The 56,680-nt window shown below is 61.5% G+C and carries 56 protein-coding genes, 1 other RNA gene and 1 pseudogene (2 of these 58 cut by a window edge); 20 read left to right on the plus strand and 38 right to left on the minus strand.

Going from position 1 to position 56,680, the window contains the following annotated elements; translation table 11 throughout:
- The 15 genes from ABI582_RS09315 to rsmI all read right to left on the minus strand — a co-directional run.
- Window positions 1-765, minus strand: partial view of a cell division protein FtsQ/DivIB gene (locus ABI582_RS09315; protein WP_442119027.1) — the 5' portion only. The gene continues 105 nt to the left of window position 1, outside the view; only the first 765 of its 870 coding nucleotides appear in the window; the start codon lies at window positions 763-765; its stop codon lies beyond the left edge, outside the window.
- Window positions 766-770: 5 nt separating this feature from the next.
- The gene (locus tag ABI582_RS09320; protein WP_442119028.1) at window positions 771-1,727 is read right to left on the minus strand and encodes a D-alanine--D-alanine ligase; all 957 of its coding nucleotides are present in this window, start codon (window positions 1,725-1,727) and stop codon (window positions 771-773) included.
- Complete coding sequence (murC, locus tag ABI582_RS09325; protein ID WP_338745132.1) at window positions 1,724-3,172, minus strand: UDP-N-acetylmuramate--L-alanine ligase; 1,449 nt, start codon at window positions 3,170-3,172, stop codon at window positions 1,724-1,726. The genes ABI582_RS09320 and murC overlap by 4 nt, the downstream gene beginning before the upstream one ends.
- Complete coding sequence (gene murG / locus ABI582_RS09330; protein ID WP_442119029.1) at window positions 3,165-4,244, minus strand: undecaprenyldiphospho-muramoylpentapeptide beta-N-acetylglucosaminyltransferase; 1,080 nt, start codon at window positions 4,242-4,244, stop codon at window positions 3,165-3,167. Before murG ends, murC begins: the two co-directional genes overlap by 8 nt.
- Window positions 4,234-5,448, minus strand: coding sequence for a putative lipid II flippase FtsW (gene ftsW, locus ABI582_RS09335; RefSeq protein ID WP_016488963.1), 1,215 nt, complete (start codon window positions 5,446-5,448; stop codon window positions 4,234-4,236). The genes murG and ftsW overlap by 11 nt, the downstream gene beginning before the upstream one ends.
- The gene (murD, locus tag ABI582_RS09340) at window positions 5,445-6,791 is read right to left on the minus strand and encodes a UDP-N-acetylmuramoyl-L-alanine--D-glutamate ligase (protein ID WP_258657765.1); all 1,347 of its coding nucleotides are present in this window, start codon (window positions 6,789-6,791) and stop codon (window positions 5,445-5,447) included. Before murD ends, ftsW begins: the two co-directional genes overlap by 4 nt.
- A gap of 6 nt (window positions 6,792-6,797) precedes the next feature.
- Complete coding sequence (gene mraY, locus ABI582_RS09345; protein WP_016498046.1) at window positions 6,798-7,880, minus strand: phospho-N-acetylmuramoyl-pentapeptide-transferase; 1,083 nt, start codon at window positions 7,878-7,880, stop codon at window positions 6,798-6,800.
- A complete protein-coding gene (locus ABI582_RS09350) occupies window positions 7,880-9,247 on the minus strand; it encodes a UDP-N-acetylmuramoyl-tripeptide--D-alanyl-D-alanine ligase (protein ID WP_442119030.1) in 1,368 nt (455 codons plus the stop codon). The genes mraY and ABI582_RS09350 overlap by 1 nt, the downstream gene beginning before the upstream one ends.
- Window positions 9,240-10,730 carry a UDP-N-acetylmuramoyl-L-alanyl-D-glutamate--2,6-diaminopimelate ligase gene (locus tag ABI582_RS09355; RefSeq protein WP_442119031.1) on the minus strand — a complete coding sequence of 497 codons (1,491 nt, stop codon included), beginning with the start codon at window positions 10,728-10,730 and terminating at the stop codon, window positions 9,240-9,242. Before ABI582_RS09355 ends, ABI582_RS09350 begins: the two co-directional genes overlap by 8 nt.
- Window positions 10,727-12,466, minus strand: coding sequence for a peptidoglycan D,D-transpeptidase FtsI family protein (locus tag ABI582_RS09360; RefSeq protein WP_165931618.1), 1,740 nt, complete (start codon window positions 12,464-12,466; stop codon window positions 10,727-10,729). The genes ABI582_RS09355 and ABI582_RS09360 overlap by 4 nt, the downstream gene beginning before the upstream one ends.
- Window positions 12,466-12,759, minus strand: a complete 294-nt coding sequence (gene ftsL, locus ABI582_RS09365) for a cell division protein FtsL (RefSeq protein WP_063422309.1) — start codon at window positions 12,757-12,759, stop codon at window positions 12,466-12,468. The genes ABI582_RS09360 and ftsL overlap by 1 nt, the downstream gene beginning before the upstream one ends.
- Window positions 12,756-13,703 carry a 16S rRNA (cytosine(1402)-N(4))-methyltransferase RsmH gene (gene rsmH / locus ABI582_RS09370; protein ID WP_016488970.1) on the minus strand — a complete coding sequence of 316 codons (948 nt, stop codon included), beginning with the start codon at window positions 13,701-13,703 and terminating at the stop codon, window positions 12,756-12,758. The genes ftsL and rsmH overlap by 4 nt, the downstream gene beginning before the upstream one ends.
- Window positions 13,700-14,155: a division/cell wall cluster transcriptional repressor MraZ gene (mraZ, locus tag ABI582_RS09375; RefSeq protein ID WP_019439042.1), complete on the minus strand. Its 456-nt coding sequence runs from the start codon at window positions 14,153-14,155 to the stop codon at window positions 13,700-13,702. The genes rsmH and mraZ overlap by 4 nt, the downstream gene beginning before the upstream one ends.
- Before the next feature lie 309 nt (window positions 14,156-14,464).
- Window positions 14,465-14,840, minus strand: an RNA gene (rnpB, locus tag ABI582_RS09380) — RNase P RNA component class A.
- Window positions 14,841-14,907: 67 nt separating this feature from the next.
- Complete coding sequence (gene rsmI / locus ABI582_RS09385) at window positions 14,908-15,783, minus strand: 16S rRNA (cytidine(1402)-2'-O)-methyltransferase (protein WP_442119032.1); 876 nt, start codon at window positions 15,781-15,783, stop codon at window positions 14,908-14,910.
- Window positions 15,784-15,969: 186 nt separating this feature from the next.
- Here rsmI and ABI582_RS09390 point away from each other — a divergent pair, with 186 nt between their 5' ends.
- The 5 genes from ABI582_RS09390 (at window position 15,970) to ABI582_RS09410 (ending at window position 19,808) form a co-directional block, all read left to right on the plus strand.
- Entirely contained in the window at window positions 15,970-17,787 is a 1,818-nt protein-coding gene (locus ABI582_RS09390; RefSeq protein ID WP_197899229.1) for a penicillin-binding protein activator, read from the plus strand.
- Entirely contained in the window at window positions 17,787-18,158 is a 372-nt protein-coding gene (locus tag ABI582_RS09395) for a YraN family protein (protein ID WP_016498038.1), read from the plus strand. Before ABI582_RS09390 ends, ABI582_RS09395 begins: the two co-directional genes overlap by 1 nt.
- Before the next feature lie 86 nt (window positions 18,159-18,244).
- On the plus strand, window positions 18,245-18,838 hold the full coding sequence (locus ABI582_RS09400; RefSeq protein WP_012274070.1) for a phosphoheptose isomerase: 594 nt from the start codon (window positions 18,245-18,247) through the stop codon (window positions 18,836-18,838).
- Window positions 18,835-19,413, plus strand: coding sequence for a BON domain-containing protein (locus ABI582_RS09405; protein ID WP_197888787.1), 579 nt, complete (start codon window positions 18,835-18,837; stop codon window positions 19,411-19,413). The genes ABI582_RS09400 and ABI582_RS09405 overlap by 4 nt, the downstream gene beginning before the upstream one ends.
- A gap of 176 nt (window positions 19,414-19,589) precedes the next feature.
- Entirely contained in the window at window positions 19,590-19,808 is a 219-nt protein-coding gene (locus tag ABI582_RS09410) for a YgdI/YgdR family lipoprotein (protein WP_442119033.1), read from the plus strand.
- A 51-nt stretch (window positions 19,809-19,859) separates the two neighbouring features.
- Here the strand turns inward: ABI582_RS09410 and ABI582_RS09415 are convergent, their stop codons facing one another.
- From ABI582_RS09415 to rplM, 7 genes are all read right to left on the minus strand, one after another.
- A complete protein-coding gene (locus tag ABI582_RS09415; protein ID WP_016488977.1) occupies window positions 19,860-20,288 on the minus strand; it encodes a ClpXP protease specificity-enhancing factor in 429 nt (142 codons plus the stop codon).
- Between the two features lie 10 nt (window positions 20,289-20,298).
- A complete protein-coding gene (locus tag ABI582_RS09420; protein ID WP_016498035.1) occupies window positions 20,299-20,922 on the minus strand; it encodes a glutathione S-transferase N-terminal domain-containing protein in 624 nt (207 codons plus the stop codon).
- A 117-nt stretch (window positions 20,923-21,039) separates the two neighbouring features.
- Complete coding sequence (locus ABI582_RS09425; RefSeq protein WP_258653923.1) at window positions 21,040-21,819, minus strand: cytochrome c1; 780 nt, start codon at window positions 21,817-21,819, stop codon at window positions 21,040-21,042.
- A complete protein-coding gene (locus tag ABI582_RS09430) occupies window positions 21,819-23,030 on the minus strand; it encodes a cytochrome b (RefSeq protein ID WP_003251825.1) in 1,212 nt (403 codons plus the stop codon). The genes ABI582_RS09425 and ABI582_RS09430 overlap by 1 nt, the downstream gene beginning before the upstream one ends.
- Window positions 23,030-23,623, minus strand: a complete 594-nt coding sequence (petA, locus tag ABI582_RS09435; protein ID WP_016498033.1) for a ubiquinol-cytochrome c reductase iron-sulfur subunit — start codon at window positions 23,621-23,623, stop codon at window positions 23,030-23,032. The genes ABI582_RS09430 and petA overlap by 1 nt, the downstream gene beginning before the upstream one ends.
- A gap of 262 nt (window positions 23,624-23,885) precedes the next feature.
- Window positions 23,886-24,278 carry a 30S ribosomal protein S9 gene (rpsI, locus tag ABI582_RS09440; RefSeq protein ID WP_003260797.1) on the minus strand — a complete coding sequence of 131 codons (393 nt, stop codon included), beginning with the start codon at window positions 24,276-24,278 and terminating at the stop codon, window positions 23,886-23,888.
- 14 nt (window positions 24,279-24,292) lie between these two features.
- Window positions 24,293-24,721 carry a 50S ribosomal protein L13 gene (rplM, locus tag ABI582_RS09445; RefSeq protein ID WP_003260798.1) on the minus strand — a complete coding sequence of 143 codons (429 nt, stop codon included), beginning with the start codon at window positions 24,719-24,721 and terminating at the stop codon, window positions 24,293-24,295.
- 258 nt (window positions 24,722-24,979) lie between these two features.
- On the opposite strand from rplM, the gene ABI582_RS09450 reads away from it, so the two are divergent.
- Both ABI582_RS09450 and ABI582_RS09455 read left to right on the plus strand, forming a co-directional pair.
- The gene (locus ABI582_RS09450; protein WP_442119034.1) at window positions 24,980-26,020 is read left to right on the plus strand and encodes an NADP(H)-dependent aldo-keto reductase; all 1,041 of its coding nucleotides are present in this window, start codon (window positions 24,980-24,982) and stop codon (window positions 26,018-26,020) included.
- 190 nt (window positions 26,021-26,210) lie between these two features.
- Window positions 26,211-27,131, plus strand: a complete 921-nt coding sequence (locus ABI582_RS09455) for a GlxA family transcriptional regulator (protein ID WP_169725191.1) — start codon at window positions 26,211-26,213, stop codon at window positions 27,129-27,131.
- Window positions 27,132-27,267: 136 nt separating this feature from the next.
- Here the strand turns inward: ABI582_RS09455 and zapE are convergent, their stop codons facing one another.
- The 3 genes from zapE to ABI582_RS09470 all read right to left on the minus strand — a co-directional run bounded on the left by zapE (window position 27,268) and on the right by ABI582_RS09470 (window position 30,457).
- A complete protein-coding gene (zapE, locus tag ABI582_RS09460; protein WP_258653927.1) occupies window positions 27,268-28,362 on the minus strand; it encodes a cell division protein ZapE in 1,095 nt (364 codons plus the stop codon).
- 84 nt (window positions 28,363-28,446) lie between these two features.
- Window positions 28,447-29,796: a tryptophan--tRNA ligase gene (locus ABI582_RS09465; RefSeq protein WP_442119035.1), complete on the minus strand. Its 1,350-nt coding sequence runs from the start codon at window positions 29,794-29,796 to the stop codon at window positions 28,447-28,449.
- A 25-nt stretch (window positions 29,797-29,821) separates the two neighbouring features.
- The gene (locus ABI582_RS09470; RefSeq protein ID WP_442119036.1) at window positions 29,822-30,457 is read right to left on the minus strand and encodes an alpha/beta hydrolase; all 636 of its coding nucleotides are present in this window, start codon (window positions 30,455-30,457) and stop codon (window positions 29,822-29,824) included.
- 135 nt (window positions 30,458-30,592) lie between these two features.
- Here ABI582_RS09470 and ABI582_RS09475 point away from each other — a divergent pair, with 135 nt between their 5' ends.
- Window positions 30,593-31,030: a YhcB family protein gene (locus ABI582_RS09475; protein WP_012274081.1), complete on the plus strand. Its 438-nt coding sequence runs from the start codon at window positions 30,593-30,595 to the stop codon at window positions 31,028-31,030.
- Window positions 31,031-31,318: 288 nt separating this feature from the next.
- On the opposite strand, the gene ABI582_RS09480 is transcribed toward ABI582_RS09475, so the two are convergent.
- Window positions 31,319-32,515, minus strand: a complete 1,197-nt coding sequence (locus tag ABI582_RS09480; protein ID WP_338745140.1) for a methionine gamma-lyase — start codon at window positions 32,513-32,515, stop codon at window positions 31,319-31,321.
- A 127-nt stretch (window positions 32,516-32,642) separates the two neighbouring features.
- Between ABI582_RS09480 and ABI582_RS09485 the strand changes: the two genes are divergently transcribed.
- The 5 genes and pseudogenes from ABI582_RS09485 (at window position 32,643) to ABI582_RS09505 (ending at window position 36,606) form a co-directional block, all read left to right on the plus strand.
- Window positions 32,643-33,122: an Lrp/AsnC family transcriptional regulator gene (locus tag ABI582_RS09485; protein WP_338745141.1), complete on the plus strand. Its 480-nt coding sequence runs from the start codon at window positions 32,643-32,645 to the stop codon at window positions 33,120-33,122.
- Between the two features lie 112 nt (window positions 33,123-33,234).
- Window positions 33,235-35,513 (plus strand): annotated as a pseudogene (locus ABI582_RS09490) (S-type pyocin domain-containing protein).
- Window positions 35,497-35,754 carry a bacteriocin immunity protein gene (locus tag ABI582_RS09495; protein WP_080956842.1) on the plus strand — a complete coding sequence of 86 codons (258 nt, stop codon included), beginning with the start codon at window positions 35,497-35,499 and terminating at the stop codon, window positions 35,752-35,754. The pseudogene ABI582_RS09490 and the gene ABI582_RS09495 overlap by 17 nt, the downstream one beginning before the upstream one ends.
- 268 nt (window positions 35,755-36,022) lie before the next feature.
- Window positions 36,023-36,343: an S-type pyocin gene (locus tag ABI582_RS09500; RefSeq protein ID WP_442119037.1), complete on the plus strand. Its 321-nt coding sequence runs from the start codon at window positions 36,023-36,025 to the stop codon at window positions 36,341-36,343.
- The gene (locus ABI582_RS09505; RefSeq protein ID WP_442119038.1) at window positions 36,337-36,606 is read left to right on the plus strand and encodes a bacteriocin immunity protein; all 270 of its coding nucleotides are present in this window, start codon (window positions 36,337-36,339) and stop codon (window positions 36,604-36,606) included. The genes ABI582_RS09500 and ABI582_RS09505 overlap by 7 nt, the downstream gene beginning before the upstream one ends.
- A gap of 223 nt (window positions 36,607-36,829) precedes the next feature.
- On the opposite strand, the gene cysN is transcribed toward ABI582_RS09505, so the two are convergent.
- The 3 genes from cysN to ABI582_RS09520 form a co-directional block, all read right to left on the minus strand.
- Complete coding sequence (cysN, locus tag ABI582_RS09510; RefSeq protein WP_442119039.1) at window positions 36,830-38,731, minus strand: sulfate adenylyltransferase subunit CysN; 1,902 nt, start codon at window positions 38,729-38,731, stop codon at window positions 36,830-36,832.
- 16 nt (window positions 38,732-38,747) lie between these two features.
- Window positions 38,748-39,665, minus strand: a complete 918-nt coding sequence (gene cysD, locus ABI582_RS09515; protein WP_003251799.1) for a sulfate adenylyltransferase subunit CysD — start codon at window positions 39,663-39,665, stop codon at window positions 38,748-38,750.
- Window positions 39,666-39,942: 277 nt separating this feature from the next.
- Complete coding sequence (locus tag ABI582_RS09520; RefSeq protein ID WP_016488994.1) at window positions 39,943-40,701, minus strand: Nif3-like dinuclear metal center hexameric protein; 759 nt, start codon at window positions 40,699-40,701, stop codon at window positions 39,943-39,945.
- A 168-nt stretch (window positions 40,702-40,869) separates the two neighbouring features.
- Between ABI582_RS09520 and algW the strand changes: the two genes are divergently transcribed.
- A complete protein-coding gene (algW, locus tag ABI582_RS09525) occupies window positions 40,870-42,030 on the plus strand; it encodes a Do family serine endopeptidase AlgW (protein WP_063422316.1) in 1,161 nt (386 codons plus the stop codon).
- A gap of 166 nt (window positions 42,031-42,196) precedes the next feature.
- Here algW and ABI582_RS09530 read toward each other — a convergent pair whose 3' ends face one another.
- From ABI582_RS09530 to ABI582_RS09545, 4 genes are all read right to left on the minus strand, one after another.
- A complete protein-coding gene (locus ABI582_RS09530; RefSeq protein WP_016498022.1) occupies window positions 42,197-42,961 on the minus strand; it encodes an amino acid ABC transporter ATP-binding protein in 765 nt (254 codons plus the stop codon).
- A gap of 10 nt (window positions 42,962-42,971) precedes the next feature.
- A complete protein-coding gene (locus tag ABI582_RS09535; RefSeq protein ID WP_019470615.1) occupies window positions 42,972-44,069 on the minus strand; it encodes an amino acid ABC transporter permease in 1,098 nt (365 codons plus the stop codon).
- Window positions 44,070-44,079: 10 nt separating this feature from the next.
- Window positions 44,080-45,258 (minus strand): amino acid ABC transporter permease, encoded by a 1,179-nt coding sequence (locus ABI582_RS09540; protein ID WP_338745145.1) that lies wholly within the window; start codon window positions 45,256-45,258, stop codon window positions 44,080-44,082.
- Between the two features lie 67 nt (window positions 45,259-45,325).
- Window positions 45,326-46,354 carry an amino acid ABC transporter substrate-binding protein gene (locus ABI582_RS09545; protein WP_442119040.1) on the minus strand — a complete coding sequence of 343 codons (1,029 nt, stop codon included), beginning with the start codon at window positions 46,352-46,354 and terminating at the stop codon, window positions 45,326-45,328.
- A 332-nt stretch (window positions 46,355-46,686) separates the two neighbouring features.
- Here ABI582_RS09545 and ABI582_RS09550 point away from each other — a divergent pair, with 332 nt between their 5' ends.
- Together ABI582_RS09550 and rhlB are read left to right on the plus strand one after the other, a co-directional pair.
- Window positions 46,687-47,343, plus strand: a complete 657-nt coding sequence (locus ABI582_RS09550) for an alpha/beta hydrolase (protein ID WP_258653934.1) — start codon at window positions 46,687-46,689, stop codon at window positions 47,341-47,343.
- Between the two features lie 100 nt (window positions 47,344-47,443).
- On the plus strand, window positions 47,444-48,913 hold the full coding sequence (gene rhlB / locus ABI582_RS09555) for an ATP-dependent RNA helicase RhlB (RefSeq protein ID WP_442119041.1): 1,470 nt from the start codon (window positions 47,444-47,446) through the stop codon (window positions 48,911-48,913).
- 137 nt (window positions 48,914-49,050) lie between these two features.
- Here rhlB and moaE read toward each other — a convergent pair whose 3' ends face one another.
- From moaE to ABI582_RS09580, 5 genes are all read right to left on the minus strand, one after another.
- Window positions 49,051-49,497, minus strand: a complete 447-nt coding sequence (gene moaE, locus ABI582_RS09560) for a molybdopterin synthase catalytic subunit MoaE (RefSeq protein WP_442119042.1) — start codon at window positions 49,495-49,497, stop codon at window positions 49,051-49,053.
- Between the two features lie 2 nt (window positions 49,498-49,499).
- Window positions 49,500-49,745 (minus strand): molybdopterin converting factor subunit 1, encoded by a 246-nt coding sequence (moaD, locus tag ABI582_RS09565; RefSeq protein ID WP_368975667.1) that lies wholly within the window; start codon window positions 49,743-49,745, stop codon window positions 49,500-49,502.
- Window positions 49,745-50,215 (minus strand): cyclic pyranopterin monophosphate synthase MoaC, encoded by a 471-nt coding sequence (moaC, locus tag ABI582_RS09570; RefSeq protein WP_243055469.1) that lies wholly within the window; start codon window positions 50,213-50,215, stop codon window positions 49,745-49,747. The genes moaD and moaC overlap by 1 nt, the downstream gene beginning before the upstream one ends.
- 260 nt (window positions 50,216-50,475) lie before the next feature.
- Window positions 50,476-51,870: a PhoH family protein gene (locus tag ABI582_RS09575; protein ID WP_258653938.1), complete on the minus strand. Its 1,395-nt coding sequence runs from the start codon at window positions 51,868-51,870 to the stop codon at window positions 50,476-50,478.
- Between the two features lie 265 nt (window positions 51,871-52,135).
- Complete coding sequence (locus tag ABI582_RS09580; protein WP_442119043.1) at window positions 52,136-53,278, minus strand: polysaccharide deacetylase family protein; 1,143 nt, start codon at window positions 53,276-53,278, stop codon at window positions 52,136-52,138.
- Between the two features lie 137 nt (window positions 53,279-53,415).
- Between ABI582_RS09580 and yaaA the strand changes: the two genes are divergently transcribed.
- The 4 genes from yaaA to ABI582_RS09600 all read left to right on the plus strand — a co-directional run.
- Window positions 53,416-54,195, plus strand: a complete 780-nt coding sequence (gene yaaA / locus ABI582_RS09585; protein WP_442119044.1) for a peroxide stress protein YaaA — start codon at window positions 53,416-53,418, stop codon at window positions 54,193-54,195.
- 110 nt (window positions 54,196-54,305) lie between these two features.
- Window positions 54,306-54,443: a hypothetical protein gene (locus tag ABI582_RS09590; protein WP_442119045.1), complete on the plus strand. Its 138-nt coding sequence runs from the start codon at window positions 54,306-54,308 to the stop codon at window positions 54,441-54,443.
- 615 nt (window positions 54,444-55,058) lie between these two features.
- Window positions 55,059-56,375, plus strand: a complete 1,317-nt coding sequence (locus ABI582_RS09595; RefSeq protein ID WP_338745151.1) for a nucleotide sugar dehydrogenase — start codon at window positions 55,059-55,061, stop codon at window positions 56,373-56,375.
- A 70-nt stretch (window positions 56,376-56,445) separates the two neighbouring features.
- On the plus strand, window positions 56,446-56,680 hold the 5' end (the start) of the coding sequence (locus tag ABI582_RS09600; RefSeq protein ID WP_442119046.1) for a glycosyltransferase family 2 protein. 1,247 nt of this gene lie beyond the right edge of the window; the window shows 235 of its 1,482 coding nt (coding positions 1-235); it begins with the start codon at window positions 56,446-56,448; the stop codon falls past the right edge of the window.

Below are 56,680 nucleotides of genomic sequence, written 5' to 3' on the forward strand. Positions count from 1 at the left end.
GATCTGGTCTTTGAGTGTCTTGTCGTAAATGGCAATGAAACGGCGCATCTTCTCCACCAGATGGTCGCGCCCCAACAGCAGCTCGATACCTGGGCCGGCGCTGCTCGCACCGGTAGTCAGGAACCAGCTGCCTCGCTCGCGCAGCTCCAGGCGAGCGATGGAAAAGCCCAGGGGGCGCAGCATCTGGCTCAATACCTGATACTGCTGCATGACTTGTTGCTGAGCACGCTGCGGCCCGGCCAGCTGCGGCAGGTGCTCGTAGTTGGCCAGTTCGCGCGGAGTAAAGGCCTGGCCCTGGTTGTTGAGCAAGGCTGCGTCACCCCAGCGCGCCACCGGCAGCTGTTCTTCCAGGCGAATCACCACCTCGTCAGGCCACACCCGGCGCACTTCGGCGTGGGCAATCCATGGCATCTGCTCGAGCTCCGCACGCATCGCCGGCAGGTCGACGCTGAAGAAGCTCGCCGCCACATAGGGGGCGATGCGCCGCTGCACCGACTGCTGGCTGATGTAGCTGAGGTCGCCCTGCACGTCGATCTTGGTGATCGGCCGGTCGGCATAGGGCATCAGGCGAATGGCGCCCTCGTAGGCTCCAAAGCCGGCCGCCACCAGCAGCACCGGCCACAGCAGGCGCTTGAGCCCCCCCAGGCTTGGCCGCGGCAGGCGCGCCGATACGGGCTCGTCGGCCACCAGCCGGCTGGCACCACGCGGCACCGGCTTGCTACGGCCGGTAACGGGTTGCTGCTGACGTATCATCGCGCCTTGCATGGTTGTTAACCTCGGGTCGTCACGCTTTCAGCCAGGATTGCCAGCACCAGTTGCTGGAAGTCCAGGCCAGCCGCGCGGGCCGCCATTGGCACCAAGCTATGATCAGTCATGCCCGGTGCGGTGTTGACTTCGAGCAGCCAGAACCGGCCCTGCTCGTCCTGCATCACGTCCAGTCGCCCCCAGCCTTCGATGCCGATGGCATCACAGGCGCGAGCGGTCAGGTCGATCAGTTCCTGTTCCTTGACGCTATCCAGGCCGCACGGGATGCGGTACTGGGTATCGTTTGCGATGTACTTGGCGTCGTAGTCGTAGAACACGTGCGGCGTACCCAGGGCGATCGGCGGCAGCACCTGGCCGCGCAAGACCGCGATGGTGAACTCCGGGCCGTGGATCCACTGTTCCACCAGTACCTGGGAATCGTATTTGGCGGCGTCCTGCCAGGCGGCGACCAGTTCCTGGGCGCTGTTCACCTTGGCCATGCCGATGCTAGAGCCTTCATGGGCGGGTTTGACGATAAGCGGGAAGCCCAGTTCCGTACTGGCCAACAAACAATCGTTTTCGCTCGCCAACACCGCGTGACGCGGGGTCGGAATGCCCAGGCTCTGCCATACCTGCTTGGTACGCAGTTTGTCCATGGCCAGCGCAGAGGCAAGGATGCCGCTGCCGGTGTAGGGGATGCCCAGGCACTCCAGCAGGCCTTGCATGCTGCCGTCTTCACCGCCGCGGCCGTGCAGAATGATGAACGCACGGTCGATCTTCTCGCTTTGCAGGCGATCGAGCAGGTCATCTCCCACGTCGATGGCGACTACGTCGACACCGGCAGTGCTCAGCGCGTCGATCACCGCAGCGCCGGACTTCAGCGACACTTCACGCTCGGCGCTCTTGCCACCGTACAGCACGGCGACGCGGCCGAACGCCTTGGCGTTCAGGGTCGAGTGCAGTTTTTCGTAGGCGCTGGTCATTTCGACTTCTCCTGCTTGGCGCCAGCGAACAGCGGGCTTTTCATCAGTTGCGGGGCCAGGCCGCCAACATCACCGGCACCCTGGCAGATCAGGATGTCGCCAGCGCGCAGCAGTGGCTTGACCAGCGGCGCCAGCTCGGCGCCGCGCTCGATGTAGATCGGGTCCAGTTTGCCGCGCTGGCGGATGCTGTGGCACAGCTGACGGCTGTCGGCACCGGGGATCGGCTCTTCGCCGGCCGGGTAGACTTCCATCAGCAGCAGCACGTTGGCATCGCCCAGCACTTGGACGAAATCATCGTAGAGGTCGCGGGTGCGGCTGTAGCGGTGCGGCTGGTAGACGATCACCAGGCGCCGGCTTGGCCAGCCACCGCGCACGGCCTTGATCACCGCAGCCACTTCGGTCGGGTGGTGGCCGTAGTCGTCGACCAGCATCACGCTGCCGCCTTCCACCGGCAGTTCGCCGTACACCTGGAACCGGCGGCCAACACCCTGGAAGCCGGACAGGCCCTGGACGATGGCTTCGTCGCTGATGCCTTCGTCGGTGGCGATGGCGATGGTGGCCAGTGCGTTGAGCACGTTGTGGTTGCCAGGCATGTTCACCGACACTTCCAGCGGCTCACAGTCACGGCGCAGCACGGTGAAGTGGGTCTGCATGCCCTGCTGGCGCACGTTGATGGCGCGGATGTCGGCCTCTTCGCTGAAGCCATAGGTCACGGTCGGGCGTTTCACCTGCGGCAGGATCTCGCGCACCACCGGGTCGTCCAGGCACATCACCGCCAAGCCATAGAACGGCAGGTTGTGCAGGAACTCGACGAAGGTTTTCTTCAGCTTGTTGAAGTCACCTTCGTAGGTCGCCATGTGGTCGGCGTCGATGTTGGTGACCACGGCCACCATCGGCTGCAGGTGCAGGAAGCTGGCATCGCTTTCGTCTGCTTCGGCGATCAGGTAGCGGCTGGTGCCCAGCTGGGCATTGGTACCGGCAGCGGTCAGGCGGCCACCGATGACGAAGGTCGGGTCCAGGCCACCGGCAGCGAACACCGACGCCAGCAGGCTGGTGGTGGTGGTCTTGCCGTGGGTACCGGCAACGGCCACACCGTGACGGTAGCGCATCAGTTCGGCGAGCATTTCGGCACGCGGCACCACCGGAATGCGTCGCTCGAGGGCGGTAGCCACTTCCGGGTTGGCCGGGTTGATGGCACTGGACACCACGAGCACGTCAGCGGTAGCGGCGTTCTCGGCGCGGTGGCCGACGAAGATCTCGGCGCCGAACGATTCCAGGCGCTCGGTCACCGGCGAAGCTTTCAGGTCCGAACCGGACACTTCATAGCCCAGGTTCAGCAACACTTCGGCAATGCCGCACATGCCCACGCCGCCGATACCGACGAAGTGAATACGGCGGATACGACCCATCTTGGGCTGGGGCATGGCTTTCTGGCTCTCAACCATGGGCCACCTCCAGGCAGATATCGACCACGGTGCTGGTTGCAGCAGGTTTGGCCAGGCGCCGTGCGGTGCCTGCCATGACGTTGAGTTTCTCGGGTTGCATCAGCACCTCGTTCAGGCGTTCAGCGAGCTGCGCTGCGCCAGTTGTCGCTTGTGGCATCAGGAAGGCAGCGCCTTCGCGGGCCAGATATTGGGCGTTGTGGGTCTGGTGGTCGTCGATGGCGTGGGGCAAAGGCACCAGCATCGAAGGCAGGCCTGCTGCCGCCAGCTCGCTGACGGTCAGGGCACCGGCCCGGCACACCACCATGTCGGCCCAGCCATAGGCTTGGGCCATGTCCTTGATGAAGGGCTCTACCTGAGCCTCGACGCCCGCCTCGTGATAACGCTCGGCGGTGATTGGCGCGTGTTGCTTACCGGCCTGGTGGAACACCTCTGGCCGCAGCGCGGCAGGGACTTCGGACAGGGCCTTAGGCAACAATTTGTTCAATGGTTCCGCACCCAGGCTGCCACCGAGCACCAGCAGGCGCGCACGGCGCTGGGCCAGGGGCGCGCGTTGTGCATCCATGAACAGCTCCGGGCGCACCGGGTTGCCGGTGGTGCGACGCTTGTCGCTGGCCTCGAAGGTGTTCGGGAAAGCTTCGCAGACCCGCGCCGAGAGTGGCACCAGCAACCGATTGGCGGTACCGGCACGGGCGTTCTGCTCGTGGATCACCAGCGGCACGCCGCACAGCCGCGCGGCCACACCGCCGGGGCCGGTCACGTAGCCGCCAAAGCCCAGCACGCAGACCGGCTTGAGCTGGCGAATGATGCGTCGCGCCTGCAGTACGGCCTTGATAAGGGTGAATGGCGCCTTGAGCAACGACAGTTTTCCTTTGCCGCGCAGGCCGCTGACCTGGATCAGGTGCAGTGGCAGGCCAGCCTGTGGCACCAGCTCGTTCTCGATGCCACGCGGGGTGCCCAGCCAGTGCACGGTAAACCCACGCGCCTGGAACTCACGGGCGCAGGCCAGGGCCGGGAATACGTGGCCCCCGGTGCCGCCCGCCATGATCAGTATGTTCTTGCCGTCAGCGGCCATGACTGGTCTCCTCGGCAAAATCGCTTTCGCTGAACTCGTGTTCCTCGCTGCCCAGGTGCGTGCGGCTCTCCCACTCGATACGCAGCAACAGGCCTACGCAGGCGCAACAGATCACCAGCGAACTGCCCCCGTAACTGAGGAACGGCAGGGTCAGGCCCTTGGTTGGCAGCAGGCCGACGTTCACCCCGATGTTGATCAGGAACTGGCCGATCCACAGGAACGCCAGGCCGAAGGCCACATAGGCGGCAAAGAACTGCTTGGCCTTCTCGGCCCACAGGCCGATGTACAGGGCACGCACGGTCACGAACACGAACAGTGCAATGGTCAGCAGCGAACCGACCACGCCCAGTTCTTCGGCCAATACCGAGAACACGAAGTCGGTGTGCGCTTCGGGCAGGTAGAACTGCTTCTGCACGCTGTTGCCCAGGCCAACCCCCAGCCACTCGCCACGGCCGAAGGCGATCAATGCCTGGGTCAGCTGGTAGCCCGAGCCGAACTGGTCGGACCACGGGTCGGTGAAGGTGATAAGCCGCGCCATCCGGTAGGGCTGCGCCTGTACCAGCACAAACACCGCCAGCACCGCCAACACCACCATGAGGCTGAAGCGGAACAGCCCCACCCCGCCGAGGAACAGCATGGCCGCCGCCGCGCCCATCATCACCACGGTGGCACCGAAGTCCGGCTCCATCAGCAGCAGGGCGGCCATGGGCAGCAGCACGATGAACGGCTTGAAGAAGCCCATCCAGGTTTCGCGCACTTCGGTCTGCCGGCGCACCAGGTAACCCGCCAGGTAGACGACCACGAACACCTTGGCGATTTCCGAAGGCTGGACGTTGAAGAAGCTGAAGCCGATCCAGCGCATGGAGCCGTTCACTTCGCGGCCGATGCCCGGCACCAGCACCAGCACCAGCAGGCCGAAGGCGCCCAGCAGCATCATGAAGCCCATGCGCTGCCAGGTGGCGATCGGCACCAGCATGGTTGCGCCGCAGGCAACCAGGCCAAGGAACACGTAAACCAGGTGGCGGAACATGTGGTAAAGCGGGTTGCCCGACTGCACCGCGGCCACTTCCGAGGACGCCGAGGTGATCATCACCAGGCCCAGGCCAAGCAAAGCCAGGCAGCCGGCGAGCATCGGGAAGTCCAGGTCGATGCCACGACCGCTGATCAGCGGCGACGGGTAGGGCTTGAAGATGCCGAAGATCATGCAAGACCTCCCGCTGCCTGGGCAAACAGGCGCCCGCGCTCTTCAAAGTTCTTGAACATGTCGAGGCTGGCGCACGCCGGCGACAGCAGCACCGCATCGCCGGCCTGGGCCAGTTCGGCACACTGCTGCACGGCGTCGTCGAGTGTCTTGACCCGTACCAGCGGCACGTCATCACCCAACGCTTCGGCCAGGCGTTCGGCATCACGGCCCAGCAATACCACGGCGCGGCAGAAGCGCTTGACGGGCTCGCGCAACGCAGTGAATTCAGCACCTTTGCCGTCGCCACCGGCGATCAGCACCAACTTGCCTTCGATATCGGCACCCAGGCCTTCGATGGCGGCCAGGGCAGCACCGACGTTGGTGGCCTTGGAGTCGTCGTACCAGTTCACGCCATTACGCTCGCGCACCCACTGGCAACGGTGGGCCAGGCCACCGAACTCACGCAGGGCTTCGAGCATGGGCTCGAACGGCAGGCCAGCGGCATGCCCCAGGGCCAGCGCCGCCAGGGCGTTGGACTGGTTGTGGGCACCACGCACCTTCAGCTCGCGCGCCGGCATCAGCGCCTGAAACTCGAACGCCAGGTACTTTTCACCGTCCACTTCACGCAGGCCAAAGGCCTTGAAGTCGGGTTGGTTGAGGCCGAAGGTCCAGCATGGGCGGCCTTCCACCGGCAATGGCCGGCTCAGGGCGTCCTGGCGGTTGACCACCACCTGGCGGGCACCGCGGAAAATCCGGTGCTTGGCCAGGTGGTAGGCCGGCAGGCCGCTGTAGCGGTCCATGTGGTCTTCGCTGATGTTCAGCACAGTGGCCACTTCTGCGTTGAGCTGGTCGGTGGTTTCCAGTTGGAAACTGGACAGCTCCAGCACGTACAGCTCGACGTCATCAGCCAGCAAGTCCAGCGCCGGGGTACCGAGGTTGCCGCCCACCGCCACGCGCTTGCCGGCCTTGGCGGCCATTTCGCCGACCAGGGTGGTAACGGTGCTCTTGGCGTTGGAACCGCTGATGGCAACGATCGGCGCCTTGGCGTGCTGGGCGAACAGCTCAATGTCACCGGACAGCTTCACGCCACGCGCGGCTGCCTGCTGCAGGGCCGGGGTGGCCAGGGCCAGGCCAGGGCTCACGTACAGCTCGTTGGCGCGGCACAGGAAGTCCACGTCCAGCTCGCCACAGCGCACTTCCACCTGCGGGTAATCACGGCGCAGGGTGTCCAGTTCCGGCGGTTGCTCGCGGGTGTCGGCGACCGCAAAGGCAATGCCCCGGTTCGCCAGGAAGCGAACCAGGGACATGCCGCTCTTGCCGAGGCCGACAACGATGCGGAATTGGTCGGAAGCGATCAAAGACACGCTCATCTACCTCAGTTTCAGGGTTGCAAGGCCAATCAGCACCAGAATCACGGTGATGATCCAGAAGCGGACGATCACCCGAGGCTCTGGCCAGCCCTTGAGTTCAAAGTGGTGGTGGATCGGCGCCATGCGGAACACGCGCTTGCCGGTCAGCTTGAAGGAAGCGACCTGGATCACCACCGACAGGGTTTCCACCACGAAGATGCCGCCCATGATGAACAGCACGATTTCCTGGCGGACGATGACGGCGATGGTGCCCAGCGCGGCGCCCAGCGCCAGCGCGCCGACGTCACCCATGAAGACTTGTGCCGGATAGGTGTTGAACCACAGGAAGCCCAGGCCGGCACCGATCAGCGCGCCGCAGAACACGATCAGCTCGCCCGAGCCCGGTACGTAAGGGATCAGCAGGTATTCGGCGAACTTCACGTTACCCGACAAGTAGCAGAAGATGCCCAGGGCGCCGCCGACCATCACCGTCGGCATGATTGCCAGGCCGTCGAGGCCATCGGTAAGGTTGACCGCGTTGCTGGAGCCGACGATGACGAAGTAGGTCAATACGACGAAGCCGACGCCCAGCGGGATGGTGACATCCTTGATGAACGGCAGGATCAATGTGGTCTCGACGCTGGTCGGCGCGGTCTTGTACAGGAACACGGCCGCAGCCAGACCGAACACCGACTGCCAGAAGTACTTCCAGCGGCTTGGCAGCCCACGGGAGTTCTTTTCGATCACCTTGCGGTAGTCGTCAACCCAGCCGATCGCGCCGAATGCCAGGGTAACGATCAGCACTACCCACACATAGCGGTTGGACAGATCAGCCCACAGCAGTGTGCTGATGGCGATGGCCGACAGGATCAGTGCGCCACCCATGGTCGGGGTGCCGGACTTGGACAGGTGCGATTGCGGGCCGTCGTTACGCACGGCCTGGCCGATCTGGCGGATTTGCAGGGTACGGATCATCCACGGCCCCAGCCACAGCGCCAGGGACAACGCGGTCAGTACACCAAGAATCCCGCGCAGGGACAGGTACTGGAAGACCGCGAAGCCTTTGTGGAACTGTTGCAGATACTCGGCCAACAGCAGCAGCATTAATGTTTCTCCCCGCTGGCACCGCACAATGCCGCCACGACGTTTTCCATCGCAGCGCTGCGCGAGCCCTTGATCAAGATAGTGGTGTCGCTGGCATTTTCGGCGCTAACCGCGTCGATCAGCTCAGCTTGAGTAGCGAAATGACGGCCATTGGCGCCGAACGCCTTGACCGCATGTGCCATGTTGGAACCCACTGCATACAGGGCGTCGACCTTGCCACGCGCGTAGTCACCCACCTGACGGTGGCCTTCTTCCGCCCATTGCCCCAATTCGCCGATATCCCCAAGCACCAGGACGGTGCGTCCGGAAAAGCCGGCGAGTATATCAATGGCTGCGCACATGGAGGTGGGATTTGCGTTGTAACTGTCGTCGATCACGCGCACACCATTCGGCGCGACCTGCGCCACGGTACGGCCCTTGACCGGCTGCACGGCAGCCAGGCCGGCAGCAATGCCGCTCAGGCTCAGACCAACGGCATGGGCGGCGGCGGCGGCGGCCAGGGCGTTGCTGACGTTGTGGGTACCCAGCAGGTTCAACTGCACCGGCACGCTGCCATCAGGCCCGTGCAGGGTGAACGACGGGCAGCCCCGGGCGTCGCGACCGATGGCGCTGGCGTGGAAATCCGCCTGCGGGTTATCCAGCGCAAACGTAAAGATGCGGTGACTGCCGGCACGCTTGTGCCAGATATCGAACGCCTTGTCGGCCAGGTTGAGGATGGCGATACCGCCCTCGCCCAGGCCTTCGAGAATCTCGCCCTTGGCTTCGACGATTTTCTCCGGGCCACCGAATTCGCCAACGTGGGCAGTACCGGCGTTATTGATGATGACTACCTGAGGTTGGGTCAGGCCGACGGTGTAGCGGATTTCGCCAATACGCGAAGCGCCCAGTTCGATCACTGCGGCGCTGTGCTCCGGGGCGATTTCCAGCAGGGTCAGCGGCGCGCCAAGGTCATTGTTCAGGTTGCCACGGGTGGCGTGCACCAGGCCACGGGTGCGCAGGATGCCAGCAAGCATTTCCTTGACCGTGGTCTTGCCACTGGAGCCGGTTATGGCCACCACCGGCTTGTCGAAGGCAGCGCGGTTCAGGGCGCCGAGCTGACCAAGCGCTACCCTGCAATCCTTGACCAGCAACTGCGGCAGGTCGACACCGGCCACCTCACGCTCGACCAGGGCGGCTACTGCGCCTTTGGCTTTGACATCAGCCAGGTAGTCATGGCCATCGAAACGCGGGCCGGCCAAGGCGACGAACAGTTGCCCGGCGCCGACACTGCGGCTGTCGATGCTGACACCGGTGAAGGTGGCGTCAGTACCGACTTGTTGACCACCCAGTGCTGTGGTCAGCTGGCTGAGTGTCATCGGCTTAAGCATGTGGAGCCTCCCAGGCTGCAAGGGCCTTCTCGGCTTCGATCAGGTCGGAGAAGTCATGGCGCTCGCCATTGATCTCCTGGTAATCCTCGTGTCCCTTGCCGGCCAGCACGATTACGTCGTTGGCAGCGGCTGAGGCGATCAGGTGCGTAATGGCTTGGCCACGGCCGGCGACGAACTCGACGTCGCCAGGCCTGGTGAAACCGGGGCGGATGTCGTCGAAGATGCGCAGCGGGTCTTCTGTGCGCGGGTTGTCGTCGGTGACCAGCACGCGGTCGGCCAGGCGCTCGGCCACTTCGGCCATCAATGGTCGCTTGCCGCGATCACGGTCGCCGCCGCAGCCGAACAGGCACAACAGCTTGCCGTGGGCATGCGGACGCAGGGCTTCAAGCACTTTTTCCAGGGCGTCCGGGGTGTGCGCGTAGTCGACCACCACCAGCGGCTTTTGGCCGCCGCCCAGGCGCTGCATGCGGCCTACCGGCCCTTGCAGTCGCGGGGTGACCTCCAGGATTTCGTCCAGCGCGTAATCCAGCGCCAGCAGGGTTGCCACCCCGGCCAGCATGTTGCTCAGGTTGAAGCGGCCCAGCAGCTGGCTGCGCAGGGTGCGCTCACCCTGGGCGGTGACCAGCGTGGCACGCACGCCATCGTCACTGAACACCGCTTCGCGGCAGAACAGGGAGGCATCGGGGTTTTCCAGGCTGTAGCTGAGCAGCCGGGTCTCGACAAGGTCGACACTCGGGCGGCGAGCAAAGTCTTCGGCCAGGCGACGACCAAATTCGTCATCCAGGTTGACCACCTGACAACGCAGGTTCGGCCAGGCGAACAGCTTGGCCTTGGCCGCCTCATAGGCCTGCATGCTGCCGTGGTAGTCCAGGTGATCACGGGACAGGTTGGTCATGACCGCGATGTCGAACGCCAGTGCGGCGACACGCCCCTGCTCCAGGGCGTGGGAGGAAACCTCCATGGCCACGGCCTTGGCGCCCTGCTTTTTCAGGTCGTAAAGGGTCGCCTGCACAGCAATCGGGTCTGGCGTGGTCAGGCGACCACTTTGCAGCTCACCGTAGAAGCCAGTACCCAACGTGCCAATAAGGCCGCAGCGCTGGCCGAGCGCATCAAGCGCCTGGGCCACCAACTGGGTGACGCTGGTCTTGCCGTTGGTACCTGTCACGCCCACCAGGTTCAGCTGGCGGCTGGGCTCACCATAGAAGCGCCCGGCGATGTCCGACAGCTGCGCGATCAGGCCTTTGACCGGAATCAGCGGCACATCGGTCAGCGGCAGCACGTTGGCGCCCTGCTCTTCATAGGCCACGGCGGCAGCGCCACGGGCCAAGGCATCGGCGATATGCTCGCGGCCATCGACCTTGGCGCCCGGCACGGCCAGGAACAGATCGCCCGGGCGCACACTGCGGCTGTCCAGGGTCAGTTCACGAATCAGCGGGTCGCGGCTGGCGTGAGCGAAAAGTTTGCTTAATGGCATTGTCATCATCCACGCCCTCCCTTGGCGGCTGCTGCATTGACTTGCGACTGTGCGGCGGGTGCCGGTGGCGGCAGGTTGTCTGGCGGCACGTTCATCAAACGCAGGGTGCCGGACATGACCTTGCTGAATACCGGTGCCGAAACCAGGCCACCGAAGTAACCACCCTTGCCCGGCTCGTCGATGACCACGACGATGGCGTAGCGCGGGTCGCTCATTGGGCCGAAGCCTGCAAACAGCGAGCGGTAGGCGTTTTCGGTGTAACCCTTGGAACCCACGGTGGCTTTACGCGCGGTACCGGACTTGCCGGCCACGTGATAGAACGGCACCTGGGCACGGAACACGCCACGCGGCGCTTCAATCACCTGCTGCAGCATGCCCTGAACGGTTTCGGCGGTTTCCTTCGGAATGGCCTGCACGGCTTCCGGCGCCTTGTCGACCTTGATGATCGACAGCGGCACCATCTTGCCGTCGTTGGCCAGCGCCGCGTAGGCATGCACCAGCTGCAGGGCGGTCACCGACAGGCCGTAGCCATAGGAAAGGGTCGCGGTCTCGGCCTTGCGCCACTCGCGGTGGTTGGGCAGGTTACCGACACGCTCACCCGGGAAACCAAGGCCGGTGTACTGGCCCAGGCCTACCTGGGACATGACCCGGTAGATGGCCTCGCCGCCAATGTCGAAGGCGATCTTGCTCATGCCGACGTTACTGGAGTTGATCAGGATGCCGGTCAGGTCGAGGATCGGGCCCTCGCTGCGCGACACGTCCTTGATGGTGTAGCGGCCGATCTGCAGGCTGCCCGGGTAAACCTCGACCTTGTCGGTCGGCTTCCAGCGGCCGCTTTGCAGTGCCGCACTCATGGAAATCGGCTTGACCGTGGAACCGGGCTCGAACACGTCGATGATCGCCCGGTTGCGCATCGCTGCCGGGAACATGCTGCGGCGGTTGTTCGGGTTGTAGGTTGGCTGGTTGACCATCGCCAAGACTTCACCGGTCTTGACGTCCATGATCACCAGGCTGCCGGCCTTGGCGTCCTGTTCGGCAATGGCGTTGCGCAGCTCGCGGGTAGCCAGGTATTGCAGGCGCAGGTCTATCGACAACGCCAAGGTCTTGCCGGCCTTGGCGTTCTTGGTTACCTGAATGTCCTTGATCAGCCGGCCACGCCGGTCCTTGATCACCTGGCGCTTGCCGGGCACGCCGGCCAGCCACTCGTCATAGGCCAGCTCCACCCCTTCGCGACCGTGGTCGTCGAGGTCGGTGAAACCAACCATGTGCGCAGTGACATCACCGGCCGGATAGAAGCGGCGGAATTCTTCCAGGCCGTACACACCTGGCACTTTCAGGTCCAGTACGTGCTGGCCCTGTTCCGGGGTCAGGCCGCGGACCAGGTAGATGAACTCCTTGCTGGCCTGCGCGGTCAGGCGTTCGACCAGTTGCTGCGGGTTTTGCCCAAGCGCTGCAGCCAGCTGTGGCCAGCGGTCTTTGGACGCCTGCATTTCCTTGGGGTTGGCCCACAGGGTAGTGACCGGGGTACTCACGGCCAATGGCTCACCGTTGCGGTCGGTAATCAGGCCGCGGTGCGCCGGGATAGGAATATGACGCAGGCTGCGCGCATCGCCCTGCCCCTTGAGGAAGTCACGGTCAACTACCTGCAGGTCGATGATGCGCCAGCAGATGGCACCCACCATGATTGCCAGCAAGCCGATCACCACGCGGAAGCGCCACGGGTAGAGTGCGCCTTCGAGCTTCATCATGGCGCCACCATCCGCACTTCGTCAGCCGAAGGCACGCGCATCTTCAATTGCTCGGAAGCCAGGTTTTCGATGCGGCTAGCGGCAGTCCAGGTGCTCTGTTCGAGAATCAGCCGGCCCCACTCGGCCTGGGCCTTGTCACGCTCGTTCAACTCGCCGTAAAGGGTGTTGAGCAACTGGCGGTTCCAGTGCGCGCTGTAGGACACGGCGACGGCCGAAACCAGCACGCCGACAAACAGCAGAAGCATCAGGAAGCTTCCGCCTGGCAAAGGCTTGGCAAAGAGCCTGCTCACCGCAGCTTCTCCGCCACACGCATCACGGCGCTACGCGACCGTGGGTTGGCCTTGAGCTCGGCTTCGGAGGCGAACTGGGCCTTGCCGATGAGCTTGATTTTCGGCTCGAAGACCTTGTGCTGTACCGGCAGGTTGCGTGGCAGGTTGTCGGCCTCGCCCTTGACCAGCTTGCGCATGAACAGCTTGACGATACGGTCCTCAAGCGAGTGGAAACTGATCACTGCCAGGCGGCCACCGACCTCGAGCGCATCCAGCGCAGCCTCAAGGCCAGCCTCCAGGTCACCCAGCTCGTTGTTGACATGGATACGCAGCCCCTGGAAGGCACGGGTAGCCGGGTTCTTGCCTTTTTCCCAGGCAGGGTTGGCAACCTTCAGCACTTCTGCCAGGTCGGCAGTACGGGTGAACGGCTCCTTCTCACGGCGCTCGACCACGGCACGCGCCATACGGCCGGAGAAGCGCTCTTCACCGTACTCCTTGAAGACGCGGGCAATTTCTTCGACAGGCGCCGTGGCGATGAACTCGGCGGCACTGATGCCCTGATCCGGGTTCATGCGCATGTCCAGCGGGCCATCATTGAGGAAGCTGAAGCCACGCTCGGGGTCATCCAGTTGCGGCGAGGACACGCCCAGGTCCAGCAGTACACCGCTGACCTTTCCGTGCAGGCCGCGCTCGGCCACTTCCGCACCCAGCTCGGCAAAGCTGCGCTGCACAATGACAAAGCGGCCGTCTTCGGCCGCCAGCGCTTGCCCTGTGGCAATCGCCTGTGGATCTTTGTCGAAGCCCAGCAGCCGCCCTTGCGGCCCGAGCTTGCTGAGAATCAGCCGGCTGTGTCCGCCACGGCCGAAGGTGCCGTCCAGATAGCAACCGTCGGCGCGCAGGGCCAATGCCTCGACAGCCTCGTCGAGCAGGACGGTAATGTGGTTGAAGCCGCTATCTATGGTCACAGGATCAGGTCACGCAATTCGTCGGGCATGGCGCCCGGTTGTTGAATAGCTGCAAGGTCGGCTGCCGAAACCGTGTTCCAGGCATCTTCATCCCACAGCTGGAATTTGTTCAGTTGCCCCACCAGCATCGCCTTCTTGTCGAGCTTGGCGTACTCACGCAGGCGGGGCGGCACCAGGAAACGCCCACTGCCATCGAGCTCCAGGTCAACCGCATTACCGATCAGCAAACGCTGCAGGCGGCGGTTTTCCTCACGCAACGATGGCAAGGCTCGCAACTTGGCTTCTATCTGTTCCCACTCATCGAGGGGGTATACGCACAAGCAGGGGTCAACGGCGTCAATGGTCACGATCAGCTGGCCATTGCAACGCGAATCGAGCTCGTCACGGTACCGGCTCGGCATGGCGAGACGTCCCTTGGCATCGAGGCTGACGGCGTTGGCTCCGCGGAACACGGCTGCGATTCCCCACAATATTAGCTTTTTTGTGCCAGAAAACCCACTTCATCCCACTTTCTGCCACTTGCGCACACTATAGGAATCCGCCCGCAGCACCGTCAAGGCACGTTCATAAGGAAAAGCCTTACAGGACCGAGATTTAGCGCGATAAGGGAATGTGGAACGATTACCCAGCAGAAGAAAACACGAGAAAAATCAAACCCACGCAAGCAAATGGAGTTCGAAGTTAAAGTGATTTATGAAGAGTAAGATTTTTTCGGTATTACCAGAGAGGATCTGCTATCGAATCAAGCAGGGGAGGAAAAGGTGGAGAGTCGATCTGTAAGCCGGGTTTTGTCGAGGACAGTCATTCCTCTACGACGGCCATCACTGGACGCCTCTAGCAACCTACCCGGTTCCGACGCGGGCCACGCCTGATGGAACCCTATTTGGTCTTGCTCCGAGTGGGGTTTACCTAGCCACGAACTGTTGCCAGCCGTGCGGTGCGCTCTTACCGCACCTTTTCACCCTTACCGGCACCGAAGTGCTTAGGCGGTTATTTTCTGTGGCACTTTCCGTAGGCTCGCGCCTCCCAGGCGTTACCTGGCACTCTGCCCTATGGAGCCCGGACTTTCCTCCCCCTGCTGCTCACACAACAAAAAGTTGCGGAACAAAAACAGGCAGCGACTGTCCGATCGACTCTCCGCCGCCAAGGTTACCGGCACGCGCGCACAAGAACAAGCAATACCGGCATTTATATCAAACTGCCACTATTCGGCTTTCTGCTTTTCCAGGGCAAGTTGATACAAAAGGTTCTTGCGCACCCCGGTAATTTCCGCCGCCAGCGCCGCCGCCCGCTTCAGTGGCAACTCGGCCAATAGCAGGTCGAGCACTCGCTGGGCCTCGGCACTGATGGCCTGCTCGCCTTCCGGCGCGCTCCAGCCGCCCACCAGTACCACGCATTCACCACGCTGCTGGTTGCTGTCGCCGGCAACGAACGCCCGCAGCTCGGCCAGCGGCAGGCCCTTGAGGGTTTCGAAGGTCTTGGTCAGTTCCCGTGCCAGCAGTGCCGGGCGGTCGCCACCAAATACCAGCTCCATGTCTTCAAGGCATTCGAGGATGCGGTGCGGGGCTTCATAGAAAATCAGCGTGCGCGGCTCTTCCTTCACCTGCTCGAGGCGCGCCCGGCGCCCTGCCTGCTTGGCCGGCAGGAAGCCTTCGAAGATGAAGCGGTCCGACGGCAAGCCGGCCGCCGACAGGGCAGCGATCAAGGCGCAGGCGCCCGGCACCGGCACCACGCTCACCCCCGCAGCCCGCGCCTGGCGCACCAGGTGGTAGCCCGGGTCGGAAATCAGCGGCGTGCCGGCATCGGAAACCAGTGCCACGTTCTCGCCAGCCAGCAGCTTGGTGAGAAAACGCCCACCCTCGTCACGCTCGTTGTGTTCATGACAGGCCGCCAGCGGTGTGTCGATGCCAAAGTGTTGCAGCAGGCGGATCGAATGGCGGGTGTCTTCGGCAGCGATCAGCGCCACATCCGCCAGCACCTTCAGCGCCCGGGCGCTCATGTCGTCGAGGTTGCCGATGGGGGTTGCCACCACATACAGCGTCCCCACCGTGGATTTCGAAGCCCCTGCCACATCAGTCACTGCGCACACCTGTCATTCGGATCAAAGGCGCCATTGTAGCCCGAGCGCCTGCAACAGGGCGCAAAGAACTTCGCCGGCGATCAGCTGCAAGCCACCTATAGTGAAGGATCAGCACAGCAACATCGCGCCCCGGCCAGTGCTTGGGTACAATTGCCGGCCAACTTGATCGAGTAACAGGACCTTTACATGATCGCTTGCCTGCGGCTGCTCACAGCCCTCTGCCTCGCTGCCCTGCTGGCAGCTTGCGCCAGCTCGCCCTCATCCAGCCTGGGCGAACTGCCGCGCACCCCGGACGCCAGCATCGAGCAACTGCTCGAAAAGGCCGCTTCCAGCAAGTCTGCGGAAGACGCCGCACTGCTGCGCCTGAGCGCGGCCGACCTGGCCTACAAGCAGAAGGACTTCCCACGCGCCGCACGCATTCTTGAGCAAGTCCCGCTGGACACGCTCAAGCCGGCCCAGCAAGTGTTCGCCAGCACCCTCGCGGCCGAGCTGGCCATGAGCCGCAACCAGCCCAAGGCGGCCCTCACCGCCCTGGCCCACCCCAGCCTGCAACGAGTAGCCGAGCTGCCGGCAGAGCAGCAAGCGCGCACCTACAACGTGCACGCCGCCGCCCTGGAAGCCGACGGCCAGGCCCTGGCTGCCGCGCAACAGCGCATGCTGCTGGCCCCGCTGCTCAGCGGCCAGGCTGCCAGCGCCAACAATGACGCTATCTGGGCCCTGGTCGCCTCGTTGCCGGCAGAGCAACTGCAGCAGCCCGCCAACGATCAGACCCTGGCCGGCTGGACCAGCCTGGCCTTCGCCGTGAAAAGCGCCGGCACCCTGGAACAGCAGCAAGCGGCCATCGACACCTGGGTCAAACAGCACCCGGACCACCCTGCTGCACAGCAACTGCCGCAGGCACTGACCAAGCTCAAGGAACTGGCCAGCCAGCCACTGACCAAGATTGCCCTGCTGCTGCCTCAGGAAGGCCCGCTGGCCGGTGTTGCGCGCGCCCTGCGTGACGGCTTCATGGCCGCCCACTTCCAGGCCCAGCAAACCGGTCAGCCAGCGCCTGCGGTGCAGGTGTTCGACAGCTCGCGCATCGGCTCGCTCGACGATTTCTACAACCAGGCGCAGGCCGCCGGCGTGCAACTGGTCATTGGCCCACTTGAAAAGCCACTGGTCAAACAACTGGCCGCCAAACCACAACTGCCGATCACCACCCTGGCCCTGAACTACGCCGACGCAGGTCAGAAGGCCCCGCCGCAACTGTTCCAGTTCGGCCTGGCTGCCGAAGACGAAGCGCGCGAAGTCGCCCGCCGCGCCCGCGCCGACGGCATGGTCCGCGCCGTCGCTCTGGTGCCGAGTGGCGAATGGGGTGATCGCGTGCTGGCCGCCTTCCGCCAGGACTGGGAAGGCAATGGCGGCACCCTGCTCGCCGCCGAGCGCATCGCCCAGCCGGTTGCCCTGGCCCAGCAGATCGCCGACCTGTTCCAGTTGCGCCAGAGCGAAGGCCGCGCCAAGAGCCTGCAGAGCACGGTAGGTGGCAGCATCGCCGCACAACCGTCGCGCCGCCAGGATATCGATTTCATCTTCCTGGCCTCGACCCCGCAACAGGCCCAGCAGATCAAGCCGACCCTGAACTTCCAGTACGCCGGTGACGTACCGGTATACGCCACCTCGAACCTGTACAGCGCCAGCGGTGACGTCAACCAGTACAACGACATGAACGGCATCCGCTTCTGCGAAACGCCGTGGCTGCTCGACACCAGCAACAGCCTGCGCCAGCAGGTGGTACAGCAATGGCCGCAGGCCGCTGGCAGCCTTGGCCGCCTGTACGCCATGGGCGTCGATGCCTACAGCCTGGCGCCGCGCCTGGGCCAGCTGAAAGCGCTGCCGGACAACCGCGTCCAGGGCCTTTCGGGCAGCCTGAGCATCAACGCCAACCAGCGTATCGAGCGCCAGCTGCCATGGGCCGAGTTCGCCGGCGGCCAGGTCAAGCGCCTGCCTGACACCGCCCGCTGATGGCAACAGCGTCGCCCACCAGCGCCGGGCAAGCAGCAGAAACCCAGGCCCTTGAGTACCTTCAAGGGCAGGGCCTGCAGCTACTGGCGCGCAATTGGCGATGCAAAGGCGGTGAGCTTGATCTGGTCATGCTTGACGCCGATACAGTAGTATTCGTCGAAGTCCGCTACCGGTTGCACGCGTGCTTCGGTGGCGCCCTCGAAAGCATCGACGGGCGCAAGCAGAAACGGCTGGTGCTCGCCGCCAGCCTGTACCTGCAGAAGGCGCCCCACTGGGGCAACCACCCCTGCCGCTTCGACGTAGTCGCCCTGCAGGGCAGCCACCATGCAGGCAGACCGCTTCAATGGCTGAAAAACGCCTTCGAATGCTGAACCCACTTCGTTTTTTTTGCTCTATGTTTCGCGGGCTGGTCGTTGATGCGCGCAGCAAAGGCCACCGCCCCACTTAAGGTCACCAGATGGACATGCAATCCCGAATTCGCCGGCTGTTCCAGGCCAGCATCGATACCAAGCAACAGGCAATGGACATCCTGGCACCGCACATCGAGCAGGCCAGCCTGGTCATGGTCAATGCGCTGCTCAACGAGGGCAAGATGCTCGCCTGTGGCAACGGCGGCTCGGCCGGTGATGCCCAGCACTTTTCGTCGGAACTGCTCAACCGTTTCGAGCGCGAGCGCCCGAGCCTGCCAGCCATCGCGCTGACCACCGACAGCTCGACCCTGACCTCGATCGCCAACGACTACAGCTACAACGAAGTCTTTTCCAAGCAGATTCGCGCCCTGGGCCAGCCCGGCGACGTTCTGCTGGCGATCTCCACCAGCGGCAATTCGGCCAACGTGATCCAGGCGATCCAGGCCGCACATGACCGCGAAATGATTGTCGTAGCATTGACTGGCCGCGACGGCGGCGGCATGGCTTCACTGCTGCTGCCCGAAGACGTGGAAATCCGCGTACCTTCGACGGTTACCGCACGCATCCAGGAAGTCCACCTGCTGGCGATCCACTGCCTGTGCGATCTGATCGACAGCCAACTGTTCGGGAGTGAAGAATGACCCCTATGCGCCTCGGCCTGATGGCCCTGACCCTGTGCCTGAGCGTCACCGGTTGCAGCTCGGTACTCACCTCTACCCGCAATTCGCCGATCGAAGACGATCGCGGTACGCGCACCATTGGCAGCAAGATCGACGATTCGCTGATCGAGACCAAGGCGTCGGTGAACATTTCCAAGGCCAGCCCTGACCTGGACAAGGGCTCGCACATTGTTGTCAGCAGCTACAACGGCATCGTCCTCCTGGCCGGCCAGACCCCACGCGCCGACCTCAAGAGCCTCGCCGAGCAGACCGCCGGCCAGGTGCAGCGGGTGAAGAAAGTGCATAACGAGCTGCAAGTGATGCAGCCCTCCTCCATCCTGGCACGCAACAACGACGCCTGGCTGACCACCAAGATCAAGACCCAGATGCTGGGTGACAGCGCCGTGCCAAGCTCGCGCATCAAGGTGATTACCGAAAACGGCATCGTCTATCTGCTCGGCCTGGTAACCCAACAGGAGGCCAATTCGGCCACTGCCGTGGTACAGGGCGTGTCGGGCGTGCAGAAGATCGTCAAGCTGTTCGAGTACATCGACTGATTCTTTGCTGCCTGCACCGGCCTCTTCGCGGGTAAACCCGCTTTCACAGGGATCTCACAGCTTTCAAGCCTTGTGCATTTCTGTGGGAGCGGGTTTATCGAAGCGTCGAACCGCCGCGAAAGGGCCAGTACAAGCAACAACAATGCCCCACCTTTCAGAAACCCAGGAAACACCGCATGAAAAAGCTTCTGCTGCCTGCCCTGCTGATCGGCACCTTCGCCACCCTGGCCGGCTGCTCCACTCCAAGCCTGATCACCCTCAACGATGGCCGTGAAATCCAGGCTGTCGACGCACCGAAGTACGACCGCGAGGCAGGCTTCTACGAGTTCCAGCAACTCGACGGCAAGCGCACCCGCATCAACAAGGACCAGATACGCACTATCAGCGACCTGTAACCCGAAGTTGGCGGCAAAGAAAAAGGCGATCCGGTTGGATCGCCTTTTTTGTTACTTGACCACCTTCAGGCTTGGCCGACCACTTGGGCGCGGCGGCTGGCCCCCGCCTTCTGGCGGGCCATCGTCGTCCGGCTGTACATCATCTTCTTCCAGCTCGTCGCCATCCATCGGCGACTCCAGCTCGAAGACCATGCCCTGGCCATTTTCGCGGGCATAGATGCCCAGGATGGCGCCAACCGGCACGAACAGCGAATGGGCCACGCCACTGAAGCGGCCCTCGAAGCTGACCGCGTCGTTATCCATGTGCAGGCTGCGCACGGCACTTGGCGAAATATTCAGGACGATCTGGCCATCGCTGGCGAAACCATCCGGCACCTGCACTTTCGGGTATTCGGCATTGACCAGCATATGGGGCGTGCAATCGTTGTCGACGATCCACTCATACAGTGCTCGAACCAGATAGGGGCGACTGGAGTTCATCAACAGCTCCTTAAAGCTTGCGCATTTCACGTTCTACGGAGGACAGGCTCGCCAGGAAAGGCTCGCGGGCAAACTGCCGCTCCATGTAATCCAGCAGCGGCTTGGCTTGCCGCGGCAATTCGATACCCAACACTGGCAAGCGCCAGAGTATGGGCAATAGACAACAATCGACCAGGCTTTGATCCTCACTCATGAAACAGGCGTACTCACCAAACAATGGCGAGACGCCGGTGAGGCTTTCGCGCAGGGCCTTGCGTGCCTCGACACGGGCGGCCTCGGTGCTGCGCGAGTCCAGCACGGTGTCGGCCAGGGCACACCAGTCGCGCTGGATGCGGTGCATCAGCAAACGGCTGTTACCCCGTGCAACCGGGTACACCGGCATCAGCGGCGGGTGCGGGTAACGCTCCTCGAGGTATTCCATCACCACGGTCGACTCATACAACGCCAGGTCACGGTCAACCAGGGTCGGCACACTGCCGTAAGGGTTTACCTCGGCCAGCTTGGCCGGCAGGCGACTGGGGTCGACATCGATGACCTGCACGCTGACACCCTTCTCGGCCAGCACAAGGCGTACCCGATGAGAATAGTGATCAGCGGGATCGGAATAGCAGGCTAACCTGTTGGTTGCGCCCATGTAGCGGCTCCTCGCACGGGATGCTTGTGCAACTGTAAATGAAAACGCGCCTGGGGCCCCCTGGCAAAACTGCCAGGGCGCCCCAGGCGCGTTCAACAACCAGAAACTACTGCGTGATCAGTGCACGTCCTTCCAGTATTCACGCTTGAGCAAATAGGCGAATACGAAGAAGAAAGCCAGGTACAGCAACACGTAGGTACCAATGCGCTGGCTTTCCAGTTTGACCGGGTTGGCCGAATAGGCCAGGAAGGTCACCAGGTTCTTGACCTTCTCGTCGAACTGCTCGGTGGTCAGGGTACCGGATTTCGGCGTGACGGTCAGCTGGTCACAGGCTTCATGGGTGATCGGGCTGCCGGTCAACGGGTCGAATTGCTTCTTGCCATCGGTTACCGTCTGCACCTGCTTGCAGCCAATCACCTGGTTACCCTGCAAGCCAACCAGCACGTTAGGCATGCCCACGTTCGGGAACACCTTGTTGTTCACCCCGTAAGGCCGCGATGGGTCCTCGTAGAAGCTGCGCAGGTAGGTGTACAGCCAATCGGTGCCCCGCACACGGGCGACCAGGGTCAGGTCGGGCGGCGCAGCGCCAAACCAGGTCTTGGCGTCACTGGGCTTCATGCCGATCTGCATGTGGTCACCGATCTTGGCACCGGTGAACACCAGCTTCTCGAGCATCAGCTCGTGGGGGATGCCCAGGTCGTCGGCCACCCGCTCGTAACGCTGGAACTTGGCACTGTGGCAGCCCATGCAATAGTTGGCAAAGGTGCGCGCACCGTCCTGCATGGCGGCCTTGTCGGTCAGGTCGATATCGGCCTTGTCCAGCTCCAGGCCGTGTTCGGCAGCGAAGGAAAAGGCAGGCATCACTGCCAGCAAAAATACTGCAATCAACTTTTTCATCAGCCAGTCACCCTTTCCGGAACCGGTTTGGTCTTCTCGAGCCTTGTGTAGAACGGCATCAGCAGGAAGTAGGCGAAGTACAACACCGTGCACACCTGCGACAGCAAGGTACGCCCAGGTGTCGGCGCCAGTACGCCCAGCACGCCGAGGATGACGAAGGCCACGCAGAACACCAGCAGGAAGACCTTGCTGATCCAGCCCTTGTAACGCATGGAACGCACCGGGCTGCGGTCGAGCCAGGGCAGTACGAACAGCACGGCGATGGCCGCGCCCATGGCAATCACGCCCATCAACTTGTCAGGCACCGCCCGCAAGATGGCGTAGAACGGTGTGAAGTACCACACCGGTGCGATGTGCTCAGGCGTCTTGAAGGCGTTGGCCTGCTCGAAGTTCGGTTTTTCCAGGAAGTAACCGCCCATTTCCGGGAAGAAGAACACCACGGCGCAGAACACGAAGAGGAACACCACCACGCCGACGATATCCTTGACGGTGTAGTACGGGTGGAACGGAATGCCGTCCAGCGGAATGCCGTTTTCGTCCTTTTTCTTCTTGATGTCGACACCATCGGGGTTGTTCGAACCCACTTCGTGCAGGGCAAGAATGTGCAGCACTACCAGGCCAAGAATCACGATTGGCAGGGCGACCACATGCAGGGCGAAGAAGCGGTTCAGGGTGATGCCCGAAATCAGGTAGTCACCACGGATCCACTGGGTGAGATCGTCACCGATTACCGGAATGGCACCGAACAGCGAGATGATCACCTGGGCACCCCAGTACGACATCTGGCCCCACGGCAGCAGGTAGCCCATGAAGGCTTCGGCCATCAGCGCCAGGTAGATCAGCATGCCGAACAGCCAGACCAGCTCGCGCGGCTTCTGGTAGGAGCCATAGAGCAGGCCGCGGAACATGTGCAGGTAGACCACGATGAAGAACGCAGACGCACCGGTGGAGTGCAGGTAGCGCAGGATCCAGCCGTATTCCACGTCACGCATGATGTACTCGACCGAGGCGAACGCCTCTTCCGCCGAGGGCGTAAAGCTCATGGTCAGCCACACACCGGTGACGATCTGATTGACCAGTACCAGCAATGCCAGGGAGCCGAAGAAGTACAGGAAGTTGAAGTTCTTGGGCGCGTAATACTTACTCAGGTGGTCTTCCCACATCTTGGTGGCGGGGAAGCGAGCATCAATCCAGTCCATGAACTTGCTCATCATGCGTTCTCCTGGTCGACGCCGATGACGATGATGTCGTCCGTCTCGTAAGAGTGCGGCGGCACTGGCAGGTTGAGAGGTGCCGGCTGCGACTTGTAGACACGGCCAGCCAGGTCGTAGTGGGAACCGTGGCACGGGCAGAAATAGCCACCGACCCACTTCGGACCAAGGTCAGCAGGCGCAACTTCCGGGCGGAAGGTGGGCGAACATCCCAGGTGCGTGCACAGGCCGACGAGAATGAGGATTTCCGGCTTGATCGAGCGAACCTCAGGGTCGACGTAGGTCGGCTGCACCGAGGCCTTGGACTCGGGATCAGAAAGGTCACCCGTGATTTTTTTCAGGTTGCCGAGGATTTCCTGCGTTCGGCGCACGATGAATACCGGCTGGCCACGCCATTCGGCCACCATCTGCTGCCCGGCCTCGACCTTGGCGATATTGACCTTCACCGGTGCACCCGCGGCTTTCGCCTTGGCACTGGGAAACCATGACCCCACGAACGGTACCGCAGCCCCCACTGCTCCCGCTGCCCCGACCACGGATGTCGCGGCTACGAGGAAGCGGCGCCGGCCTGCGTTGACGCCGTCATTGCTCATTCAGTCCTCTCCCATCAGCTTGCTTGGCCTGTTGAACCAGGCTCGTACTTAGGTTGTGTCAATGGCACTAAAATTTGGCAGCCATGGTAAGAAACAAATCCACACACTGACAAGGTGATTACCCAAGCAAGGGCCACAACCCGCGCTTTGCTTGATCTGCGTCTATGCGACAAGCGGCCACTGACATGCTGACAGGTTAGTTCAAGCCAAAAAAAAAGCCCGGTTCCAAGGAACCGGGCTTTTTTCGACTGCCGAAGCGGTATTAACGCTTGGAGTACTGAGGACGCTTACGCGCTTTACGCAGACCCACTTTCTTACGCTCGACTTCACGAGCGTCGCGGGTGACGTAGCCAGCACGACGCAGAGCGCCACGCAGGGTTTCGTCGTATTCCATCAGAGCGCGGGTGATACCGTGACGGATCGCACCGGCTTGACCGCTGACACCACCACCGGAAACGGTGACGTAGATGTCGAACTTCTCAACGGTTTCAGTCAGCTCGAGTGGCTGGCGAACAACCATGCGAGCGGTTTCGCGACCGAAGAACACGTCCAGAGAACGGTTGTTGATGGAGATGTTACCAGTACCCGGACGCAGGAATACGCGAGCGGTTGCGGTCTTGCGACGGCCAGTGCCGTAATTTTGAGTCGCCGACATAATGAACTATCCCGTTAGATCTTCAGTTCTTGAGGCTGCTGAGCAGTGTGTGGGTGAGCAGCACCCGCGTACACTTTCAGCTTGCGGTACATGTCGCGACCCAGCGGGTTCTTAGGCAGCATGCCTTTGACCGCGGTTTCGATAACACGCTCAGGGGCCTTGGCGATCAACTTCTCGAAGTTGATTTCCTTGATACCGCCCGGGAAGCCGGAGTGGGAGTAGTACATTTTGTCGGAAGACTTGGCACCAGTCACACGAACCTGCTCGGCGTTGATAACGACGATGTAGTCGCCGGTGTCAACGTGAGGGGTGTATTCTGGTTTGTGTTTGCCACGCAGACGGCTAGCGATTTCGGTAGCCAGACGACCCAGGGTCTGGCCAGCGGCGTCGACTACGAACCACTCGCGCTTTACTGTTTCCGGTTTAGCAGTAAAAGTTTTCATTCTCTAAAGCCTCAGAGGCCGCCCAGCGAAAAATAGACGGCGAATCTTACTGGATAGTGCACACGTTGCCAAGAGCAAGCGCGCAGCCGAACACAGACGCTTTTGGGGGCTCGGGTCGGGCACGCCAATGTTCGACGGGGTTCTTCCTGCGTGATGGTGCATCACTTCCGCCACGCGGAGAGGGGCTGAATTATCCAGATTGCGAGAAAAATTTCAACCTGCTTTGATAGGTATCTATTGCCAAGGAGTGTCTAACCGATGGAATACCGCCAGCTCGGCCGTACCGACCTCAATGTCAGCGCCCTGTGCCTGGGCACCATGACCTGGGGTGAACAGAACGTTCAGGCCGAAGCCTTCGAACAGATTACCCGGGCCAAGGCCGCCGGGGTCAACTTCATCGACACCGCCGAGATGTACCCGGTGCCGCCCCGCCCGGAAACCTACGCAGCCACCGAGCGCATCATCGGCAACTGGTTCCGTGACAACGGTGATCGCGACGACTGGGTGCTGGCCAGCAAGGTTGCAGGCCCTGGCAACGGCATCAGCCACATTCGCGACGGCCAGCTCAAGCACAACCGCCAGCACATCGTCGCGGCGCTGGAGGAGAGCCTGAAGCGCCTGCAGACCGACCGTATCGACCTGTACCAGCTGCACTGGCCGGAACGCAGCACCAACTTCTTCGGCAAGCTGGGCTACCAGCACCTGCCCCAGGACCACTTCACCCCGCTGGAAGAAACCCTCGAAGTACTCGACGAGCAGGTGCGTGCGGGCAAGATCCGCCACATCGGCCTGTCCAACGAAACGCCGTGGGGCACCATGAAGTTCCTGCAACTGGCCGAAAGCCGGGGCTGGGCGCGGGCGGTATCGATCCAGAACCCGTACAACCTGCTCAACCGCAGCTTCGAGGTGGGCCTGGCGGAAGTGGCCATCCGCGAGCAGTGCGGCCTGCTGGCCTATTCGCCGCTGGCGTTCGGCATGCTCTCGGGCAAGTACGAGAATGGCGCACGGCCGGGCAACGCGCGCCTGACCCTGTTCAGCCGCTTTGCCCGCTATTCCAACCCGCAGACCGTGGCAGCCTGCAGCCGTTACGTGCAACTGGCCCGCGAGCACGGTCTGGACCCGGCGCAGATGGCCCTGGCGTTCGTCACCCGGCAGCCGTTCGTGACCAGCAACATCATTGGCGCGACCAGCCTGCAACAGCTGGACAGCAACCTGGCAAGCCTTGAGCTGAGCCTGAGCGATGAGTTGCTGGCGGCGATCGAAGCCATTCACCAGGAGCAGCCGAACCCGGCGCCTTGATCGCCAGAGGGGCTGCTTTGCAGCCGCTCTGTTACATAGGCTAGACACAATCGCCAAAAAATAAGACGATCCAGCCGGTGATTGACCACTCTACCCTATAAGAACAATGACAATGATGTTTACCCAACCCTCCGCGTCGCTGCGGCGCGTCAGCATCCTGGCCATTGACAAGGTGTTTGCTTCGACCTTGATGCAGGCCAAGGATTTCTTCCATCTCGCCAGCCTGCGTTACAGCAAGCAGCTGGGCCTGGGCTTGCAGCCCATGTTCGAGATCCACCTGGTGAGCCCCGACGGCCAGCCTGTGGACAGCTTCAGCAATGTGCAGCTACCGGTCGACGGTGGCCTGGACGACGCCGATGTGATCATCCTCCCGGCCTACTGGGACGATTTCGACAACCTGCTGCAACGTTATCCACAGGTGCTGCCATGGCTGCGTGAACAGCATGCCCGCGGTGCGGTGCTGTGCGCCGAGGCCAGTGGTGTGTTCTGGCTGGCCGAATCCGGCCTGCTCGATGGCAAGGAGGCGACGACCTACTGGCGCTTCTTCACCAGCTTTGCCGAACGCTTTCCGAAGATCCGGCTGAACCAGGACAAGCACCTGACCGACGCCGACAATATCTATTGCGCTGGCGGCGCCACGTCGGCCTGCGACCTGTACATCTACCTGATCGAGCGCTTCTGCGGCGCCAACGTGGCCCGCGCCGTGGCCCGCGACATCCTCTACGAAGTACAGCGCAACTACACCCCGGGGCGCATGGGCTTTGGCGGGCAGAAGCTGCATCAGGACCTGATCATCCTGCAGATCCAGCACTGGCTGGAGGAACACTTCGCCGACAAGTTCCGCTTCGAGGATGTGGCCCGCAACCACGGCATGAGCATCCGCAACTTCATGCGCCGCTTCCAGGGCGCGACGGGTGACAAGCCGCTGCACTACCTGCAACGGCTGCGGATCGAGACCGCCAAGGGGTTGCTATCCAGCACGCGCAAGAGCATCAAGACCATCAGCTACGAAGTTGGCTATGACGATGCCAGCTTCTTTGCGCGGCTGTTCCGCCAGCACACCGAGCTGTCGCCGAACCAGTATCGGCAGCAGTTCATGCAAGAGGCTTGAGCGCCATGGGGCTGCTTTGCAGCCCATTCGCGGCACAAGGCCGCTCCTACAAGAGATCGCGTACCAGCATGGAATCGCATTCCCCCTGTAGGAGCGGCCTTGTGCCGCGAATGGGCCGCAAAGCGGCCCCAGCTTCTTATGGCTTGTGCGCGCGCGACAGGAATTCGTGCGACTGCATCTCCAGCAACCGGCTCAGGGTACGCTGGAACTCGAAGCTCAGGCGCCCGCCGGTGTACAGGTCTTTGAGCTCTACCTCGGCCGAGATGATCAGCTTGACGTTGCGGTCGTAGAACTCGTCCACCATGTTGATGAAGCGACGGGCGATGTCGTCGGTGGCGACACCCATCTGCTCCACATTGCTCAACAGCACGGCGTGGAAGATCTTGCCCAGTTCGATGTAGTCGTTCTGGCTGCGCGGCCCATCGCACAGGGCACGGAAGTCGAACCAGGCGACATCGTCACAGGTGCGCAGGGCATTGATCGGACGGTTCTCGATCATCAGCACATCGTTCTCGACCGCCTGGGTGCACTCAGGCGTCAGCGCCTTGAAGCTGGCGCGCATGCTCTGGTGCGCCGCATCGTTGAGCGGGTAGTGGAACAGTTCGGCCTGCTCCAGGTGACGCAGACGGTAGTCGACCCCACTGTCAACGTTCACCACGTCGGTGTACTGCTTGATCATGGCAATGGCTGGCAGGAAGCGGGCGCGTTGCAGGCCGTCCTTGTACAGGCCATCCGGCACGATGTTGGAGGTAGCCACCAGCGACACGCCGTTCTTGAACAGCTCTTCCATCAGGGTGCCGAGGATCATGGCGTCGGTAATGTCCGACACGAAGAATTCGTCGAAGCAGATCACCCTGGCTTCGTCGCTGAAACGCTTGGCGATGATGGTCAGCGGGTTCTTCTCGCCCTTGAGGGTTTTCATTTCCTCGTGCACGCGCTTCATGAAGCGGTGGAAGTGCGTACGCATCTTCTGCTTGAACGGCAGCGCTTCATAGAAGGTATCGACCAGGTAGGTCTTGCCTCGCCCTACCCCACCCCAGAAGTATAGGCCCTTGACCGGGGTCTGCTCCTTCTTGCCGAACAGCTTGCCGAACACGCCCGGCTTGTTGTTCTGCGCTTGCACCAGGTCGTCGTACAGGCGCTGCAGGTGACGCACCGCAGTTTCCTGCGCCGCGTCATGGAAGAAGTCGGGACGTTTCAGATCTGCTTGATAGCGTTCTAAGGGAGTCATAATTCGTTAGCGAGGCAACAAAAAACGGGCCGTCACTGTAGCGACAGGCCCGCTTAATGGCAATCAGACTTGCGTCAATATGCCTCAGTCCTGCTGTGGTGCCAGGGCATCACGCAGGCTTTGAATGGCCGCATCACGGGCTTCGGCGCTGTCGAACTGCGGCCCGTCGGCAACCTGCTCGCCATTGAGCCACAAGCCGAAGCTCACGCCTTCGACCCGTACATCGGCCTCGCCCCCCTGCTGCAGCTGCTTGCTCACGGCGCCAGCGCTCTTGCCATCGGCGAAGCTGCGCGACAGCAGCAGTTGCTCGCCGTCAGCGGCCAGCAGGCGGAAGCGGAAGCTGCCGTCTTCGTCGCGGAAGCTGACAAAGCGTGCGCTCTTGGCGGCCTTCTTCTTCACCTCGGTGCCGGCTTGCACACCGCTACGGAACGAACGCAGGCCAACGGCTTCGCGCAGTTGCTCGAGGAACGGCGTGGCAATCTTGCGGGCCTTGGCGGCGCCGGCCAGCAGGATGTCTTCCAGGTCCGCCGGGCGGGCGATCAACTGGTGGTAGTACTCGCGTTTTTCGGCCAGTTGGCCATCCAGCAGCTGGAACAGGCGCTGCTTGGCATCGCCCCAGCCCAGCCCCTGCAGCAGCTCTTCGCGGAATTCGGTGCATTGCTCTGGCGTCGAGAAGGCCTGGTACAGCGTGAACAGGTGCGAATTGTCCGGATCTTTCGCTTCGCCTGGCGCGCGCGAGTCAGTGACGATGCGCGAGATGGCGTCTTTCATGTCCTTGGCGCTGGTGAACAACGGGATGGTGTTGTCATAGCTCTTGGACATCTTGCGCCCGTCCAGGCCTGGCAGCGTGGCCACGCTTTCCTCGATCACCGCCTCCGGCAGGGCGAAGAAGTCCCGGCCCTGGCCGAACAGGTGGTTGAAGCGCTGGCCGATGTCGCGGGCCATTTCCACGTGCTGGATCTGGTCACGGCCGACCGGCACCTTGTGGGCGTTGAACATCAGGATGTCGGCGGCCATCAGTACCGGGTAGCTGAACAGGCCCATGGTCACGCCGGCGTCCGGGTCTTCGCCGTTTTCGACGTTCTTGTCCACCGAGGCCTTGTAGGCATGCGCGCGGTTCAGCAGGCCCTTGGCGGCAACACAGGTCAGCAGCCAGGTCAGCTCGGGGATTTCCGGGATGTCGGACTGGCGGTAGAAGGTCACCTTGTCCGGGTCGAGGCCACCGGCCAGCCAGGTGGCGGCGATTTCCAGGCGCGAGCGCTGGATGCGCAGCGGGTCATCGCACTTGATCAGGGCGTGGTAGTCGGCCAGGAAGTAGAACGAATCGGCACCGGGCTGCTGGCTGGCACGGATCGCAGGGCGAATGGCGCCGGCGTAGTTGCCCAGGTGCGGAGTGCCGGTGGTGGTGATACCGGTAAGAATGCGCGTGGTCATGGGTGTTCGCTTATTCAGGCTTGGCTCAGTTCGAAAGGCGCGGCAGCAGCAGATCCTTCAGATCGGTCAGCTTGCCATGGAAGAAGTGTCCGCATTCTGCCACTTTCAGCAGCTCATGGGGGCGCGACAGGCTGTCAGACCATTCGTAAACCAGCTGCGGCGCGACCACTTCGTCGGCATCTGGCTGCACCACGGTGATCGGGCAGTGCTGGGGCAGCGGGAATTCGGCCGTCAGGCGCATGACTGCCGGGGCAATCATGAACAAGTGTTGCAGCGTGACCCCGGCAGCTTCAAGGCGCCCGGCCAGGCTGGTGGCAACGAAACCGCCGAACGAGAAGCCCATCAGCACCAGTGGCAGGTCGGGGTGCCTGGCACGCAGCCAGGCGGCGGCGGCCTCGGCATCGGCCACTTCGCCGGCCCCCATGTCATGGCTGCCGGCGCTCTGACCGACGCCACGGTAGTTGAAACGCAGGGTCACATAGCCGGCATCGCGAGCGGTGCGTTGCAGGGTCGAGACCACCTTGTTGAGCATGGTGCCGCCCTGGACCGGGTTGGGGTGGCAGATCAGCACCGCGCCACGGGCATCGGCCACGTCCAGGTACAAGGCTTCCAGCTGGCCGCTGGGGCCATCGATGAACAAGGGGGTTTCGCGGACAAGCAAAGCACTACTCCGTGACCTCGGGATGGGTCGATTCGTCTAGGTGAGGAATTCTGTTCTGATTTGCGATCGCTCGCGGTATACAGCGCAGGTCTGAGCCGTTAACGTAAAGCAAAGCCGTTTATAGAGGAAGGACTCGTGGAACTCTCGCTCCTTGTTTGGTTGTTGCCAACCCTGGCCCTGGTCATCGGTGTGGCGGTCGGTTTCATTGTTGCCCGCCTGCTGCCCAACGCAGCGCCCAGCAACACCCAGCGCCAACTGGATGACATCCAGAAGCGCTTCGACAGCTATCAGAACGAAGTGGTCACCCACTTCAACAGCACTGCCATGTTGGTCAAGAAACTGACCCAGAGCTACCAGGACGTACAGGATCACCTGGCCGAAGGCGCCAACAGCCTGGCCCTGGATGATGTCACTCGCCAGCGCCTGCTGGCTGCTCTGCATTCCGAGGCGCCGCAAGGCCCGCGTGACCGCCTGACCCCGCCGAAGGACACCGCCGAAGTGCCGCGCGACTATGCGCCAAAAGCGCCGAACTCGCCGGGCATGCTCGACGAGAGCTACGGGCTCAAGCGTTGATCTGCTGAACATGCAAAAGGCCTCGCAAGAGGCCTTTTTTGTGCTTTGAATCGCCAAGAGAGCCCCGCCAGTGCGGGGTTCCCGGTCCAGATCAAGGCTTGCGCCAGGACTGGCCACCTTCATCATCGTCACCGCCACTGCGGCAAATGAACAGGTCGATGCGTTTCGGGAATACGGTCATTTTCAAACTCCTCTTGGATAAGCCGGCCAATTCACCAGCTCATCCAAAGTGCCATCGCCTGATCCCGTAAGGCATTGGGCAAGTGTTCCCGATCCTGTAAGGCAAGTTCATGCACACGCCTTCAACGCCTGCTCGATGTCCGCCAGCAGGTCTTCCACATCCTCCAGCCCCACCGACAACCGCACCAACCCTTCCGATATCCCGTGATGGGCCCGCTCCTGCGGCGTGTAACTGGAGTGGGTCATGCTCGCCGGGTGCTGTGCCAGCGACTCGGCATCCCCCAGGCTCACCGCCCGGGCAAACAGCTGCAGGGCATTCATGAAGCGCCGCCCGGCCTCGATACCGCCCTTGAGCTCAAAGGCAATCATCCCACCCGGCAAACGCATCTGCCGCTGTGCCAGTTCGTACTGGGCAAACGACGGCAAGCCCGGGTAGTGGATAAGCTCCACCTGAGGCTGCCCGGCCAGGAACTGCGCGACCTCCAGGGCGTTGGCGCAATGCCGGTCCATGCGCAGCGCCAGGGTCTTGATACCGCGCATCAACAACGCAGCGTCATGCGGTGACAAGGCTGCCCCGGTCATGTCTTTCAGCCCTTCCAGGCGAATGCGGTCGACCAAAGCCTTGCGCCCCACCACCAGGCCCGCAGTGATATCACCATGGCCACTGAGGTACTTGGTCGCCGAATGCACCACCAGGTGGGCCCCCAACTCCAGTGGCCGCTGCAGGTACGGCGTGCAGTAAGTGTTGTCGATCACTACAAGCACATCATGCCCTCGCACTGCCTCGACGACCGCCGCTATATCCACCAGTTGCATATTGGGGTTGGCCGGTGTTTCGAAGTAGATCATCCGCGTTTTACTGTTGATCGCCGCTTTAAGGGCCTTGGCGTCGTTGAGGTCGACATGCTGAATCTTGACCCCGAACTCGCCAATGCCATGGTGCAGGAACGCAAAGGTGCAGCCATACAAGGTGCGCCCCACGATCAGCTCATCACCAGGCCGCAGCAGGGTCCAGAGGGTCGAAGTAATGGCCCCCATCCCCGACGCCAGCGCCAATCCCGCCTCACCGCCCTCCAGCGAGGCCATGCGTTGCTCCAGCAAGGCCAAGGTGGGATTGGAGATGCGGCTATAGAAGTGCCCAGCCTCTTCCCCGGCGAAGCAGGCAGCGCCGTATTCAACAGTGGGGAATGCATAGGTAGCGGTCTGATAAACCGGTGGCACCAAAGCGCCACCGTGGGAAAGCGGGTCGTAGCCATGGTGAATGGCCCGTGTGGAAAAACCGGTGTTGTTATGGGAGCCGCGCATGGCAACAGCCTCTTGTGGTTTGTTATAAGCTTATGCCACCGAGCTGCCCGATTTTTTCCAAAATAGCCCACGCATCTGCGTGCTTGCTGGAATAAAAACAACAATTAACGGATCAGGAGGGCAAAACATGCCTTCAAGTCTCGACCGCACCGACCGCGCCCTGCTCGCCGCCTTGCAGGACAATGCCCGCCTGACCATTGCCGAACTTGCCGACCAGGTGGCGTTGACCACTTCGCCCTGCTGGCGTCGGGTCAAACTGCTGGAAGACAACGGCTACATCACTGGCTACCAGGCCATCCTCTCGCCCAAGTCGCTGGGGTTTGGCGTGACCGCGTTCGTCAGCATCATGATGGACTCGCACACCAAGGACATGGCACAGGCCTTCGAGCAGCGGCTGATGGAAATTCCCGAGATCGTTGCATGCCACAACATCTCCGGGCGCTATGACTTTCTGCTGGAGATCTTGGCGCGGGACCTGGAGTCGTTTGGCGAATTTACCCGGGAAGTGCTGCAGCGGCTGCCGGGGGTGAAGGAGATCTATTCGAGTTTTTCCTACAAGGCGGTGAAGGAGAAAAGGGTAATACCTGTGTCGGAAAAACACATCTAAGACAGATCTTTCCGGGCACCAGGAAGCTTCCTACCGATTGACAGGCCGCAGCTGACATACCGCGAATTCAATACGTTTAAAGCTATGCCGTGTAGTGACCAGGAGAACCTACATGGCACGGGACGACACGTATTATCTCGATGAAGCGCTGTTTATCAGTGCGCAAGCACCAACAGGTGCCGAACTAAGTTTGATTGGTGGCGGTGGTGGTGGACCGGGCGCAGGTGGCTGGGGGCTAAGCGATGGTTATCCACGAGGCACCAGCCCAACCAAAAATGACATCGCACGGGTCATTTCCACTCGCAGAGTGCTGACAGAAGAATTTCAGATTATCGAGAAGGACTATTCGGACAAATATGCTCACGAAGTAAACCAGATCCCTGAAACCATTACTGCACTGAAGGCCCAGATCAGAGCCGAGGCGAACAGTACAAACGGCGCAACATCCACCCTTTCAACAGAACAACAAATCCTGTCATTACGAATCAGTCAGATTCGTGACGGTTATTTGCAGATTCTACCTGATGCCAATAATTACTTTGGCGTACCCGCATTCTACAAACGCGGCGACTCAATGATGAGCCGGTTTCTGGACCCGGGGTTCTTCGCAGCAACAACAGGCCAGGAGCTAGGTGTGGAGTGGGCCACAAGGCTGCAGAGGTCTTGGGACGGCACATACCGTTTACACATCGAAGCTCAAAAGCACCAAGCGCTCGCAGACGAACTTGAGGGCCTCGCAAGGCAAGTGGATCAGGAGGAGCTTAACCATCAGCCTCTGAATCTCCTGGAGGTGATCGCGCGCCGAACAGCTCAGATTCACGCAGAGCGGCAAATACATTTCGATTGTTTACCCAACGTCCTTCAGCATGAGTTGGGGCAAACCGTCATTGACGACGCCCTCACGCTTGTTCAAACCTTCAGTGCCTACCTGGCAACCGCTGCTGCCTTGGTGCAGGCCAAGCAATCGCAAATTCCGCTTTACCATGATCAAAACCCCCGCATCAACGCCCCCTGTCGAAGCCTCAACTTGAAGGGCTTTTGCATCTTGTCGATGAACAACGATTACGCCGGGCTGGCCCGCGCTGGCGGGAATACCATCTCGCACTGTCGCTAACCGAATCGATCAGATTCCTGGGCGTATATGCAGGTGCCACGCAAAACCTGATGCAGCGCGCCGCTGAGGTGGAGGACCTCCAAGGTCAACTCGCCGCACAGGCAGAAGCTGCACGCCAGCAAGCCGAAGCCGAGCGCTTGGCTGCAGAAGCCGAGCGGCAAAGGCAGGAGGCTCTGCGGCGGAGCATTTCCTATATCAATGAAGCGCGCTTGGCGGGACTGACGCCGGCCATCATCCCCATTGGTGCTACCTCTTTTGCAGTAGCCGAAGCGGCTTACTCGGCTTTGGGTGAAGCAATCGCAGCCGCGATTGCCCGCCTTGTTGCTACGACAATCCCTTCGCTTGCAGTAGGCACCCTTGCGATGGCGTGGCCGTCAACGTTGGGTAACAGTGAACGCCAATACCTCATCAGCACACCACTCGGTAGCCTCAGCCCTGCCGGTTGGCCCGACCTTGCTGCCCTGGCGGCATCCTCGACCAGCATCGACCTGCCCTATCTTCTGGCGGGGGTTGAGAACGAAAACGAGCTGGATCTGTATGTGGTGCCAGGCGGCCAGCCAGTGGCGGTACGCGCAGCAACGTTCGACAGTGAACGGCAGGTGTACAGCCTAGCGTTGGACAATCCACAGCGGATTTTGACCTGGACACCCGCCAGCGCGCCGGGTGGTGAAGAGGGAAGCTCCACCAGCCTGCCGCTAGTCCCGACTGGTACCGTCGTGTACACCGGCAGCAGCCTGAACCCTGTCATCACCGAGCAGGAGGGTTACCCCGCGCTTGATCTGCTGGACCAGGAACGACTGATCATCACCTTCCCCATGGACTCGGGATTACCGCCTATTCTGGTGGTGTTCAAAAGCCCGCGGTACGAGGCAGGTACATCGACCGGAAATGGTACACAGGTATCAGATACGTGGCGTAAATCTGCAGCCAGCCTCGAAGGGGCTCCAATTCCTGCTCAGATTGCTGATCTTCTCAGAGGGAATGAATACGGGAGCTTTGACGCGTTCCGACGGCAGTTTTGGAAGGCGGTGGCTAATGACCCCGAGCTGTCCAAGCAGTCTAGCCCCCAAGACATCCGTCGAATGAAAAAACACGGATATTCGCCCTGGGTCGACAGAGATGATGAGTACATGAGCAAACGCTCTCACGAAATTCACCACGTTGTACCAATCAGCAAGCAGGGAGGCGTATATGATATGGACAATTTAATAATTTTGACACCCAAAGCTCACAATCATATTCACTATGGAAAAAGCAATCTTGAAAAACAAATTTGAAGATTACACAAAGCAAGAGTTCCTTGTTTTCCTCCAAATGATTAATACAGCTATCGAGGATGAGCCAGACAACGTACTAGTACCTTTGATCGAGCTTTTTGAGAAAATTACCGAGCATCCGTCTGGGAGTGACCTTTTTTTTAGACCGCAAGGCAGCAACCGGGGCGAGCCTGAACAAGTACTTGAAATCGTCGAAACCTGGCGCCTGGCCAATGGCAAAGTAGGTTTCAAAGCCAACTAAATAGATTGAGACCCTGATAACCCAGGGTCTCAATCTATTCGGACCGGATATTCTGGAGAAACGCCTAAAACAATTTGTTGAATCCAACCGGGAGCTTACCCTACGAAACGGTAAAGGAAAAAATGCAAATCCCCGTGTAGGAAAAGCATACTTAAGAAAACTCCTTCCAATCATCGGGCACGTTCCTACTGACATACAGCCTACCTCTGACATAAATAAAATTCGTCCCCGGGCACACTTTCCCTGCCTTTCACTCAGGGACGACTCTATGGCCAGCCTTCTTCCAGAATTCATCATCCGTAAACTCGAAAGTCGTACATTCCACAGCTTCGACCATTTCTGCCAATCCTTCTGGCTGGCAATGGCAGAAGACCCAATCTACAGCCAGCAATTCATCCCCGCCCAACTCAACCGTCTCAAGAAAGGCTGGCCCCCTCGGGCGCCATTCCATGAGACGGTAAAGGGTCTGCGCTCTTATCAGATATGCCACTTGAACCCGCCCGAGTGGGGTGGATTGATGTACGACGCTGAAAACCTGCGGATCATGAGCGCCATGCAATACGCGCTTTCATCGGAGACGCCATGGTGATCCGTCTGAAACACTGCCTGGCCGACTATTCATACGATGAGTTCCGCTTGCTTGTTGAGGCGTTGATTCAGGCGACAGGCTCGCGTGCTTGGCAGGATCGATTGCTGGAACACTTTATCGAAGTGGTTGAACATCCTGATGGCGCTGACCTTATCTATTACCCCGAGGAAGAACGGGGAAGATGCTCCGAGCAGGTCATGGCGCGCATCTTGGAATGGAGAGCGTCAAAGCGTCTTGCAGTGTTCAGAATTAAAATTAACTAGCCTGCCAGGTCTGGACGCAGCTCAGAGGCTTAGCGAAGAACCTTTGCCAGCGGCGGTACATGGCACCGGCTCTGCCGGTGTTCGCGGCTAAAGCCGCTCCTACAGTGATCGCGCAAACTTTCAGATTCTCAACAAAGCGGTTGGCCTTAAAGACTCCGCACAACCCAAGGATTACGCGCATAAAAAAACCCGCCGAAGCGGGTTTTTTCTTGCAGGCCAGCGCTTAGATAGCGCCACGCTGACGCAGCACGTCCAGCACCTGTTTCACGCCTTCATCCACGCTGGTGGACTGGGTGTCGATCACAAGGTCGGCATCCAGCGGCACATCGAACGGGAAGCTTTCGCCCGGGATGTTTTCGCCGCCGGCCGCGTAGAGGCCTTGTGGGTCTCGCTCGCGGCAAGCCAGCGGCGAGGCCTGGACGTAAACGGTCACCAGGCGCTCTTTGCCGATCAGGGCCTTGGCCTGTTCGCGGCCTTCGGCATCCGGGGCCACGAACGCAGCCAGGGTCAGCAGGCCGGCTTCGTTGAACTGGCGCGCCACATGGGCGGCGCGGCGCCAGTTTTCGGTGCGGCCGGCGCGGTCTTGCGGCAAGCCCTTGTTCAGGTCGTGGCGCAGGTTCTGGCCGTCCAGCACGTATACCGCACGGCCCATGTCGAACAGCTTGCGCTCCACGGCATAGGCCAGGGTGCTCTTGCCAGCGCCGGACAGGCCGCTGAACAGCACGGTGGCAGGCTGCTGGCCGAAGCGCAGGGCGCGCTCTTCGGTAGACACGTGGGCCTGCTTGCCATGCTGGCCGGTGCTGCCGTGTGGCAGAACAGGCGGAGCGATGATCATGCCAGCGCCAACGGTGCCGTTGGTCAGGCGGTCGATGACGATGAACGCACCGGTGGTGCGGTTGCTGTCGTAGCCGTCCAGGGCGATGGCGCTGTCCAGCGACACCTTGACACGACCGATCTCGTTCAGTTGCAGCGCGCTGGCTGCGTCCTTCTCGAGCGTGTTCACATCGACTTTGTGGGTAATGCTTGCGATCGAGCCCGGCACATAGCTGGTGGCGCGCTTGATGTCGTACTTCTTGCCCGGGAGCATCGGCTCTTCGGCCATCCACACCAGCATGGCGTCGAACTGGTCGGTCACCGGCGGTACGTTGTCGGCATGTACCAGCAGGTCGCCACGGGAGATGTCGATCTCGTCTTCCATGGTCAGGGTCACGGCCTGGCCTGGGCCGGCGTTTTCCAGCTCACCTTCGTAGGTGACGATGGACTTGACGCGGCTGCTCTTGCCCGACGGCAGCACGACGATTTCGTCGCCCTTGTGCACCACGCCGCTGGCGATGGTGCCGGCGAAGCCGCGGAAGTTCAGGTTCGGGCGGTTCACGTACTGCACCGGGAAGCGCAGGTCGGTGAAGTTGCGGTCAGCCGCAACCTCGACGGTTTCGAGAATTTCCATCAGCGTCGGGCCGGTGTACCACGGCGATTGCTCGCTGTGGTTGACCACGTTGTCGCCCTTGAGCGCCGACATTGGTACGAAGTGCAGGCTGCTCGGGGTCAGGTTGATGGCTTCGGCAAACTTCAGGTAGTCGGCCTTGATCGACTCGAAGACGCCTTCATCGAAGCCCTTCAAGTCCATCTTGTTGACCGCGACCACGATGTGCTTGATGCCCAGCAACGAGGCAATGTAGCTGTGCCGGCGAGTCTGGGTCTGCACGCCGTAGCGGGCATCGACCAGGATGATCGCCAGGTCACAGGTGGATGCACCGGTGGACATGTTGCGGGTGTACTGCTCGTGGCCCGGGGTGTCGGCGATGATGAACTTGCGCTTGGCAGTGGAGAAGTAGCGGTAGGCGACATCAATGGTGATGCCCTGCTCACGCTCGGCCTGCAGGCCGTCGACCAGCAGCGCCAGGTCGACTTCTTCGCCGGTGGTGCCGGACTTCTTCGAATCACGGGTGATGGCTTCGAGGTGGTCCTCGTAGATCATCTTCGAATCGTGCAGCAGGCGCCCGATCAGGGTGCTCTTGCCGTCATCCACGTTGCCGCAGGTGAGGAAACGCAGCAGTTCTTTGCGCTCGTGCTGAGCCAGATAAGCGAGGATGTCTTCGCTGATCAAATCGGATTGGTGCGACATGGAGTAACCCTGAAAATTAGAAGTAGCCCTGACGTTTTTTGTCTTCCATGGAACCGGCGCCATCGTGGTCGATGACCCGGCCCTGGCGCTCGGAAGTGCGCGTCAGGAGCATTTCCTGAATGATGTCGGTCAGCGTTTCTGCTTCCGACTCGACAGCGCCCGTCAACGGGTAGCAACCGAGGGTACGGAAACGCACCTTCTTCTTGACGATGCGGGCTTTCTCTTCCTCGGAGAGGTGCTCGAGGATGCGCTCGTCGTCGATCATGATCAGGGTGCCGTTCTTCTCGATGACTTCACGCTCGGCGGCGAAGTACAGCGGCACGATCGGGATGCCTTCAAGGTAGATGTACTGCCAGATGTCCAGCTCGGTCCAGTTCGACAGCGGGAATACGCGGATCGACTCGCCCTTGTTGACCTTGCCGTTGTACACGTTCCACAGCTCGGGGCGCTGGTTTTTCGGGTCCCAGCGGTGCTTGCTGTCGCGGAACGAGTACACGCGTTCCTTGGCCCGCGACTTCTCTTCGTCGCGGCGCGCGCCACCGAAGGCGGCGTCGAAACCATGCTTGTCCAGTGCCTGCTTCAGGCCCTGGGTCTTCATGATGTCGGTGTGTTTGGAGCTGCCATGAGTAAACGGGTTGATGCCCTGCGCCACACCCTCAGGGTTGACGTGGGTGATCAGTTCCAGGCCCATTTCCTCGACCATCTTGTCGCGGAAGCTGTACATCTCCTGGAATTTCCACTGGGTGTCGACGTGCATCACCGGGAATGGCAGCTTGCCCGGGAAGAAGGCCTTGCGCGCCAGGTGCAGCATCACGGCGGAATCCTTGCCGATCGAGTACAGCATCACCGGGTTGTCGAACTCGGCGGCCACCTCGCGGATAATGTGGATGCTTTCCGCCTCCAGCTGTTTCAAGTGCGTCAGTTTGTCGACCATGGCTACTCACGAAAAACGATCTTATGGACGGCCTGCGGGCCGTGTTCGAGCGAGCCACTTTATCACAGCGGCTGCTTCTATTTAGGAGGCGGGCTAGATCGAAAAGGTCTAACGATATGACTGCGGGTTTGGGCTCTGGCTGCCCAGCACCAAGCCCTGTAGGAGCAGCCTTGTGCTGCGAAGAGGCCGGTACAGCAGATAGGGATCTATTGCCTGCTTCGACCTCTTCGCAGCACAAGGCTGCTCCTACACCGAACCGCATGCCACTCCGAAAGCCTCAGATGGGATTGGGGCAATCGATGAACAGGTGCTCCACGGCAAACCGCCGCGCCAGGTAATCGCCCAGCGCCTGCACCCCGTAACGCTCGGTGGCATGGTGCCCGGCAGCAATGAAGCTGACGCCATTCTCGCGCGCACTGTGGTAGGTCTGCTCCGACGCCTCGCCGGTCAGGTACAGGTCCACCCCGGCGGCAATCGCCGTGTCGATGTAACCCTGCCCGCCACCGGTGCACCAGCCAACCCGGCGGATCATCTGCTCGCCCTCCACCAGCAACGGCTCACGCCCCAGCACCTCCTGAACCCGCCGGGCAAAATCGCGCGCGGTCACAGGTTCAGCCAGTGAGCCGACCAACCCGACCACCTTGGGGTTCTCCGGGTCCAGCGGCCCTTCCACGGTGATGTCCAGTTGCCGCGCCAGCTGCACGTTGTTGCCCACCTCCGGGTGCACATCCAGCGGCAGGTGAAACGCCAGCAGGCTGATGTCGTTGTTCAGCAAGGTTTTCAGGCGACGCTGGCGGATACCGGTAATGCACGGGTTCTCGCCCTTCCAGAAATAACCATGGTGCACCAGCACCAGGTCGGCCTGGGCCTCGACCGCAGCATCCAGCAACGCCTGGCTGGCGGTAACGCCGCTGACGATCCGGCTGACCTGCGGCCGGCCCTCTACTTGCAGGCCATTGGGGCAATAATCCTGGATCTTCGCGCTGCCCAGGTAACGCTCGGCTTCCTCGACCAGGGTGTTTAGAGCGACGGCCATGAAAATCTCCTCGAAAACTGCGCTTTTCTCGGGCGCAACGCCAATGGAACGCCCGTATAATGCCGGCCATTATGGGCCGTCGCCGGCACTGGGGGAACCGGTGTATGATCCCGCGCGCTCATGCCCCACTGCGCGGCCACTGGCCCTCGATCTTTCCAGGATTCGTTCATGTTCAAGGCTTTGCGTTACTTTGGCTGGCCCCTGCTTACCGGCGTACTGATCGCCATGCTGATCATCCAGCGTTTCCCGGAATGGGTCGGCCTGCCCAGCCAGGACGTCAACCTGCAACAGGCACCGCAGACCACGCGGATCATGCAAGGCCCGGTGTCGTACGCCGACGCCGTGACGCTGGCTGCCCCTGCCGTGGTCAACCTGTACACCACCAAGGTGGTGAACAAGAGCGCCCACCCACTGTTCGAAGACCCGCAGTTCCGCCGCTTCTTCGGCGACAACCTGCCCAAGCAGCGCCGCTGGGAGTCGAGCCTGGGCTCGGCGGTAATCATGAGCCCCGAGGGCTACCTGCTGACCAACAACCATGTCACCAGCGGCGCCGACCAGATCGTCGTGGCCCTGAAAGATGGCCGCGAAACCCTGGCCCGCGTGATCGGCAGCGACCCGGAAACCGACCTGGCGGTGCTGAAGATCGACCTGAAGAACCTGCCGGCGATCACCATCGGCCGTTCCGACACCATTCACATTGGCGACGTGTCACTGGCCATCGGCAACCCGTTCGGTGTCGGCCAGACCGTGACCATGGGTATCATCAGCGCTACCGGCCGTAACCAGCTGGGCCTGAACAACTACGAAGACTTCATCCAGACCGACGCTGCGATCAACCCCGGCAACTCGGGCGGCGCACTGGTCGATGCCAGTGGCAACCTGGTCGGCATCAACACCGCGATCTTCTCCAAGTCCGGCGGTTCGCAGGGCATCGGCTTCGCCATCCCGGTGAAACTGGCACTGGAGGTGATGAAGTCGATCGTCGAGCACGGCCAGGTGATCCGTGGCTGGCTGGGCATCGAGGTGCAGCCGTTGAGCCAGGAGCTGGCCGAATCGTTCGGCATGAAGGACCGCCCGGGTATCGTGGTGGCCGGTATCTTCCGCGAGGGGCCAGCGGCCAAGGCCGGGTTGCAACTGGGTGACGTGATCCTGAGCATCAATGGCGAACCGGCCGGTGATGGCCGCAAGTCGATGAACCAGGTGGCGCGGATCAAGCCCACGGACAAGATCACCATCGAGGTGATGCGCAATGGGCAGCAGCTGAAGCTGATTGCCGAGGTGGGGCTGCGGCCGCCGCCGGCGCCGGCTGCAACGCAAGAAGAAAAGTAAACCTCCCGTGTAGGAGCGGCCTTGTGCCGCGAAAGGGCCGCATGGCGGCCCCAGCCATATCAGCGGCGAAGCTGAAACCCTGGGGCCGCTGCGCGACCCTTTCGCGGCACAAGGCCGCTCCTACAGGGACCGCGACAGCCCCCTCAATAGTGCAGCACTAGTTGCCTCAATGCAGGATCTGGCTCAGGAACAACCTGGTCCGGTCACTGCGCGGCCGGTCGAAGAAGTCATCCGGCGCCGCCTGCTCCACGATCTCCCCCTTGTCCATGAAGATCACCCGGTTCGCCACGGTGCGGGCGAAGCCCATTTCGTGAGTCACGCAGAGCATGGTCATGCCATCTTCGGCCAGGCCCACCATGGTATCGAGCACTTCCTTGACCATTTCCGGGTCCAGCGCGGAGGTCGGCTCGTCGAACAGCATGATCTTCGGTTTCATGCACAGCGCACGGGCAATGGCCACACGCTGCTGCTGGCCACCCGACAACTGCCCCGGGTACTTGTGCGCCTGCTCGGGAATACGCACGCGCTCCAGGTAGTGCATGGCAATTTCCTCGGCCTTGCGCCGCGGCATCTTGCGCACCCACATGGGCGCCAGGGTGCAGTTTTCCAGGATGCTCAGGTGCGGGAACAGGTTGAAGTGCTGGAACACCATGCCCACTTCGCGCCGGATGGCCTCGATCTGCTTGAGGTCGTTGGTCAGCTCCACGCCATCAACCACGATGCGCCCCTGCTGGTGCTCTTCCAGGCGATTGAGGCAACGGATGGTGGTGGACTTGCCCGAGCCGGACGGCCCGCACAGCACGATGCGCTCGCCCTGGCGCACGTTCAGGTTGATGTCCTTGAGCACATGGAACTGGCCGTACCACTTGTTCACACCCTGCATCTGGATGATGCCTTCGGGGCCGGCAGGCTGCTTGATCGCTTCACTCATTTCGAAACTCCTAACGCTTGTGGCCAGTGTCCAGCTTGCGCTCCAGGTGCATGGAGTAGCGGGACATACCGAAACAGAAAATCCAGAACACCAGGGCGGCGAACACATAGCCCTCGGTAGCCATGCCCAGCCAGGCCGGGTCGGCGGCGGCTTGCTTGACGCTGTTCAGCAGGTCGAACAGGCCGATGATGATCACCAGGCTGGTGTCCTTGAACAGGGCAATGAAGGTGTTGACGATGCCGGGGATCACCAGCTTGAGCGCCTGCGGCAGAATCACCAGGCCCATCGAGCGCCAGTAGCCCAGGCCCATGGCAGCGGCGGCTTCGTACTGGCCCTTGGGGATGGCCTGCAGGCCGCCGCGCACCACCTCGGCGATGTACGCCGACTGGAACAGGATCACGCCGATCATCGCCCTCAGCAGCTTGTCGAAGCTCATGCCTTCGGGCAGGAACAACGGCAGCATCACCGACGACATGAACAGCACGGTAATCAGCGGCACGCCGCGCCAGAACTCGATGAAGGTCACGCACACCACCTTCACGGCCGGCATCCTCGAACGCCGGCCCAAGGCCAGCAGGATGCCCAGCGGCAAGGCGCCGACGATACCCACGGTAGCGATCACCAGGGTCAGCATCAGCCCGCCCCACTGGCTGGTCGGTACGCTCTCCAGGCCCAGGTACCCACCGTGCAGCAGGGTGTAGGCCAGTACCGGGTACAGCACCAGGAAGCCCAGGCCGTAGAAGGCCTTGCGCGGGAAGCGCTTGATGAACAGCGGCGCAGCGCCGATGACGGCAAGCCATACCGTCAGGTCCACCCGCCAGCGCAGCTCGGCCGGGTAGTAGCCGTACATGAACTGGCCAAAGCGCTGCTGCACGAACACCCAGCAGGCGCCCTCCTTGGTGCAGTCGGCGCGGGTTGTACCGACCCAGTTGGCGTCAATCAACGCCCACTGCAGCAGCGGTGGCACGATCAGCCATACCAGGTAGATGGCGAGCAGGGTCAACAGCGTGTTGAGCCAGCTGGAGAACAGGTTGGCACGCATCCATGCGAGCACGCCGACGGTTTTCACCGGTGGCGGCATATCGGGTTTGAAAACATGGGCATTCACGGGCGTATCCTCACCGCTCGATCAGCGCTATGCGCTTGTTGTACCAGTTCATCAGCAGCGAAATGCTGATGCTGATGGCGAGATAGACACTCATGGTGATCGCAATCACCTCGATGGCCTGGCCGGTCTGATTGAGCACGGTGCCGGCGAACAGCGAGACCATCTCCGGGTAACCGATACCGGCCGCCAGCGACGAGTTCTTCGCCAGGTTCAGGTACTGGCTGGTCAGCGGTGGAATGATCACCCGCAGTGCCTGGGGGATGATCACCTTGCGCAGGGTCGGGCCCTCTCGCAGGCCCAGCGAGCGCGCGGCCTCGGTCTGGCCATGGCTGACCGAACGGATGCCGGAACGCACGATTTCAGCGATGAAGGCTGCCGTATAGATAGTCAGCGCCAAGGTCAGCGCCAACAGCTCGGGGATCAGCACCCAGCCCCCGACAAAGTTGAAGCCCTTGAGCTGCGGCACTTCCCAGCTGACCGGATTGCCGAACAACAGCACGCTCAGGCCCGGGATGACCAGCAGTAGCGCCAGCCCCACCCAGAACTTGTGGAACGGCACGCCGGTTTCGTCGAAGCGCTTGTTGGCCAGGCGCACCATCACGACAATGGCGGCAATGGCCACCACCAGAGCAATGACGAACGGCCAGAAGCCATCGGCCATGGACGCGCCAGGCATGTTCAGGCCACGGTTGCTGATGAAGAACATATCGTCGATGTTAATGCTGCCCCGCGGTCCCGGCAGGGTCAGGAACACCGCGAAGTACCAGAACAGGATCTGCAGCAACGGCGGAATGTTGCGGAAGGTTTCCACATACACGGTCGCCAGTTTGTTGATCATCCAGTTCGGTGACAGGCGAGCCACACCGATGATGAAGCCCAGAATCGTCGCCAGGATGACGCCGATGAAGGTCACCAGCAGGGTATTGAGCAGGCCGATGACGAACACCCGCGCATAGCTGTCGGATTCCACATAGGGGATCAGGTGCTGGGCGATGCCGAAGCCGGCACTGCGATCGAGGAAGTCGAAGCCCGAGGTGATACCCCGGTGTTGCAGGTTGGTTTGCGTGTTGTGGAACAGGTACCAGCCCAGGCCGACCACGAAGACGATCGTGAGGATCTGGAACAGCCACGCGCGCACACGCGGATCATTAAGGGACAAGCCCTTGGGTGCGCCGATTTGATTTTGCATGAAGTGCCCCGGACAGTAGGGATTCGAACAGCCTGCGGCGGCGGGATGCCGCCGCAGGGTGCAACCATCAGCGCACAGGTGGCGCGTACTGGATGCCGCCGTTGTTCCACAGGGCGTTCATGCCACGGTCGATCTTCAGGTCGGTGCTCTGGCCCAGGTTCTTCTCGAACACTTCGCCGTAGTTGCCGACTTGCTTGACGATCTGCACTACCCAGTCTTTGGGCAGCTTGAGGTCCTTGCCGTACTCACCATCCGCACCCAGCAGGCGGGCGACGTCCGGGTTCTTGGTGCCTTTGGCTTCGGCCTCGACATTTTTCGAGGTGACGCCTGCCTCTTCGGCGTTGAGCATGGCGAACAGGGTCCACTTGACGATGCTGAACCACTCCTCGTCGCCTTTACGCACCACCGGGCCCAGCGGCTCCTTGGAGATGGTTTCCGGCAGTACCACGTAGTCGGTCGGCGCGGCCAGCTTGGAACGCTGGGCAAACAGCTGCGACTTGTCCGAGGTCAGCACGTCGCAACGGCCCGACTCCAGCGACTTGGCGCTTTCGTCCGAGGTGTCGAAGGTGATCGGGGTGTACTTGAGGTTATTGGCGCGGAAGAAGTCCGACACGTTCAGCTCGGTGGTGGTACCGGCCTGGATACAGATGGTTGCGCCATCAAGCTCCTTGGCACTGGAGACACCCAGCTTCTTGTTGACCAAAAAGCCTACGCCGTCGTAGTAGGTGACCCCGGCGAACACCAGGCCCATGCCGGCATCGCGCGAGCTGGTCCAGGTGGTGTTGCGCGACAGCACGTCGACCTCGCCCGACTGCAGGGCGGTGAAGCGTTCCTTGGCGTTGAGCTGGCTGAACTTGACCTTGGTCGCATCGCCGAACACGGCGGCGGCCACGGCGCGGCACACATCGGCGTCGATACCGACGATCTTGCCCTGCGCATCAGGTACCGAGAAGCCCGGAAGACCGTCGCTCACGCCACACTGGACGAAGCCCTTCTTCTTTACCGCATCGAGGGTGGCGCCGGCCTGGGCATTGCTCACGACGCCCAGTGCGGCGGCAGCGGTCAGGACTGCCAGGGTGGTTTTCAACATCTTCATTCACAACCTCCAAATCGCTCTTGTTGTATCGAGCCGGAATTGCACCGCACCCTTTTGAGGCGTATCCGACCCGTATTGGCTTGTTATTGGGTCAATTGGCGCAATGGACTGTTCTGTGACAGCCTTCGCGTACAAAGGGTGTTACCGTCTCGGCCTGCCCTTTGCATCACAGATTGAATTGCAAAGCGCGTACCAGATTCTGTGGCTGTAGCGTTTAAGCGCTCGTCAAGTAGGGAAAGTTGTATCGTTGCGACATTCTTTTTCCGACAATCATTTCCAGCGCCTTCTTTTCACGCACGCCATAACAAGACCCGCACACTTTCGGAGCAGTCATGACCAACCCGCTGATTCTCGAACCACAGAAAACCGCTGACGCCTGTGTGATCTGGTTGCACGGTCTGGGGGCCGACCGTTACGACTTCCTACCTGTGGCCGAATTCATGCAGGAGCGCCTGCTCAGCACCCGGTTCATCATGCCCCAGGCCCCAACCCGACCAGTCACCATAAATGGCGGTTATGCCATGCCCAGCTGGTATGACATCAAGGCCATGACCCCAGCCCGCGCCATTGACGAAGCGCAGCTGGAAGAGTCGGCCGAGCAAGTGGTTGCATTGATCAAGGCCGAGCAGGCCAAAGGCATCAACCTGTCGCGTATCTTCCTGGCCGGTTTTTCCCAGGGTGGCGCGGTGGTGCTGCACACTGCCTATATAAAGTGGCAAGAAGCACTGGGTGGGGTGATCGCCCTGTCCACCTACGCCCCCACCTTCAACGACCAGCACCAGTTGAGTGCCTGCCAGCAGCGCACCCCGGCGCTGTGCCTGCATGGCGTGCATGACCCGGTGGTGATTCCGTCCATGGGCCGCACCGCCTTCGAGTACCTGAACACCTGGGGCGTCGCCGCCCGCTGGTACGAATACCCGATGGAACACGAAGTGGTGGTCGAGGAACTGAACGACATCCACAACTGGCTCAGCGAGCAGCTGCAATAGGCTGGCTCTCTTGTAGTTGTGGGAGTATTCCGCTACGCCGCGCCCGGATCTTGCATTACACTGCCCGGCGTACATTCCTTAATCAGTTGATGAGACGATCGTGCTCAAAGCACTCAAGAAAATATTCGGCAAGGGAGACGCCGCGCCACAAGCCGTCGCTCCTGCTGCCAGCGTGACGCCGCCTGCGCACGCACCCGCCAGCGAGGCCCGGCCCGCAGCAAAAACGGCCGTACCGCGTGCCAACACCGCCCCCGAGGCTGAACAACCCGCAACCGCTACCGCTACGCCACTTGCCGACAAAGCGGCCAAGGACAAACCGCGTCGCGAGCGCAAGCCCAAGCCGCAGGCCAGCCTGTGGAAGCCGGAAGACTTCGTGGTCGAGCCGCAGGAAGGCAAGACCCGCTTCCACGACTTCAAGCTGTCCAACGAGCTGATGCACGCCATCCACGACCTGGGCTTCCCGTACTGCACACCGATCCAGGCGCAGGTGCTGGGTTATACCCTGCGTGGCCAGGACGCCATCGGCCGGGCGCAGACCGGTACCGGCAAGACTGCGGCGTTTTTGATTTCGATCATTTCCCAGCTGCAGCAGACGCCACCGCCCAAGGAACGCTACATGGGCGAACCGCGTGCGCTGATCATCGCGCCTACCCGCGAGCTGGTGGTGCAGATTGCCAAGGACGCCGCTGCGCTGACCAAGTACACCGGGCTGAACGTCATGAGCTTCGTCGGCGGCATGGACTTCGACAAGCAGCTGAAGGCCCTTGAAGCACGCCACTGCGACATCCTCGTAGCTACCCCAGGCCGCCTGCTGGACTTCAACCAGCGCGGCGAGGTGCACCTGGACATGGTCGAGGTGATGGTGCTGGACGAAGCCGACCGCATGCTCGACATGGGCTTTATCCCCCAGGTGCGCCAGATCATTCGCCAGACGCCGCCGAAAAGCGAGCGCCAGACCCTGCTGTTCTCCGCCACCTTCACCGACGACGTGATGAACCTGGCGAAGCAGTGGACCACCAACCCGGCCATCGTCGAGATCGAACCGGAAAACGTGGCCAGCGAAACGGTCGAGCAGCACGTGTATGCGGTGGCTGGCAGCGACAAGTACAAGCTGCTGTACAACCTGGTGACCCAGAACAACTGGGAACGGGTGATGGTGTTTGCCAACCGCAAGGACGAAGTGCGGCGCATCGAGGAAAAACTGGTGCGCGACGGCATCAATGCCGCCCAGCTGTCGGGCGACGTGCCGCAGCACAAGCGCATCCGCACCTTGGAAAACTTCCGCGAGGGGCGCATCACCGTGCTGGTGGCCACCGACGTGGCGGGGCGTGGCATCCATATCGATGGTATCAGCCACGTGATCAACTTCACCCTGCCAGAAGACCCGGACGACTACGTGCACCGCATTGGCCGTACCGGCCGCGCGGGGGCCAGCGGCGTGTCGATCAGTTTTGCCGGGGAGGATGACTCGTATCAGTTGCCGGCGATCGAAGAGCTGCTGGGGCGCAAGATCAAGTGCGAAATGCCACCGGATGAGCTGTTGAAGCCGGTGCCGCGCAAACACCACTGATGCTGGGGCTGCTTTGCAGCCCAATCGCCGGCAAGCCGGCTCCCACATGTACTGCACAGGCTTCAGCAGCTGCGGATTACCTGTGGGAGCGGGTTCACCCGCGAACCGGGGCGAAGCCCCGGCCATCAAACCCTCATTTACCAGCGCCCCGCCGCATCCTGGTCACTCTGCTTGCCTTCAACCCACCGCGGCCCTTCCTGGGTATTCTCCTTCTTCCAGAACGGCGCCCGGGTCTTCAGGTAGTCCATGATGAAGTTGCAGGCATCGAACGCGGCCTGCCGATGGGCACTGGCCACACCGACAAACACGATCGGCTCGCCCGGTTCCAGCGCACCGATGCGGTGCAACACCTCCACCTTGAGCAACGGCCAGCGCTGCTCGGCCTCGACCACGATCTTGCCCAAGGCCTTTTCGGTCATGCCCGGGTAGTGTTCAAGGAACATCCCCGCCACTTCGCGGCCGTCGTTGAAATCCCGCACATAACCAACAAAACTGACTACCGCGCCCACGCCAACATTGGCCGCATGCATGGCATTCACCTCGGCGCCCGGGTCGAACGCGCCTTGTTGCACTCGCACTGCCATGTTCAGCCTCCGGTCACCGGCGGGAAGAACGCCACTTCATCGCCCTCTTGCAGCGGTTCATCGAGCTTGCACAGCTCTTCGTTGCGCGCGCACATCAGGTTCTGCTCAGCCAGCACCGCATAGTGCCCACCCTTGGCCACCAGGGCCTGGCGCACATCGTCCAGCACCTTGAACGCGCCTTCTACACGCTCGCCATCCACGCCCAGCAGTTCGCGGTAGCGGGCGAAGTACATCACCTTGACCTTCATCATGCCTGCACCTTGTAGTGGCCGCTCTTGCCGCCGAGCTTTTCCAGCAGGCGCACCTGTTCGATGACCATGCCCTTGTCCACAGCCTTGCACATGTCATAGATCGTCAGCGCGGCAACGCTGGCAGCCGTCAGCGCCTCCATCTCCACACCGGTCTGCCCGGCCAGCTTGCAACGGGCGACAATACGCACGGCGTCCTCGCCCTCGGCGCTGAGCTCGACCTTGACGCTGGTGAGCATCAGCGGGTGGCACAGCGGGATCAGGTCGCTGGTCTTCTTCGCCGCCTGGATCCCGGCAATGCGTGCCACGGCGAACACGTCGCCCTTGGGATGTTCGCCGTCGACGATCATCTGCAAGGTCTGCGGCAACATGCGCACCCGCGCCTCGGCGGTGGCCTCACGCTCGGTCACGGCCTTTTCAGTGACGTCGACCATGTTGGCCCGCCCCTGGGAATCAAGATGTGTCAGCACTGCTCTGCTCCTGTGAAGGGAACAGCCAGTGTAAACCTGTGGGTCAGGTTTGAGCAGAGGGATGTGCCTGATCGGCTTACACCGTTGTGTAGGAGCGGCCTTGTGTCGCGAAAGGGCCGCGAAGCGGCCCCGGCAATGTCAGCTGCAAAGCTAAAAACCTGGGGCCGCTTCGCAGCCCTTTCGCGACACAAGGCCGCTCCTACACAGGGGATGGGAGGATGGCAGGCAAGGCCGGGCGGCGAACCGCCCGGCGGTGAAGGTTACAGATGCGACTCCGCGTACTCGGCCAGCACCGAGCGGGGCACGCCCTGCAGGGTAATGTGCACGCCATGGGGGAAGTCCTTGAAGCGCTCGGTCAGGTACGTCAGGCCCGAGCTGGTCGCGGACAGGTAGGGGGTGTCGATCTGCGCCAGGTTGCCCAGGCAGACCACCTTGGACCCGGAGCCGGCACGGGTGATGATGGTTTTCATCTGGTGCGGCGTCAGGTTCTGGCACTCGTCGATCAGGATCAGGCTTTGCTGGAAGCTACGGCCTCGGATGTAGTTCAGCGACTTGAACTGCAACGGCACGCGCTCGAGGATGTACTCGACGCTGCCATGGGTGCTTTCGTCATCCATGTGCAAGGCTTCGAGGTTGTCGGTGATGGCGCCCAGCCAAGGCTCCATTTTCTCGGCCTCGGTGCCCGGCAGGAAGCCGATTTCCTGGTCCAGCCCCTGCACGCTGCGGGTGGCGATGATGCGCCGGTAGCGCTTGCTGACCATGGTCTGCTCGATGGCCGCGGCCAGGGCCAGGATGGTCTTGCCGGACCCGGCCGCGCCGGTCAGGTTGACCAGGTGGATATCCGGATCGAGCAACGCAAACAGCGCCAGGCTCTGGTGGATGTCGCGTGGTTTCAGCCCCCAGGCCTCCTGGTGCAGCAACGGCTCCTGGTGCAGGTCGAGCAGCAGCAGCTCATCGTTGCGGATACCCTTGATCCAGCCGACGAAGCCCTGTTCGTCGATGATGAACTCATTGATGTGTACCGCAGGCAGGTTGTCGATCATCTGCACCCGATGCCAAGTGCGGCCGCGCTCCTGACGGGTATCGACCTTGCTGACGCGGTCCCAGAACGAGCCGGTGACCGAATGGTAGCCCTTGGACAGCAAGGACACGTCATCCACCAGCTGGTCAGTGCTGTAGTCCTCGGCCGCAATGCCACAGGCGCGCGCCTTCAGGCGCATGTTGATGTCTTTGGTGACCAGCACCACGTCCAGGTCGCTGCGCCGCGCCCGTACTTCAAGCAGCTGGTTGATGATGATGTTGTCGTTGAGATTTTCCGGCAGCAGCTTGTTCGGCTCGTTGCGCGGGGTCATCAGGATGGACAGGAAGCCTTTGGGCCCGCTCTTGTTGCGCTGGATCGGCACGCCCTGTTCGACATCGTTGGGCGAGGCGTCGCCCAGGGTCTGGTCGATCAGGCGGATGGCCTGGCGGCATTCAGCGGCGATGGTCTGTTTGCCGGTCTTGAGCTTGTCGAGTTCCTCCAGCACCGTCATCGGAATGGCGACGTGGTGCTCCTCGAAGTTGAGTAATGCGTTGGGGTCGTGAATCAGGACGTTGGTATCGAGCACATACAGGATTGGCTTGCTGGAGGAAGGGTTGCGTCCTTGGTCATCCATACTCGGTCACCTTATGTCGAAGCCATACGGCACGGTCTGTTGCGCCGCAAAGTGACTACCGTTCTCCCCGTATCCGCGTTGTTACGGGCGGGAAGTGAACCTGGCTAGGTGGGCCTGGATGACGCCACCTGTGCTGCAGGAATCGGCTGTCTGGTTTCTTCATACCGCAAAAACCATGACCGTAAAAAGCATTTTTACGTGTTTTTGAACTTTATTTTTCCGATTGACGATGAGGCCTTGGCGACAGCGCCAGAGGGGACTACGCTCAGAAGTCATACCCCTGTTCGCGATAAGCATATGCCCGGCAATCTGCCCAGCCAATGCCGCTTTGGGCAGTATTGCTTAGCAACCACTCCACTGCTGGCTGGGCCTTGGGCAGGCTGTCATGGAGCTGTATCACGCCCTTGCGCCACAACAGCATCAGCGTCAGTACACGCTGTGCAGAGGCCTCTGCGCTCAGTGCGCTATCGTCCAGGGCATCAATATCCCACAACGACACCTGCAGTTGCTGGCTGGCCATGAACGACTCGCCATCGGCCCGACGTTGCCCGTACGGTGGCCGGAACAACGGCACATACTGTGTCGGCAAATCGGCCTGCACCCGTGCCTGGCTGCGCCGCAAAGAGTCCTGCCACTGCGTCCACTGGGCATGGGAGCGGTATTCCCAACCTTGAATGCCCACACACTGCCCCCGGTACAGCTGCCGCAAGGCACTCACCGCCCCGGCGTCACGACGTTGCTGCAAGCGGTTGCCCAACACGAAGAACGTACCTTCAAGCTTCTGCCGGCGCAGGTAGTCGGCAAGCAGATCAGTGCTGCCGCCCCCTGGCCCCGGTCCGCCGACGAAGGTCAGCAGGAACATACGGTCGTTCAGTTCATCGCCATTACGCTCACGCGCAGAAAGGCGCTCCACCTCGCTGCTGGTCTGCGGCAGCAAGGCGGCTTTGCGCAGTTGCTCGTCCAGGTAACGCACATGGAACTGGTGGCTCGGCTCGATCCAGTTTGTATAGAACGTGCCGACATCTGCAGCGAACGTCGCCGCTTGCGTACGCAGATCTGCCATTGATGTTACCGGGTAGCAGAATGAGGCATCCTGCTCGCAGCTGCGCTGCGCCTGCTCATACCCCTGCCACAGCCGCTGCCACATGCGCGCGCGTACCAGGCGCACCTTCTGCAGGTTGATCTGCCGCAACCCCAGCCGCACCGCCAACGCCGCATCGTCGAGCAATTCGCTTTCGTGCAGTACCTGAGCGAACGAAAGGATCTCTGCCCGCGAGGCCACATCGAACAGCGCCGGGCTGTTCAGTTGCTCGGGCCACAGGCTGCGGTCCAGGCTTACCTGGGGTAAAGGGGCGGCTTGCACGGCCAGGCTCAGCAGAGCGGCCAGCAAGGCAAAGGCAATGCGCACGGTGGAAGGCTCCGCAACGGCAAAACGCGAACTATAGCGCCTGCACCGGCCATGGTCTGTGACTATCGTCGGCATAGTTTGGACTTGCACCGCCCAGCCCGTAGAATCCTCGGCCAACGATGCCAGGAGCCGACCCGATGCTGACGGTGATTTCCCCCGCCAAGACCCTCGACTACGACACCCCGCCTGTGACCGAGCGTTTCACCCTGCCCCAGTACCTAGACGACTCCCAGGAACTGATCCAGCAACTGCGCGAACTGTCGCCGGCGCAGATTAGTGAGCTGATGCACCTGTCCGACAAGCTCGCTGGCCTGAACGCCGCCCGCTTCGGCAGCTGGACCCCGGACTTCACCCCCGCCAATGCCAAGCAGGCCCTGCTGGCGTTCAAGGGTGACGTGTACACCGGCCTCGACGCCGAGAGCCTGGGCGAGGACGACTTCAGCTACGCGCAAGACCACCTGCGCATGCTTTCGGGCCTGTACGGCCTGCTGCGCCCGCTCGACCTGATGCAGCCCTATCGCCTCGAAATGGGCACCAAACTGGCCAACGCCCGCGGCAAGGACCTGTATGCCTTCTGGGGTACACGCATCAGCGAATGGCTGAACCAGGCCCTGGCCGAACAGGGCGATGACGTGCTGCTGAACCTGGCCAGCAACGAGTACTTCAGTGCAGTGAAACGCAGCGCGCTGAAGGCCCGGGTGATCAATGTCGACTTCAAGGACCTGAAGAACGGCCAGTACAAGATCATCAGCTTCTACGCCAAGAAAGCCCGCGGCATGATGAGCCGCTTCGTCATCCAGCAACGCATCAGCGACCCGGAACTGCTCAAGCAGTTCGACGTGCAGGGGTACTACTACAGTGCCGAGCAATCAAAGGCGGACCATCTGGTGTTTTTGCGGGATCACCCCTCGGAGTGATCCTGTGACGCCCTCTTCGCGGCTAAAGCCGCACCCACATGACGCGCGCTGAGCTTGCGGCCAGCGCCATATCACGTGGAAGCGGTTTCAGGCTCGAAGAGCCTGCTGCCATGAAACAGCGCTCCGCCCTGCAATGGGGCTCGCTGCAAATCGCCACCACGTCACGATTTCGGCGCCAAAAAACCACCACCCATGCCTTTATCGCCAAACGCCATAAGACCGTTCATACCTTTTTTGACGAATTCTGAAAAAAATTTTCAGATGCTGGCATAAAAATATCTCGTAACAGTTACACCCTTGATACACGGGGGTGAAACACCCGCGTGCTATCAAATTGAAACTGTCTATAACTGAATAAATATTTAGAAATCTTTCATTCGGAAGAAATCCACCGAGGAACTTCTGCTAGGGCCAATCGCTCATAGTGCCGTAACGATTTTCCTGCCTTCGGCTGTGAGAGATGACTTACAGATGACAACGGCAGGCATCTACTGCCCGCCATGGTAACTTCGACAGGTTGCACGGAATTCCCCGAAAACCTCGTCCACGCAGGAGAGACGCGCCCCTTACAAATCGTCCTAGTGGTTGATTTCAAAGGATTTATCCACTTGAAAAAACAAGCACAGCAGCGCGCCAAGTAGCGCATTGCAATAAAGACGGCTGCATTACAGGGCACGTTTTTTAATTAATGGCTTTTTACTGCCAACTTTAAGTGCATAACTTTTTGCGCTCCGGATTTAATTTGCCTGCGCTCGGCTAAATGTGCATTCGCCATGAATCCGTGCGCCCGAAAACTGTTGTTAATCAACCCAGCCCGGCTCTCTGCGGAGGCGTCGGCGTGATAAACACATGAGGTGATAGCGATGCGTATCAGCATCTTTGGTTTGGGTTATGTGGGTGCGGTCTGTGCAGGCTGCCTGACGGCGCGTGGCCATGAGGTAATCGGTGTGGACGTGTCCAGCACCAAGATCGACCTGATCAACCAGGGCAAGTCGCCCATCGTCGAACCTGGCCTGGAAGCACTGCTGCAACAGGGCATCGCCAACGGCCGCCTGCGCGGCACTACCGACTTCGCCGAAGCCATCCGCGCCAGCGACGTGTCGATGATCTGCGTGGGTACGCCCAGCAAGAAGAACGGCGATCTGGGCCTGGAATACATCGAGTCGGTGTGCCGTGAAATCGGCTACGTACTGCGCGACACCACCCGCCGGCACACCATCGTGGTGCGCAGCACCGTGCTGCCGGGTACCGTCAAGAACGTGGTCATCCCGATCCTCGAAGACTGCTCGGGCAAGAAAGCCGGCATTGACTTCGGCGTCGCGGTCAACCCGGAATTCCTGCGAGAAAGCACGGCAATCAAAGACTACGACCAGCCACCGATGACCGTCATCGGCGAACTGGACAGCACCAGCGGCGACATTCTGCAAGCCCTGTACGAAGAACTCGACGCCCCGATCATCCGCAAGCCGATCGAAGTGGCCGAGATGATCAAGTACACCTGCAACGTGTGGCACGCCACCAAGGTCACCTTCGCCAACGAAATCGGCAACATCGCCAAGGCAGTTGGCGTCGATGGCCGTGACGTGATGGATGTGGTGTGCCAGGACACGGTGCTGAACCTGTCCCAGTATTACATGCGCCCCGGTTTTGCCTTCGGCGGTTCTTGCCTGCCCAAGGACGTGCGCGCCCTCACCTATCGTGCCGCCAGCCTCGACGTGCGCGCACCGCTGCTCGACTCGCTGATGCGCAGCAACGAATCGCAGGTGCAGAACGCCTTCGAGCTGATCGAAGCCCATGACAAGCGCAAGGTCGCCCTGCTCGGCCTGAGCTTCAAGGCCGGTACCGATGACCTGCGCGAAAGCCCGCTGGTAGAACTGGCCGAGCGCCTGATCGGCAAGGGCTACCAGTTGGACATCTTCGACGAGAACGTTCAGTACGCCCGCATGCACGGCGCCAACAAGGACTACATCGAATCGAAGATCCCGCACGTGTCGTCGCTGCTCAATGCCGACCTGCAGCAGGTGATCGACAACGCCGACATCATCGTCCTCGGCAACCGTGACGAGCAGTTCCGTGCGCTGGCCCAGCAAGCGCCAGCCGGCAAGCAGGTAATCGACCTGGTCGGTTTCATGAGCAACCCGTCCTGCACCACCAACCGTACCGAAGGCATCTGCTGGTAAGCCCTCGGCCGGGCAACGCAGGCGAGCCTGCGTTGCCCACCCTTTCCCGAATTCTCGACGGATGCTGAACATGCAAAGGCTCCAGACCGTGCTGTTGCAGTGCGCCGGGTGGCTGCTCTACATGAGCCTGCTCATGCTGATCGCCCTGGCCCTGCCAGCCGATATCTTCGACTCGCAGTCGAAGCACTTCATCTTCCTGGTCGGCGCAGTCGGCATCTGGCGCTATTCCATGGGCGCCACCCATTTCATCCGCGGCATGATTTTCCTCTACGGCGTGTACCCGTACCTGCGCCGCAAGGTGCAGA

This window comes from Pseudomonas sp. SAS7, assembly GCF_052112345.1.
GTDB lineage: Bacteria > Pseudomonadota > Gammaproteobacteria > Pseudomonadales > Pseudomonadaceae > Aquipseudomonas > Aquipseudomonas putida_Q.

Coding starts and splice junctions, on each gene's coding strand:
- ABI582_RS09320 (WP_442119028.1), bottom strand. CDS start 1,727: ATGACCAGCGCCTACGAAAAACTGCACTCGACCCTGAACGCCAAGGCG.
- murC (WP_338745132.1), bottom strand. CDS start 3,172: ATGGTTGAGAGCCAGAAAGCCATGCCCCAGCCCAAGATGGGTCGTATC.
- murG (WP_442119029.1), bottom strand. CDS start 4,244: ATGGCCGCTGACGGCAAGAACATACTGATCATGGCGGGCGGCACCGGG.
- ftsW (WP_016488963.1), bottom strand. CDS start 5,448: ATGATCTTCGGCATCTTCAAGCCCTACCCGTCGCCGCTGATCAGCGGT.
- mraY (WP_016498046.1), bottom strand. CDS start 7,880: ATGCTGCTGCTGTTGGCCGAGTATCTGCAACAGTTCCACAAAGGCTTC.
- ABI582_RS09350 (WP_442119030.1), bottom strand. CDS start 9,247: ATGCTTAAGCCGATGACACTCAGCCAGCTGACCACAGCACTGGGTGGT.
- ABI582_RS09355 (WP_442119031.1), bottom strand. CDS start 10,730: ATGATGACAATGCCATTAAGCAAACTTTTCGCTCACGCCAGCCGCGAC.
- ABI582_RS09360 (WP_165931618.1), bottom strand. CDS start 12,466: ATGAAGCTCGAAGGCGCACTCTACCCGTGGCGCTTCCGCGTGGTGATC.
- ABI582_RS09390 (WP_197899229.1), top strand. CDS start 15,970: ATGATCGCTTGCCTGCGGCTGCTCACAGCCCTCTGCCTCGCTGCCCTG.
- ABI582_RS09395 (WP_016498038.1), top strand. CDS start 17,787: ATGGCAACAGCGTCGCCCACCAGCGCCGGGCAAGCAGCAGAAACCCAG.
- ABI582_RS09400 (WP_012274070.1), top strand. CDS start 18,245: ATGGACATGCAATCCCGAATTCGCCGGCTGTTCCAGGCCAGCATCGAT.
- ABI582_RS09405 (WP_197888787.1), top strand. CDS start 18,835: ATGACCCCTATGCGCCTCGGCCTGATGGCCCTGACCCTGTGCCTGAGC.
- ABI582_RS09410 (WP_442119033.1), top strand. CDS start 19,590: ATGAAAAAGCTTCTGCTGCCTGCCCTGCTGATCGGCACCTTCGCCACC.
- ABI582_RS09415 (WP_016488977.1), bottom strand. CDS start 20,288: ATGAACTCCAGTCGCCCCTATCTGGTTCGAGCACTGTATGAGTGGATC.
- ABI582_RS09420 (WP_016498035.1), bottom strand. CDS start 20,922: ATGGGCGCAACCAACAGGTTAGCCTGCTATTCCGATCCCGCTGATCAC.
- ABI582_RS09425 (WP_258653923.1), bottom strand. CDS start 21,819: ATGAAAAAGTTGATTGCAGTATTTTTGCTGGCAGTGATGCCTGCCTTT.
- ABI582_RS09430 (WP_003251825.1), bottom strand. CDS start 23,030: ATGAGCAAGTTCATGGACTGGATTGATGCTCGCTTCCCCGCCACCAAG.
- petA (WP_016498033.1), bottom strand. CDS start 23,623: ATGAGCAATGACGGCGTCAACGCAGGCCGGCGCCGCTTCCTCGTAGCC.
- rpsI (WP_003260797.1), bottom strand. CDS start 24,278: ATGTCGGCGACTCAAAATTACGGCACTGGCCGTCGCAAGACCGCAACC.
- rplM (WP_003260798.1), bottom strand. CDS start 24,721: ATGAAAACTTTTACTGCTAAACCGGAAACAGTAAAGCGCGAGTGGTTC.
- ABI582_RS09450 (WP_442119034.1), top strand. CDS start 24,980: ATGGAATACCGCCAGCTCGGCCGTACCGACCTCAATGTCAGCGCCCTG.
- ABI582_RS09455 (WP_169725191.1), top strand. CDS start 26,211: ATGCAGGCCAAGGATTTCTTCCATCTCGCCAGCCTGCGTTACAGCAAG.
- zapE (WP_258653927.1), bottom strand. CDS start 28,362: ATGACTCCCTTAGAACGCTATCAAGCAGATCTGAAACGTCCCGACTTC.
- ABI582_RS09465 (WP_442119035.1), bottom strand. CDS start 29,796: ATGACCACGCGCATTCTTACCGGTATCACCACCACCGGCACTCCGCAC.
- ABI582_RS09480 (WP_338745140.1), bottom strand. CDS start 32,515: ATGCGCGGCTCCCATAACAACACCGGTTTTTCCACACGGGCCATTCAC.
- ABI582_RS09485 (WP_338745141.1), top strand. CDS start 32,643: ATGCCTTCAAGTCTCGACCGCACCGACCGCGCCCTGCTCGCCGCCTTG.
- ABI582_RS09500 (WP_442119037.1), top strand. CDS start 36,023: ATGGCCAGCCTTCTTCCAGAATTCATCATCCGTAAACTCGAAAGTCGT.
- ABI582_RS09505 (WP_442119038.1), top strand. CDS start 36,337: ATGGTGATCCGTCTGAAACACTGCCTGGCCGACTATTCATACGATGAG.
- cysN (WP_442119039.1), bottom strand. CDS start 38,731: ATGTCGCACCAATCCGATTTGATCAGCGAAGACATCCTCGCTTATCTG.
- cysD (WP_003251799.1), bottom strand. CDS start 39,665: ATGGTCGACAAACTGACGCACTTGAAACAGCTGGAGGCGGAAAGCATC.
- ABI582_RS09520 (WP_016488994.1), bottom strand. CDS start 40,701: ATGGCCGTCGCTCTAAACACCCTGGTCGAGGAAGCCGAGCGTTACCTG.
- algW (WP_063422316.1), top strand. CDS start 40,870: ATGTTCAAGGCTTTGCGTTACTTTGGCTGGCCCCTGCTTACCGGCGTA.
- ABI582_RS09530 (WP_016498022.1), bottom strand. CDS start 42,961: ATGAGTGAAGCGATCAAGCAGCCTGCCGGCCCCGAAGGCATCATCCAG.
- ABI582_RS09540 (WP_338745145.1), bottom strand. CDS start 45,258: ATGCAAAATCAAATCGGCGCACCCAAGGGCTTGTCCCTTAATGATCCG.
- ABI582_RS09545 (WP_442119040.1), bottom strand. CDS start 46,354: ATGAAGATGTTGAAAACCACCCTGGCAGTCCTGACCGCTGCCGCCGCA.
- ABI582_RS09550 (WP_258653934.1), top strand. CDS start 46,687: ATGACCAACCCGCTGATTCTCGAACCACAGAAAACCGCTGACGCCTGT.
- moaE (WP_442119042.1), bottom strand. CDS start 49,497: ATGGCAGTGCGAGTGCAACAAGGCGCGTTCGACCCGGGCGCCGAGGTG.
- moaD (WP_368975667.1), bottom strand. CDS start 49,745: ATGAAGGTCAAGGTGATGTACTTCGCCCGCTACCGCGAACTGCTGGGC.
- ABI582_RS09575 (WP_258653938.1), bottom strand. CDS start 51,870: ATGGATGACCAAGGACGCAACCCTTCCTCCAGCAAGCCAATCCTGTAT.
- yaaA (WP_442119044.1), top strand. CDS start 53,416: ATGCTGACGGTGATTTCCCCCGCCAAGACCCTCGACTACGACACCCCG.
- ABI582_RS09590 (WP_442119045.1), top strand. CDS start 54,306: ATGAAACAGCGCTCCGCCCTGCAATGGGGCTCGCTGCAAATCGCCACC.
- ABI582_RS09595 (WP_338745151.1), top strand. CDS start 55,059: ATGCGTATCAGCATCTTTGGTTTGGGTTATGTGGGTGCGGTCTGTGCA.